46 protein-coding genes are annotated in these 53,825 nt (G+C 70.7%); 21 read left to right on the forward strand and 25 right to left on the reverse strand.

All coding sequences use genetic code 11. The features are described 5' to 3' along the window. Positions 1-138 precede the first annotated feature (138 nt). Together ACIRP7_RS32580 and ACIRP7_RS32585 are read right to left on the reverse strand one after the other, a co-directional pair. Entirely contained in the window at positions 139-1,062 is a 924-nt protein-coding gene (locus ACIRP7_RS32580; RefSeq protein WP_403666537.1) for a phosphatase PAP2 family protein, read from the reverse strand. Positions 1,063-1,193: 131 nt separating this feature from the next. Beyond that, the gene (locus tag ACIRP7_RS32585) at positions 1,194-2,228 is read right to left on the reverse strand and encodes a LacI family DNA-binding transcriptional regulator (RefSeq protein WP_403666540.1); all 1,035 of its coding nucleotides are present in this window, start codon (positions 2,226-2,228) and stop codon (positions 1,194-1,196) included. A 361-nt stretch (positions 2,229-2,589) separates the two neighbouring features. On the opposite strand from ACIRP7_RS32585, the gene ACIRP7_RS32590 reads away from it, so the two are divergent. From ACIRP7_RS32590 to ACIRP7_RS32635, 10 genes are all read left to right on the forward strand, one after another. Beyond that, positions 2,590-3,858, forward strand: coding sequence for an extracellular solute-binding protein (locus tag ACIRP7_RS32590; protein ID WP_403666542.1), 1,269 nt, complete (start codon positions 2,590-2,592; stop codon positions 3,856-3,858). Positions 3,859-3,991: 133 nt separating this feature from the next. Then, the gene (locus tag ACIRP7_RS32595) at positions 3,992-4,996 is read left to right on the forward strand and encodes a carbohydrate ABC transporter permease (RefSeq protein ID WP_403666545.1); all 1,005 of its coding nucleotides are present in this window, start codon (positions 3,992-3,994) and stop codon (positions 4,994-4,996) included. Positions 4,997-5,009: 13 nt separating this feature from the next. Then, a complete protein-coding gene (locus ACIRP7_RS32600) occupies positions 5,010-5,918 on the forward strand; it encodes a sugar ABC transporter permease (RefSeq protein WP_403666548.1) in 909 nt (302 codons plus the stop codon). A 207-nt stretch (positions 5,919-6,125) separates the two neighbouring features. Next, entirely contained in the window at positions 6,126-7,841 is a 1,716-nt protein-coding gene (locus tag ACIRP7_RS32605) for a glycoside hydrolase family 13 protein (RefSeq protein WP_403666551.1), read from the forward strand. Positions 7,842-7,971: 130 nt separating this feature from the next. Continuing rightward, positions 7,972-8,538, forward strand: a complete 567-nt coding sequence (locus ACIRP7_RS32610) for a dihydrofolate reductase family protein (RefSeq protein ID WP_403666554.1) — start codon at positions 7,972-7,974, stop codon at positions 8,536-8,538. A gap of 132 nt (positions 8,539-8,670) precedes the next feature. Next, positions 8,671-10,050 (forward strand): alpha-amylase family protein, encoded by a 1,380-nt coding sequence (locus tag ACIRP7_RS32615; RefSeq protein ID WP_403666556.1) that lies wholly within the window; start codon positions 8,671-8,673, stop codon positions 10,048-10,050. Positions 10,051-10,150: 100 nt separating this feature from the next. Continuing rightward, the gene (locus ACIRP7_RS32620) at positions 10,151-11,551 is read left to right on the forward strand and encodes a glycoside hydrolase family 30 beta sandwich domain-containing protein (protein WP_403666559.1); all 1,401 of its coding nucleotides are present in this window, start codon (positions 10,151-10,153) and stop codon (positions 11,549-11,551) included. A 106-nt stretch (positions 11,552-11,657) separates the two neighbouring features. Next, a complete protein-coding gene (gene pulA, locus ACIRP7_RS32625) occupies positions 11,658-17,063 on the forward strand; it encodes a pullulanase-type alpha-1,6-glucosidase (protein ID WP_403666561.1) in 5,406 nt (1,801 codons plus the stop codon). A 73-nt stretch (positions 17,064-17,136) separates the two neighbouring features. Next, positions 17,137-18,756, forward strand: a complete 1,620-nt coding sequence (locus ACIRP7_RS32630; protein WP_403666564.1) for a SpoIIE family protein phosphatase — start codon at positions 17,137-17,139, stop codon at positions 18,754-18,756. A gap of 28 nt (positions 18,757-18,784) precedes the next feature. After that, the gene (locus tag ACIRP7_RS32635; protein WP_403666567.1) at positions 18,785-19,138 is read left to right on the forward strand and encodes a 5-carboxymethyl-2-hydroxymuconate Delta-isomerase; all 354 of its coding nucleotides are present in this window, start codon (positions 18,785-18,787) and stop codon (positions 19,136-19,138) included. Between the two features lie 11 nt (positions 19,139-19,149). Here the strand turns inward: ACIRP7_RS32635 and ACIRP7_RS32640 are convergent, their stop codons facing one another. From ACIRP7_RS32640 to ACIRP7_RS32650, 3 genes are all read right to left on the reverse strand, one after another. Further along, positions 19,150-19,866, reverse strand: coding sequence for a TetR/AcrR family transcriptional regulator (locus ACIRP7_RS32640; RefSeq protein WP_403666570.1), 717 nt, complete (start codon positions 19,864-19,866; stop codon positions 19,150-19,152). 55 nt (positions 19,867-19,921) lie between these two features. Beyond that, positions 19,922-21,847, reverse strand: coding sequence for a hypothetical protein (locus ACIRP7_RS32645; RefSeq protein WP_403666572.1), 1,926 nt, complete (start codon positions 21,845-21,847; stop codon positions 19,922-19,924). Between the two features lie 129 nt (positions 21,848-21,976). Beyond that, positions 21,977-22,486, reverse strand: a complete 510-nt coding sequence (locus ACIRP7_RS32650) for a tetratricopeptide repeat protein (protein ID WP_403666575.1) — start codon at positions 22,484-22,486, stop codon at positions 21,977-21,979. A gap of 129 nt (positions 22,487-22,615) precedes the next feature. Between ACIRP7_RS32650 and ACIRP7_RS32655 the strand changes: the two genes are divergently transcribed. Next, on the forward strand, positions 22,616-23,050 hold the full coding sequence (locus ACIRP7_RS32655; protein WP_403666577.1) for a hypothetical protein: 435 nt from the start codon (positions 22,616-22,618) through the stop codon (positions 23,048-23,050). 101 nt (positions 23,051-23,151) lie between these two features. On the opposite strand, the gene ACIRP7_RS32660 is transcribed toward ACIRP7_RS32655, so the two are convergent. The 3 genes from ACIRP7_RS32660 to ACIRP7_RS32670 all read right to left on the reverse strand — a co-directional run bounded on the left by ACIRP7_RS32660 (position 23,152) and on the right by ACIRP7_RS32670 (position 26,822). After that, complete coding sequence (locus ACIRP7_RS32660; protein WP_403666580.1) at positions 23,152-24,720, reverse strand: DUF1996 domain-containing protein; 1,569 nt, start codon at positions 24,718-24,720, stop codon at positions 23,152-23,154. Between the two features lie 183 nt (positions 24,721-24,903). Further along, the gene (locus ACIRP7_RS32665; RefSeq protein WP_403666583.1) at positions 24,904-25,557 is read right to left on the reverse strand and encodes a response regulator; all 654 of its coding nucleotides are present in this window, start codon (positions 25,555-25,557) and stop codon (positions 24,904-24,906) included. After that, the gene (locus tag ACIRP7_RS32670) at positions 25,548-26,822 is read right to left on the reverse strand and encodes a sensor histidine kinase (protein ID WP_403666586.1); all 1,275 of its coding nucleotides are present in this window, start codon (positions 26,820-26,822) and stop codon (positions 25,548-25,550) included. Before ACIRP7_RS32670 ends, ACIRP7_RS32665 begins: the two co-directional genes overlap by 10 nt. Positions 26,823-27,079: 257 nt before the next feature. Between ACIRP7_RS32670 and glnII the strand changes: the two genes are divergently transcribed. The 3 genes from glnII to ACIRP7_RS32685 all read left to right on the forward strand — a co-directional run bounded on the left by glnII (position 27,080) and on the right by ACIRP7_RS32685 (position 30,100). Then, a complete protein-coding gene (glnII, locus tag ACIRP7_RS32675; protein WP_352383106.1) occupies positions 27,080-28,108 on the forward strand; it encodes a glutamine synthetase in 1,029 nt (342 codons plus the stop codon). A gap of 357 nt (positions 28,109-28,465) precedes the next feature. Next, positions 28,466-29,032: a winged helix-turn-helix domain-containing protein gene (locus ACIRP7_RS32680; protein ID WP_403666589.1), complete on the forward strand. Its 567-nt coding sequence runs from the start codon at positions 28,466-28,468 to the stop codon at positions 29,030-29,032. Positions 29,033-29,092: 60 nt separating this feature from the next. Continuing rightward, a complete protein-coding gene (locus ACIRP7_RS32685) occupies positions 29,093-30,100 on the forward strand; it encodes an NAD-dependent epimerase/dehydratase family protein (protein ID WP_403666592.1) in 1,008 nt (335 codons plus the stop codon). A 148-nt stretch (positions 30,101-30,248) separates the two neighbouring features. Here the strand turns inward: ACIRP7_RS32685 and ACIRP7_RS32690 are convergent, their stop codons facing one another. Continuing rightward, a complete protein-coding gene (locus tag ACIRP7_RS32690) occupies positions 30,249-30,698 on the reverse strand; it encodes a MarR family winged helix-turn-helix transcriptional regulator (protein ID WP_403666595.1) in 450 nt (149 codons plus the stop codon). 67 nt (positions 30,699-30,765) lie between these two features. Between ACIRP7_RS32690 and ACIRP7_RS32695 the strand changes: the two genes are divergently transcribed. Further along, positions 30,766-31,665, forward strand: coding sequence for an alpha/beta fold hydrolase (locus tag ACIRP7_RS32695; protein WP_403666596.1), 900 nt, complete (start codon positions 30,766-30,768; stop codon positions 31,663-31,665). Positions 31,666-31,667: 2 nt separating this feature from the next. Here the strand turns inward: ACIRP7_RS32695 and ACIRP7_RS32700 are convergent, their stop codons facing one another. Both ACIRP7_RS32700 and ACIRP7_RS32705 read right to left on the reverse strand, forming a co-directional pair. Continuing rightward, the gene (locus tag ACIRP7_RS32700) at positions 31,668-32,336 is read right to left on the reverse strand and encodes a hypothetical protein (RefSeq protein WP_403666599.1); all 669 of its coding nucleotides are present in this window, start codon (positions 32,334-32,336) and stop codon (positions 31,668-31,670) included. Between the two features lie 106 nt (positions 32,337-32,442). Continuing rightward, complete coding sequence (locus ACIRP7_RS32705) at positions 32,443-32,805, reverse strand: arsenate reductase family protein (protein WP_403666601.1); 363 nt, start codon at positions 32,803-32,805, stop codon at positions 32,443-32,445. A 164-nt stretch (positions 32,806-32,969) separates the two neighbouring features. On the opposite strand from ACIRP7_RS32705, the gene ACIRP7_RS32710 reads away from it, so the two are divergent. Further along, entirely contained in the window at positions 32,970-33,284 is a 315-nt protein-coding gene (locus tag ACIRP7_RS32710) for a hypothetical protein (RefSeq protein WP_403666604.1), read from the forward strand. 168 nt (positions 33,285-33,452) lie between these two features. Here the strand turns inward: ACIRP7_RS32710 and ACIRP7_RS32715 are convergent, their stop codons facing one another. Next, positions 33,453-34,652 carry a winged helix DNA-binding domain-containing protein gene (locus ACIRP7_RS32715; RefSeq protein WP_403666607.1) on the reverse strand — a complete coding sequence of 400 codons (1,200 nt, stop codon included), beginning with the start codon at positions 34,650-34,652 and terminating at the stop codon, positions 33,453-33,455. Positions 34,653-34,735: 83 nt separating this feature from the next. Beyond that, on the reverse strand, positions 34,736-36,370 hold the full coding sequence (locus ACIRP7_RS32720) for an alpha/beta fold hydrolase (protein WP_403666610.1): 1,635 nt from the start codon (positions 36,368-36,370) through the stop codon (positions 34,736-34,738). Positions 36,371-36,476: 106 nt separating this feature from the next. On the opposite strand from ACIRP7_RS32720, the gene ACIRP7_RS32725 reads away from it, so the two are divergent. Then, positions 36,477-36,767 carry a hypothetical protein gene (locus ACIRP7_RS32725; protein ID WP_403666612.1) on the forward strand — a complete coding sequence of 97 codons (291 nt, stop codon included), beginning with the start codon at positions 36,477-36,479 and terminating at the stop codon, positions 36,765-36,767. 16 nt (positions 36,768-36,783) lie between these two features. Here the strand turns inward: ACIRP7_RS32725 and ACIRP7_RS32730 are convergent, their stop codons facing one another. The 5 genes from ACIRP7_RS32730 to glnA all read right to left on the reverse strand — a co-directional run bounded on the left by ACIRP7_RS32730 (position 36,784) and on the right by glnA (position 41,572). Then, positions 36,784-37,368 carry a hypothetical protein gene (locus ACIRP7_RS32730; protein WP_403666614.1) on the reverse strand — a complete coding sequence of 195 codons (585 nt, stop codon included), beginning with the start codon at positions 37,366-37,368 and terminating at the stop codon, positions 36,784-36,786. A gap of 2 nt (positions 37,369-37,370) precedes the next feature. Then, on the reverse strand, positions 37,371-38,294 hold the full coding sequence (gene htpX, locus ACIRP7_RS32735; protein ID WP_403666617.1) for a zinc metalloprotease HtpX: 924 nt from the start codon (positions 38,292-38,294) through the stop codon (positions 37,371-37,373). Positions 38,295-38,391: 97 nt separating this feature from the next. After that, a complete protein-coding gene (locus ACIRP7_RS32740; RefSeq protein ID WP_403666825.1) occupies positions 38,392-39,765 on the reverse strand; it encodes a hypothetical protein in 1,374 nt (457 codons plus the stop codon). 19 nt (positions 39,766-39,784) lie between these two features. After that, a complete protein-coding gene (locus tag ACIRP7_RS32745) occupies positions 39,785-40,042 on the reverse strand; it encodes a hypothetical protein (protein WP_403666620.1) in 258 nt (85 codons plus the stop codon). A gap of 120 nt (positions 40,043-40,162) precedes the next feature. After that, positions 40,163-41,572 (reverse strand): type I glutamate--ammonia ligase, encoded by a 1,410-nt coding sequence (glnA, locus tag ACIRP7_RS32750; RefSeq protein ID WP_352383077.1) that lies wholly within the window; start codon positions 41,570-41,572, stop codon positions 40,163-40,165. A gap of 200 nt (positions 41,573-41,772) precedes the next feature. On the opposite strand from glnA, the gene ACIRP7_RS32755 reads away from it, so the two are divergent. Both ACIRP7_RS32755 and ACIRP7_RS32760 read left to right on the forward strand, forming a co-directional pair. Further along, positions 41,773-42,243, forward strand: coding sequence for an RDD family protein (locus ACIRP7_RS32755; protein ID WP_403666622.1), 471 nt, complete (start codon positions 41,773-41,775; stop codon positions 42,241-42,243). 193 nt (positions 42,244-42,436) lie between these two features. After that, entirely contained in the window at positions 42,437-43,702 is a 1,266-nt protein-coding gene (locus ACIRP7_RS32760; protein WP_403666625.1) for a lipase family protein, read from the forward strand. Between the two features lie 63 nt (positions 43,703-43,765). Here ACIRP7_RS32760 and ACIRP7_RS32765 read toward each other — a convergent pair whose 3' ends face one another. The 4 genes from ACIRP7_RS32765 to lipB all read right to left on the reverse strand — a co-directional run bounded on the left by ACIRP7_RS32765 (position 43,766) and on the right by lipB (position 46,839). After that, the gene (locus tag ACIRP7_RS32765) at positions 43,766-44,467 is read right to left on the reverse strand and encodes a DUF4191 domain-containing protein (protein ID WP_403666628.1); all 702 of its coding nucleotides are present in this window, start codon (positions 44,465-44,467) and stop codon (positions 43,766-43,768) included. A 66-nt stretch (positions 44,468-44,533) separates the two neighbouring features. Next, positions 44,534-44,734: a hypothetical protein gene (locus ACIRP7_RS32770; RefSeq protein WP_352383069.1), complete on the reverse strand. Its 201-nt coding sequence runs from the start codon at positions 44,732-44,734 to the stop codon at positions 44,534-44,536. Positions 44,735-44,998: 264 nt separating this feature from the next. After that, on the reverse strand, positions 44,999-45,964 hold the full coding sequence (lipA, locus tag ACIRP7_RS32775) for a lipoyl synthase (RefSeq protein WP_352383067.1): 966 nt from the start codon (positions 45,962-45,964) through the stop codon (positions 44,999-45,001). A gap of 74 nt (positions 45,965-46,038) precedes the next feature. Then, a complete protein-coding gene (lipB, locus tag ACIRP7_RS32780; RefSeq protein WP_403666632.1) occupies positions 46,039-46,839 on the reverse strand; it encodes a lipoyl(octanoyl) transferase LipB in 801 nt (266 codons plus the stop codon). A gap of 243 nt (positions 46,840-47,082) precedes the next feature. Between lipB and ACIRP7_RS32785 the strand changes: the two genes are divergently transcribed. Continuing rightward, positions 47,083-48,519, forward strand: coding sequence for a regulator (locus tag ACIRP7_RS32785; protein ID WP_403666635.1), 1,437 nt, complete (start codon positions 47,083-47,085; stop codon positions 48,517-48,519). Between the two features lie 122 nt (positions 48,520-48,641). Here ACIRP7_RS32785 and ACIRP7_RS32790 read toward each other — a convergent pair whose 3' ends face one another. Together ACIRP7_RS32790 and ACIRP7_RS32795 are read right to left on the reverse strand one after the other, a co-directional pair. Continuing rightward, complete coding sequence (locus ACIRP7_RS32790) at positions 48,642-50,066, reverse strand: NAD(P)/FAD-dependent oxidoreductase (protein WP_403666638.1); 1,425 nt, start codon at positions 50,064-50,066, stop codon at positions 48,642-48,644. Positions 50,067-50,266: 200 nt separating this feature from the next. Next, complete coding sequence (locus tag ACIRP7_RS32795) at positions 50,267-51,160, reverse strand: TIGR01777 family oxidoreductase (protein WP_403666641.1); 894 nt, start codon at positions 51,158-51,160, stop codon at positions 50,267-50,269. 71 nt (positions 51,161-51,231) lie between these two features. Here ACIRP7_RS32795 and ACIRP7_RS32800 point away from each other — a divergent pair, with 71 nt between their 5' ends. Further along, complete coding sequence (locus ACIRP7_RS32800) at positions 51,232-51,720, forward strand: GNAT family N-acetyltransferase (RefSeq protein WP_403666644.1); 489 nt, start codon at positions 51,232-51,234, stop codon at positions 51,718-51,720. A gap of 107 nt (positions 51,721-51,827) precedes the next feature. Here the strand turns inward: ACIRP7_RS32800 and ACIRP7_RS32805 are convergent, their stop codons facing one another. Next, a complete protein-coding gene (locus ACIRP7_RS32805) occupies positions 51,828-53,012 on the reverse strand; it encodes a MarP family serine protease (RefSeq protein ID WP_403666647.1) in 1,185 nt (394 codons plus the stop codon). Positions 53,013-53,825: the final 813 nt, after the last annotated feature.

The following is a 53,825-nucleotide window of genomic DNA, read 5'->3' on the forward strand; positions in this document are numbered from 1 at the left end:
CGCGGCCGAGTCGGCACGGCCTTCGGCAACGCGTACGGCAGCGCCCCGTACCACAGCCGCGCCACCGCGAAGCCGAACATCAGGCACAGGATGCCGATGTACGGCCCGGCGGGCCCGGGGCGTGGTGGAGGAGCTGTTCTACGGGGCGTGAGGGGGCGTCCCGGCCGGCGGCCGCCCAGGGCGCCCAGGCCGGCTCGCAGCGCCCCGCGGCCGAGTCGGCACGGCCTTCGGCAACGCGTACGGCAGCGCCCCGTACCACAGCCGCGCCACCGCGAAGCCGAACATCAGGCACAGGATGCCGCCGACCGCGTCGAGCCAGAAGTGGTTGGCGGTGGCGACGATGACCAGCAGAGTCGCCGTCGGGTAAACAAGGCCCAGGACACGCACCCAGGGCACCGACGCCAGCGCGAAGACCGTCAGGCCGCACCACAGGGACCAGCCGATGTGCATGGACGGCATCGCCGCGTACTGGTTGGACATGTGCTTCAGGTCGCCGGAGGCCATCGAGCCCCAGGTCTGGTGGACCATGACCGTGTCGACGAAGTCGCCGCCGTTCATGAGCCGCGGGGGCGCGAGCGGATACAGGTAGTAACCGACCAGTGCCACACCCGTGGTCGCGAAGAGCACCAGACGGGTCGCCGCGTAACGGCCGGGATGGCTACGGAAGAGCCAGACCAGGACGCCGAGCGTCACGATGAAGTGCAGTGTCGCGTAGTAGTAGTTCATCCCGACGACGAGCCAAGTCACCGAGTTCACCGCGTGGTTGACGGACTCCTCGACCGCGATGCCCAGGTGGTGCTCCATCCGCCAGATCCAGTCGGCGTTGCGCAGCGCCTCCGCCTTCTGCTCCGGGACCGCGTTGCGGATCAGTGAGTACGTCCAGTAACTCACCGCGATCAGCAGGATCTCGAACCACAGACGCGGTCGGCTCGGAGTGCGCGTCCGACGCAGAAAACCGGGCCGGGAACCGGGCCGGGAACCCGGCCGGTCCGCGGCCGTGAGGGAGTCCGGAGCGGCCGCATTCCCGCGGTCTTCCAGACTGCTCACGGTCGAGTCACCCATAGACACAAAGTCTGCCAGAGACGGCTTGTCCCACCGATCATCCCGCGGTCGAGTTCGGGCCGCATGTCCTACGACGGGGAGAGTGTCCCGTTCTCCTACCGGCGCAGGGGTGAAAGCCCGGCGTCTCCGCCCTACGGACGAGTGCGATCCCCGGGTGCCGAAGCCGTCGAACCCCGCACCACCAGCTCCGGCATGAACACGAACTCGCTGTGCGGCGCGGGCGTTCCGCCGATCTCCTCCAGCAAGGTCCGCACCGCCGCCTGTCCCATGGCCGGCACCGGCTTGCGGACCGTCGTCAGCGGCGGGTCGGTGAAGGCGATCAGCGGGGAGTCGTCGAAACCCACGACCGACACGTCCCGCGGCACTTCCAGACCGCGCTGCCGGGCCGCCCGTATCGCGCCCAGCGCCATCATGTCGCTCGCGCACACCACCGCCGTGCAGTCACGGTCGATGAGCGCCGACGCCGCCGCCTGGCCGCCCTCCAGGGTGTACAGCGAGTGCTGGACGAGGTCCGCCTCGACGGTCGCCGCGGGCAGGCCGAGCTGGTCCTGCATGGTGCGGACGAAGCCCTCGATCTTGCGCTGGACCGGCACGAAGCGCTTGGGGCCGAGCGCCAGCCCGATTCGCGTGTGCCCCAGCGACACCAGGTGCGTCACCGCCAGTGCCATCGCCGCGCGGTCGTCTGGGGAGATGAACGGCGCCTGCACCTTCGGCGAGAACCCGTCCACGAGCACGAACGGCACGCCCTGCGCCCGCAGCTGCTCGTAGCGCTGCATGTCCGCGGAGGTGTCCGCGTGCAGCCCGGAGACGAAGATGATGCCCGCCACGCCCCGGTCGACGAGCATCTCGGTGAGCTCGTCCTCCGTGGAGCCGCCCGGGGTCTGGGTGGCGAGGACGGGGGTGTAGCCCTGCCGGGTCAGTGCCTGGCCGATCACCTGGGCCAGGGCCGGGAATATCGGGTTCTCCAGCTCCGGGGTGATCAGGCCCACCAGGCCCTCGCTGCGCTGCCGCAGTCGCACCGGGCGTTCGTAGCCCAGCACGTCGAGTGCGGCCAGCACGGTCTGGCGGGTGGTCGCGGCGACGCCCGGCTTCCCGTTGAGGACGCGGCTGACGGTCGCCTCGCTCACCCCGGCCTGAGCAGCGATGTCGGCTAGCCGTGTGGTCACGGCACCGGACTGTACCGGCCGTATCGTCATCGCGGTCCCTCTGTTCTGATCGGCGCCCCTTGTCCCGCAAGAGGATGATTCCCGCAAGACAGGGGGATGGCAAGAGCTTGCAGAGTCTTGCACACCCCGTAATCGTCCCGCTCAGCCCCGTAAAACAAGGGTCTCGCGACGGTCGACAAGGGGTCACGACGGGGTAACTTCCGCAGCCTCTTGCACTTTTTTGCTGCAAGCTCTTTCGCAAGCCTTGCATCGCTGTTACGTTCCCACTCGCCCGGCGGCCGCAAAGGCGCAGTCGGTGGACGGGGAGGGCAGACGGGGCCTCTCCTCGCAGCACACGGGCTTTCACCCTCAAGGAGAACTCATGCGGCGTGGCATAGCGGCCACAGCGCTGGTGGCGTCCTTCGCCCTCGCGGCGACGGCGTGCGGCGGAAGCGACAGCGGCGACAAGGCCGACGGTCCGGTCACCATCACCTGGTGGGACACCTCCAACGCCACCAATGAGGCGCCGACGTACCAGGCCCTGATCAAGGACTTCGAGGCCGCCAACAAGGGCATCAAGGTCAAGTACGTCAACGTGCCCTTCGACCAGGCGCAGAACAAGTTCGACACGGCGGCCGGCGCGAGCGGCGCCCCCGACGTGCTGCGCTCCGACGTCGGGTGGACCCCCGCCTTCGCCAAGAAGGGCTACTTCCTGCCCCTCGACGGCACCGAGGCCCTCGCCGACCAGGCGAAGTTCAAGCCGAACCTGATCGAGCAGGCGAAGTACGACGGCAAGACCTATGGCGTCCCCTTCGTCACCGACACCCTCGCCCTGGTCTACAACAAGCAGCTCTTCGAGAAGGCCGGCGTCGAGGCCCCCAAGACCTGGGACGACCTGAAGGCCGGCGCCGCCACGATCAAGTCGAAGACCGGCGTCGACGGCTACTGGGGCTCCACCGCGGCCTACTACGCCCAGACCTTCCTCTACGGCGAGGGCACCGACACCGTCGACGCCGCCGCCAAGAAGATCACGGTGAACTCGGACGCCGCCAAGAAGGGCTACGGCACCTGGCTGGGCCTCTTCTCCGGCAAGGGCCTGCACAAGGCCGACACCACCGCCGACGCCTACGCCCACATCCAGGACGCGTTCGTCAACGGCAAGGTCGCCGCGATCATCCAGGGCCCGTGGGAGATCACCAACTTCTACAAGGGGTCGGCCTTCAAGGACAAGAACAACCTCGGCATCGCCACCGTCCCGGCCGGCTCCACCGGCAAGGCGGGCGCCCCGACCGGCGGCCACAACCTGTCGGTCTACGCCGGCTCGGACTCCGCCCACCAGAAGGCGGCCGAGAAGTTCGTGGGCTTCATGACCTCCGCGAAGTCGCAGACGCAGATCGCGCTGAAGAACTCCACGCTGCCCACCCGCGACGACGCCTACACCGCCGAGGTCAAGGCCGACCCGGGCATCGCCGGCTACCAGACGGTCCTCGCCTCCGCCCAGCCGCGCGTGGCACTGCCGGAGTACAGCTCCCTGCTGACCCCGCTGGACACCGAGCTGCTGAAGATCGCCGGTGGCAAGGAGTCCCTGGACAAGGGTCTGAGCAACGCCGAGGTCGCGATCGCCAAGCTGGTGCCGGACTTCAGCAAGTGAGCCCGGGTGGCCGCCGGATCTCCCGGTCATGGGGGAGAGATCCGGCGGCCACCGGCCTGCGCCCAGCCGTGCCCGGCGGGCCGCGTCGCCCAGCCACTTCTCAGAGCCGCAGAACTTTCAGAAGGTGTCGAACATGACAGTCGCCATCGACCGCGCGACCGGCAAGCGCCGCGGTGACCGCGCGCCGCGGCCCGGGCGGGGCCAACGCCTGAAGCACAGCTACCAGAAGCACTGGTACGCCTACGCGATGATCGCCCCGGTGGCGGTCGTCCTCGGTGTCCTCGTGCTCTACCCCCTGGTCTACGGCGTCTACCTGACGCTCACCGACGCCAACAGCCTCAACACGGCCCGCACGATCGGCGTCAACCACATCGACGCCACCTACAAGTTCATCGGCCTGGACAACTACGCCGACATCCTGTGGGGCGACACGGCCTACGACCGCTTCTGGTCGCACTTCATCTGGACCATCGTGTGGACGGCCCTGTGCGTGGCCCTGCACTACTGCATCGGGCTCGGCCTGGCCCTGCTGCTCAACCAGCAGCTGCGGGGACGCACCCTGTACCGGCTGATCCTGGTGCTGCCCTGGGCCGTGCCGACCTTCGTCACCGTCTTCGGCTGGCGGTTCATGCTCGCCGACGGCGGCATCATCAACTCCGTCCTGGACGCCCTCCACCTGCCGTCACCGGCCTGGCTGGAGGACACCTTCTGGCAGCGGTTCGCCGCGATCATGGTCAACACCTGGTGCGGAGTGCCGTTCATGATGGTCTCGCTGCTCGGCGGACTCCAGTCCATCGACGGCTCGCTGTACGAGGCCGCCGAGATGGACGGCGCGAGCGCCTGGCAGCGGTTCCGGTACGTCACCCTCCCGGGCCTGCGCTCGGTGAGCTCCACCGTCGTCCTGCTCGGCATCATCTGGACGTTCAACCAGTTCGCCGTGATCTTCCTGCTGTTCGGCAACACCGCGCCGGACGCGCAGATCCTGGTGACCTGGGCCTACTACCTGGGCTTCGGACAGCAGCCGCGTGACTTCGCGCAGTCGGCCGCGTACGGCATCCTGCTGCTGGCCATCCTGATCGTCTTCACCTCCTTCTACCGCCGCTGGCTGAACCGCAATGACCAGCAGCTCGCGATCTGAGGCAGGAGCTCCCATGAGTACGACCACAGTCGAGATCTCCGCCGCGGTGTCCGAGGCCGGCCCCGCACAGGCACCCGGCCGGATCCGCCGCCGCGGTGAGAAGAGCCTCGCCGGCTCCCTCGTCTCGCACGGCATCCTCGTCGTCGCGAGCCTCGTCGCACTGTTCCCGATCGCCTGGCTGGTGTTCCTGTCCCTCGGCCCGGACAAGGACGACTACCTCCACCCGGGCGGCATCTGGAAGAAGATGACGTTCGACAACTACTCGTTCGTCCTTCGGCACACCGAGTTCTTCAGCTGGCTCAAGAGCTCGCTGATCGTCTCGCTCGGCACCACGGTGATCGGCGTGCTGATCGCCGCGACCACCGGGTACGCGGTGTCCCGGATGCGCTTTCCGGGCTACCGGAAGTTCATGTGGGTGCTCCTGGTCACCCAGATGTTCCCGGTGGCCGTACTCATGGTGCCGATGTACCAGATGCTCTCGGACCTTCAGCTCATCGACAGCTACCTTGGACTCGTCCTCGTGTACTGCTCGACAGCGGTGCCGTACTGCGCCTGGCTGCTGAAGGGCTATTTCGACACCATCCCGTTCGAGATCGACGAGGCCGGACGCGTCGACGGGCTGACCCCCTTCGGCACGTTCGCGCGGCTGATCCTGCCGCTCGCCAAGCCGGGGCTGGCGGTCGCCGCGTTCTACAGCTTCCTCACGGCCTTCGGTGAGGTCGCGTTCGCCTCGACGTTCATGCTGTCCGACACGAAGTACACCTTCGCGGTGGGACTGCAGAGCTTCGTGAGCGAGCACGACGCCCAGCGGAACCTGATGGCCGCGACGGCGGTGCTGATCGCGATACCGGTCTCCGTGTTCTTCTACCTGGTGCAGAAGAACCTGGTGACCGGCCTCACCGCGGGCGGCACGAAGGGATAGCTCGACCGTCGTTCGGCTGCGGCGCCGCCGTGGCTGGTCGCGCCCACGCGGCGGTAGCCGCAAATCCAATACAGGCCCGCGCCCCTGTGGGGGCAAGCCCCCACACCCCCGTACCCGAGGCGGCCGCAGTGTCCATCCGACCCCGCTGTCACTGCGGCCGCCTCGCCACTTGACGACCCCATGACCCCCTTACGTTTCAAGGACGCCATGAGCCAGCAGCACTACGCCACCGCCCCGGCATCGACCCCCGCCAAAGCCCAGCGCAGCGACTGGTGGCGGGACGCGGTGATCTACCAGGTCTATCCGCGCAGCTTCGCCGACAGCAACGGTGACGGCATGGGCGACCTGGAAGGCATCCGCACCCGACTGCCGTATCTGCGCGACCTCGGTGTGGACGCCGTGTGGCTCAGCCCCTTCTACGCCTCCCCGCAGGCCGACGCCGGCTACGACGTCGCCGACTACCGGGCCGTGGACCCCATGTTCGGCAACCTCCTGGACGCCGACGCGCTGATCCGTGACGCCCGTGCGCTGGGGCTCAGGACCATCGTCGACCTGGTGCCCAACCACTCCTCCGACCAGCACGAGTGGTTCAAGCGGGCGGTTGCCGAGGGCCCGGGATCGCCGCTGCGGGACCGCTACCACTTCCGGCCCGGCAAGGGCGCGAACGGCGAACTGCCGCCCAACGACTGGGAGTCCATCTTCGGCGGCCCCGCCTGGACGCGCGTCGCGGACGGCGAGTGGTACCTCCACCTCTTCGCGCCCGAGCAGCCCGACTTCAACTGGGACCACCCGGCCGTCGGCGACGAGTTCCGCTCGATCCTGCGCTTCTGGCTGGACATGGGCGTGGACGGCTTCCGTATCGACGTGGCACACGGCCTGGTGAAGGCGGAGGGGCTTCCCGACCTGGGATCCCACGACCAGGTGAAGCTTCTGGGCACCGATGTCATGCCGTTCTTCGACCAGGACGGCGTCCACGAGATCTACCGCCAGTGGCGGCTGATCCTCGACGAGTATTCCGGAAACAAGAAGGGGCCCGAAGGGCCTTCCGCAGAAGGGCGGGGGTGGGAGACGGGCGGGCGCATTTTCGTCGCCGAGGCCTGGACCCCGACCATCGAGCGCACCGCCAACTACGTGCGGCCCGACGAGCTGCACCAGGCCTTCAACTTCCAGTACCTGAGCACAGCTTGGGACGCCGAGGAGCTGCGCGAGGTCATCGATCGCACGCTGGAGGCGATGCGCCCGGTCGGCGCCCCGGCCACCTGGGTGCTCTCCAACCACGACGTCACCCGGCACGCCACCCGCTTCGCCAACCCGCCCGGCCTCGGCACCCAGATCCGCACCGCGGGGGACAGGGAGCTGGGCCTGCGCCGCGCCCGCGCCGCCACGCTGCTCATGCTGGCGCTGCCGGGATCGGCGTACATCTACCAGGGCGAGGAGCTCGGCCTGCCGGATGTCGTCGACCTCGCCGACGAGGACCGTCAGGACCCGGCGTACTTCCGCGGCGCCGGCCAGGACGGCTTCCGCGACGGCTGCCGGGTGCCGATCCCGTGGACGCGCGAGGGATCGTCGTACGGCTTCGGCGCGGGCGGCAGCTGGCTGCCCCAGCCGCCGGAGTGGGCGGAGCTGAGCGTCGAGGCGCAGACCGGCGACCCCGACTCCACCCTGGAGCTGTACCGCACGGCCCTCGCCGTCCGCCGCGCCCAGCCCGGTCTCGGCGCCGGGGACGCGGTCGAGTGGCTCCGGGCACCCGAGGGCGTCCTCGCCTTCCGCCGCGGCGAGTTCGTCTGTGTCGCCAACACCGGTCGTGAGTCGGTGACGACTCCGGCGTACGGCCGTCTGCTGCTCGCCAGCGGGGAGGTCGCCGAGGTCGACGGGGACGCGAAGGTGCCGGCCGACACGACCGTGTGGTGGACGACGGCCTGAGCACAACGGCGGGAATCACCGGGCCCGCACGGGGGCCCGGTGATTTTTTTGCCCGGCGTGTCGATCGGCGGGAGGCGCGTTCGACGCTTGGGTGAGAGGGCGAACAGCGCCCCGCGTCCGAGGAGAGACCATGCAGATCCGCGCCCGCCTGGGTATGAGTGCCGACGGCTACGTGACCACCCCGAACGGCTGGCCCGCGCAGACCGCCGACCCCGCCTTCGTCTCCGGCGAGAGCCACGGCATCCGGGAGTTCCTGGTCGGCTGCGAGGCCGCGCTCATGGGCCGTACGACCTTCGAGCCGGCGCTCACCAACAGCCGCTGGCCCTGGCCGGACCTGGACGTGTTCGTCCTCGGCTCGCACCGCCCCGAGGGCACCCCGGACCACGTCACCACCGACAGCGACCCGGTCCGCCTCCTGGAGAAGGTCCGCGCGGCCAACCAGGGAGGCGACGTCCACCTCATCGGCGGCCCCCGCACGATCGGCACCTTCCACGCCCTCGGGGCGCTCGACCGCCTCGAACTGGTCGTTGTGCCGATGCTGTTCGGCGGCGGCATGCGGCTGACCCCCGCCCTCAGCCCCGAGGCCGGCCTGACCTTCCTCAGCCAGCGGGCGCTGCCCGGCGGGTCGGTGGAGATCGTGTACTCCTGCACCGGGAGCCGCGCGGACCTTCCGGACAGGCCGACCAGCCAGCGCTGAGCGGCTCTCACGGCAGCGTGTGAAAGTTCTTCCCGCTGCTTTCACGACCATTGCTGTAAACATTTCAACAGCGGTACGTTCTCGCCGGCGCCAGGCAAAGACGCCTGGCCGTCGGGCAAGGAGATCCCCCACGTGATATCGAGATGGTCCACCACCGCGAGCGCCGCCATTCTCGCCGCCACCGTCGCCGTCCTCACCCCCACCGCCGCCCAGGCCTCCCCGCCGGGCGGCAAGGACGTCACCGCGGTCCTCTTCGAATGGAACTTCGCCTCCGTCGCCAAGGAGTGCACCAACACCCTCGGCCCCGCCGGATACGGCTACGTCCAGGTCTCCCCGCCCGCCGAGCACATCCAGGGCTCGCAGTGGTGGACCTCCTACCAGCCGGTCAGCTACCGGATCGCGGGGCGCCTCGGTGACGCCACCGCCTTCAAGAACATGGTGAACACCTGCCACGCGGCCGGAGTGAAGGTCGTCGTCGACACCGTCGTCAACCACATGTCCGCGGGCAGCGGCACCGGTACCGGCGGCTCGTCGTACACGAAGTACACCTACCCGGGCCTGTACTCCTCCTACGACATGGACGACTGCACGTCGACCATCACCGACTACACGAGCCGCGCCAACGTCCAGAACTGCGAACTCGTCGGCCTCGCCGACCTGGACACCGGCGAGGAGTACGTCCGCGCCGCCATCGCCGGCTATATGAACTCCCTGCTCGGCTACGGCGTCGACGGCTTCCGCATCGACGCGGCCAAGCACATCCCGGCCACCGACCTCGCCAACATCAAGTCCCGGCTCAGCAACCCGTCGGTGTACTGGAAGCAGGAGGTCATCTACGGCAGCGGAGAGGCCGTCCAGCCCACCGAGTACACCGGCAACGGGGACGTCCAGGAGTTCCGCTACGCCTACGACCTCAAGCGGGTCTTCAACAACGAGAACCTCGCCTATCTGAGGAACTACGGCGAGGGCTGGGGCTACCTGAACAACTCGGTGGCCGGTGTCTTCGTCGACAACCACGACACCGAGCGCAACGGCTCCACGCTCAACTACAAGGACGGCGCGAACTACACCCTCGCCAACGTCTTCATGCTCGCCTACCCGTACGGCGCCCCGGACATCAACTCCGGCTACGAGTGGTCCGACACGGACGCCGGGCCGCCCAACAACGGCTCAGTGAGCGCCTGTTGGCAGGACGGCTGGAAGTGCCAGCACGCCTGGCCGGAGATCCTGCGCATGGTCGCCTTCCGCAACGCGACCCGCGGTGAGCCGGTCACCAACTGGTGGGACAACGGCGGCGACTGGATCGCCTTCGGGCGCGGTGCCAAGGGGTACGTCGCCGTCAACCACGAGTCGGGCAGTCTGAGCCGGACCTACCAGACCTCGCTGCCCGCCGGGACGTACTGCGACGTGCAGAACAACACGAGCGTGACGGTCGGCTCCAACGGCCAGTTCACCGCCACCCTCGGCGCCAACACGGCACTGGCGATCTACACGGGCAAGTCCACCTGCTGAGCCACTCATGGGGAACGTGGGATTGACGCTCAAGGAGTGTCGTCCTACGTTCCCTGCTGTCTATGGGAGCGCTCCCACCCCTTTCCCGAAGGAGTGCGTCATGCAGCGCGGACTCAGCACGTGGGCCCTGACCGCGGCGGCGGCCCTGCTCGCCGTCGCCGGCGTCACGGCCGCCGGCCTGCCCCACAAGGTCACCGCCACCACCGCCACCGTCAACGGCTCCACCACCTACCAGCCCATCGACGGCTTCGGCTTCTCCGAGCACTTCGGACGGGCCGCCGTCATGAACGGCTCCCAGGGCCTGTCGGCCCAGCACCAGCGGGAGTTACTGGATCTGCTGCTGAGCCGCACCACCGGCGCCGGCCTCAGCATCCTGCGCCTCGGCATCGACTCCGGCATCCAGCCCACCGACCCCGGCGGCCCGGACGCCACCCCCCGGTACACCTGGGACGGCTACGACAAGGGCCAGGTGTGGCTCGCCAAGGAGGCCAAGGCGTACGGCGTGAACCGCTTCTACGCCGACGCCTGGACCGCGCCCGGCTACATGAAGACCAACGGGACGGACGCCGACGGCGGCACGCTGTGCGGGCTGAGCGGAGCCACCTGCGCGAGCGGGGACTGGCGCAAGGCGTACGCCGACTTCCTTGTGCAATGGGCGAAGTTCTACGGCCGGGAGGGCATCGGCATCACCGACATCGGCTTCACCAACGAACCCGACTGGACGGCGACGTACGACTCGATGCGGCTCACTGCCGCCCAGGCGACCGAGTACGTGAAGTTCTTCGGTCCGATCGCGAAGGCGGCCGGATACAAGGTCGCTTGCTGCGACTCCTTCGGCTGGACCCAGCAGAAGGCCTACACGAGCGCGATCGAGGCCGACGCGACCGCCCGCGGCTATGTGACCACCCACACCGGCCACAACTACGCCAGCGCGGTCGACAGCCCGCTGCCCACCTCCAGGCGCGCCTGGATGTCGGAGTGGTCACCCAACGGCACCACCTGGAACGAGAACTGGGACGACGGCAGCGGCTACGACGGCTTCACGGTCGCCTCCACGATCCACGACGCCCTCACCAAGGGGAACGTCAGCGGGTACGTCTACTGGTACGGCGCCTCCCTGGGCGCGACCCGGGGTCTGGTCCAGCTGGACGGCGACAGCTACCACGTCTCCAAGCGGCTGTGGGCGATGGCCAACTACAGCCGTTTCATCCGCCCCGGCGCCACCCGCCTCGGTGCCACGACAGCCGACAGTGCCTTGAAGCTCTCGGCGTTCCGCAACACGGACGGCACGGTCACCGTCGTGGCGCTGAACACGGCCACCGAAGCCAACCAGGTCCGCTTCAGCCTCAGGAACACCGGAATCACCAGCGGGAGTGCGACGCCGTACCTCACCAACGGCTCGAACAGCACCTCCCGCCAGGCGTCGGTCCCCATCACCGGAGGCTCGCTCACGGCCATCGTCCCGGCCCGCTCGCTCGTCACCTACACCCTCCGGCGCTGAAAGTTCTTTCCATCTGTTTCAGGACTCTTGCTGTAATCCTTACGGCGGCGATACGGTCACGCGGGGTCGGACCCGCAGAGCCGTACATCGCAAGGAGTTCACGTCTGTGATACCGAGATGGCCGGTGCCGTCCAGGCGCCGCACCCCGCATGCCCGACGGGTCGCCGCGGTCACCGTGACCGCGCTGGCCGCAGCGCTCGTCCAGCCGCTGTCCGCCCGGGCGGACATCCCGCCGCCCCCGCCCTCCGACGCGAAGCTCGCCGCGCAGCCGGCCCGGCACGACGACACCCGCGAGCAGTTCTACTTCGTCCTGCCGGACCGTTTCGCCAACGGCGACACCTCCAACGACCGGGGCGGGCTCACCGGTTCACGCCTGAGCACCGGCTACGACCCCACCGACAAGGGCTTCTACCAAGGCGGCGACCTCAAGGGCCTGACCCGGAAGCTCGACTACATCAAGGGGCTGGGCACCACTTCCATCTGGATGGCCCCGATCTTCAAGAACCGGCCCGTCCAGGGCACGGAAGCCGATGCCTCCGCCGGTTACCACGGTTACTGGATCACCGACTTCACCCAGGTCGACCCGCACTTCGGCACCAACAAGGACCTTCAGACCCTCATCTCCAAGGCCCACGCCAAGGGCATGAAGGTCTTCTTCGACGTCATCACCAACCACACGGCCGACGTCGTCGACTACGAGCAGAAGTCCTACGACTACCTCTCCAAGGGCGCCTTCCCCTATCTGACGAAGGACGGGGAGCCCTTCGACGACGCGGACTACGCGTCCGGCGGCAAGAGGTTCCCCGCCGTCGACGCCGATTCCTTCCCGCGCACACCCACGGTCACCAGCAGGCGCGCCAAGGTGCCCTCCTGGCTCAACGACCCGACGATGTACCACAACCGCGGCGACTCGACCTACGCCGGTGAGTCCACGACCTACGGCGACTTTTCCGGCCTCGACGACCTGTGGACCGAGCGTCCCGAGGTCGTCTCCGGCATGGAGAGGATCTACCGGCGCTGGGTCAGGGACTTCGACATCGACGGCTTCCGGATCGACACCGTGAAGCACGTGAACATGGAGTTCTGGACCCAGTGGGCCACCGCCCTCGACGCCTACGCGGCCGAGCAGGGCCGCAAGGACTTCTTCATGTTCGGCGAGGTCTACTCCGCCGACACGTCGATCACCTCGCCGTACGTCACCCAGGGCCGCCTCGACGCCACCCTCGACTTCCCCTTCCAGGAGGCCGCCCGCCAGTACGCCTCCCAGGGCGGCAGCGCGCAAAAGCTCGGATCCGTCTTCGGCGACGACTACAAGTACACGACCGACAAGGCCAACGCCTACGAGCAGGTCACCTTCCTCGGCAACCACGACATGGGCCGCTTCGGGTACTTCCTGAACCAGGACAACCCGAAGGCCACCGACGCCGAACTCCTCGCCAAGGACCGGCTCGCCAACGAGCTGATGTTCCTCAGCCGCGGCAACCCGGTCGTCTACTACGGCGACGAGCAGGGCTTCACCGGCGCCGGCGGCGACAAGGACGCCCGCCAGACGATGTTCGCGTCCAGGACGGCCGACTACCTGGACGACGACGAGATCGGCACCGACCGCACCCACGCGAGCGACGCGTACGACACGAGCGCGCCGCTCTACCGGCAGATCGCCCGACTCGCCAAGCTCCGCAAGGCCGAACCGGCGCTCGCGGACGGTGTCCAGGAGGAGCGGTACGCGGCCGACGGAGCCGGGGTCTACGCCTTCTCCCGCACCGACGCCAAGACCGGCACCGAGTACGTCGTCGCCTTCAACAACGCGAGCGAGGCCAAGTCGGCGACCTTCGCGACCGGTTCGGCGAACATGGCGTTCAAGGGAATCTACGGCGGTGCCGCCGGCGTCACCTCCGACGCGGACAAGAAGGTCACCCTCACCGTCCCCGCCGGCTCCGCGATCGTCCTCAAGGCTTCCGCCGCGCCGGCCCCGCCCGCCACCAAGCCGACGATCACCCTCAAAGCCCCCGCCACCGGAGCCACCGGCACCGTGGAGCTCACCGCCGACGTGGCCGGCGGACGGCTCAACCGGGTCGTCTTCGCCGCACAGGTGGGCGGCGGCAAGTGGCGGACCCTCGGCTCCGCCGACCACGCGCCGTACAAGGTCACGCAGGTCGTCGGCAAGGACGTACCGGCCGGAACAGCCCTGCGGTACAAGGCCGTTGTCGTCGACGCGAGGGGACGCACCGCTTCGGCGACGGCGGAGTCCGTCACCGGCACTCCGCCCGCAGCCGAGACCCCCACCGCCTCCTCCCGCGACTACGCGGTCGTCCACTACAAGCGCGCCGACGGCGACTACGCCGACTGGGGTCTGTACGCCTGGGGCGACCTCGCCGACGGCGAGTCCACCACCTGGCCCGACAGCCACCACTTCGCCGGCCGGGACGCCTACGGCGCCTTCGCCTACGTCAAGCTGAAGCCCGGCGCCTCGAACGTGGGCTTTCTCGTCATCGACAAGGACGGGAACAAGGACGTCTCCACCGACCGCACGATCGACGTCACCAGGACCGGTGAGATCTGGATCGAGCAGGGCAAGGACGCCGTACAGACACAGCGGCCCGACTACCCGGCGCAGGACAGGACCAAGGCGGTCGTCCACTACCACCGCGCGGACGGGAACTACGACGGCTGGGGTCTGCACGTCTGGACCGGCGCCGCGCATCCCACCGACTGGTCGAAGCCGCTGGAGCCGGTGCGGACCGACGCCTTCGGCGCGGTCTACGAGGTGCCGCTCAACGACGGTGCCACGAGCCTGAGTTACATCATCCACAAGGGCGACGAGAAGGACCTGCCCACCGACCAGTCCCTCGACCTCACGGCGAACGGCCACGAGGTGTGGCTGCTGAACGGCCAGGAGAAGTACCTGCTCCCGCAGCCCGCCGGGTCGGCCGCCGCGCTCGACCTGACCACCTCCAAGGCGGTCTGGATCGACCGGAACACCCTCGCCTGGAACGGCTCCGAGGCCGCCGCCTCCACCCAGCTCCTGTACTCCCACGACGGCTCGATCACCGTCGACGGGGGAGCCCTGACCAGCGACGACGAGCGGTGGCTGCGACTGACCAGGACCACTCTCACCGATGCGCAGAAGGCGAGGTTCCCGCATCTGAAGGACTACACGGCCTGGTCGGTCGACCCGCGTGACCGGGACCGCGTGCAGGAAGCCCTCGGCGGACAGCTCGTCGCCTCCCAGCGAGCCGCCAACGGGGCCGTGTTGACGGCGACCGGCGTGCAGATCGCGGGCGTGCTCGATGACCTGTACCCGAAGGCGACGAAGGCCGACCTCGGGCCGACGTTCAGCAAGGGACGCCCGAGGCTAGCCGTCTGGGCGCCGACCGCACAGTCGGTGCAGCTCGAACTGGACGGCTCCACTGTCGCCATGCGACGCGACGCCACCACCGGCGTCTGGTCCGTCACCGGCCCCGCGTCCTGGAAGGGCAAGCCCTACCGGTACGTCGTGAAGGTCTGGGCGCCCGGTGTCCGCAAGGTCGTCACCAACAAGGTCACCGACCCCTACTCGGTCGCCCTCACCACCGACTCCGAGCGCAGCCTCGTCGTCGACCTGGACGACAGGTCCCTCGCCCCGCCCGGCTGGTCGACGTACACCAAGCCGAAGGCGGTGCCCCTCAGGGACGCCGAGATCCAGGAGCTGCACATCCGGGACTTCTCGGTGGCGGACAAGACCGTGCCGGCCGAGGACCGGGGCACCTACCTCGCCTTCGCCGACAGGAACAGCGACGGCTCCGAGCACCTGCGTCGGCTGGCGAAATCGGGCACCTCGTACGTCCACCTCCTGCCCGCCTTCGACATCGCGACCATCCCCGAGAAGACGTCCGACCGGGCGACCCCCGACTGCGACCTCGCCTCCTACCCGGCCGACTCCGACCGGCAGCAGGAGTGCGTGGCGAAGGCCGCCGCGAAGGACGCCTACAACTGGGGCTACGACCCGTACCACTACACGGTCCCCGAGGGCTCGTACGCGACCGACCCCGACGGCACCCGCCGCACGGCCGAGTTCCGGAAGATGGTCAAGTCCCTCAACGACGACGGCCTGAGGGTCGTCATGGACGTCGTCTACAACCACACCGCGGCGAGCGGACAGGCCGCCACGAGCGTCCTCGACCGGATCGTGCCCGGCTACTACCAGCGGCTCCTCGCCGACGGTTCGGTGGCCAACAGCACCTGCTGCGCCAACACGGCCACCGAGAACGCCATGATGGGCAAGCTGGTCGTCGACTCGATCGTCACCTGGGCCAGGGAGTACAAGGTCGACGGGTTCCGCTTCGACCTCATGGGCCACCACCCCAAGGCCAACATCCTGGCCGTGCGCAAGGCCCTCGACGCGCTGACCCTCAAGAAGGACGGCGTCGACGGCAAGAAGATCATCCTCTACGGCGAGGGCTGGAACTTCGGCGAGGTCGCCGACGACGCCCGCTTCGTGCAGGCCACGCAGAAGAACATGGCCGGCACCGGGATCGCGACCTTCTCCGACCGCGCCCGTGACGCCGTACGCGGCGGCGGACCCTTCGACGAGGACCCCGGCGTCCAGGGCTTCGCGTCCGGGCTGTACACCGACCCCAACGGGTCGACGGCGAACGGGACGCCGACGCAGCAGAAGGCCCGCCTGCTCCACTACCAGGACCTCATCAAGGTGGGCCTGTCCGGCAACCTCGCGACGTACCGCTTCACCGACAGCGACGGCAAGGAGGTCACCGGCGCCCAGGTCGACTACAACGGGCAGCCCGCCGGATACGCGGACGCGCCCGGTGACGCCCTCGCCTACGCCGACGCGCACGACAACGAGTCACTGTTCGACGCGCTGACGTACAAACTGCCCGTGGGCACCAGCGCCTCCGAGCGGGCCCGGATGCAGGTCCTCGCCCTGGCCACGGCCGCCCTCTCCCAGGGCCCGGCGCTCTCCCAGGCGGGCACCGACCTGCTGCGCTCCAAGTCCCTGGACCGCAACTCCTTCGACAGCGGCGACTGGTTCAACGCGATCCACTGGGACTGCCGGGACGGCAACGGCTTCGGCCGCGGACTGCCCATGGCGGCCGACAACGCCTCCAAGTGGCCTTACGCCAAGCCGTTGTTGGGCTCGGTGAAGGTCGGTTGCGCGCAGATCGAGGGGGCGTCGGCCGCGTACCGGGACCTGCTGCGGATCCGTACGACGGAGCAGGCGTTCTCGCTCGGCACGGCGGACCAGGTGCAGTCGCGGCTGTCCTTCCCGCTGTCCGGCACTCAGGAGACGCCCGGGGTGATCACGATGGAACTCGGTGACCTGGTCGTCGTCTTCAACGCGACGCCGAAGGCCCAGAGCCAGCGGGTCGGCACCCTTGCCGGAAGCACTTACCGGCTGCACCCCGTGCAGGTGGCGGGGGCGGACTCTACCGTCAAGGAGGCGTCCTACGAGAAGGAATCCGGTACGTTCGCCGTTCCGGCGAGAACCGTGACCGTTTTCCTCCGCCATCCCTAGCTGAACGCATTACCTTGGTGGAGCAGGCCCCGAACCCCGGTCTGCTCCACCGGTGTTGCCCGAGGGGTGACAGATGGACGCAAAAAGCAAGCTGACAGGCACGACCGTGCTGGTCGTGGACGACGTGGAGGCCAGCCGGTACGCCGTGGGCACCGTGCTGAGCCGCGCCGGGCACCGGGTCGTACCGGTCGCCACCGGCGGCGAGGCCCTCGCCGAACTCGACGCACGGCTGCTCAAGGGCACCCTGCCGGACGTGGCGCTCGTCGACGTCGGGCTGCCCGACATGAGCGGCTTCGACCTGTGCCGACTGTTCAAGGAGCGCCCGCACACGGCCGGGATGCCCGTCGTGCACTTCTCCGCCGCGGCCTCGCCCCCGGCCGACTTCTGCCAGGGCCTGGACGCGGGCGTCGAGGCCTATCTGCGGGTGCCCGCCGAGCCCCTGGAGATCGAGGCGGTGGTCCGGGCCGCCGTACGCAACGCGCAACTGCGGGCCGGTGACCAGGCGCTCGTACGACGGCTCACCCTGCTCTCCGAGACGATCGTCACCATCCAGTCGGCACGCACCCTGCAGGAACTGTCAGACGCGGCCGCCGAGGGTGTCGCGCGGCTCACCGGCACCCCGGCCGCGGTCTTCGTCCTCGACCAGGACGACCAGCTCTACCGCGGTCTGTCCCGCGACCGCATCCCCGTCGCGTTGCCCGACGAGGCCGCCGACCAGGCCGTCGCCCGACTGCTGCGCCGGCTCACCCGCGGGCAGGCCGGAGTACAGCTGACCACCGTGCCCGCGCCGCTGTGGCCCAGCGGGTTCTTCCGGCCCGGTGTCGAGCAGGACGCCCGCCTCGCGCTCGTCGTCACCCAGGACGGCCGGGCCCCGGTGTGCCTGGCCGCGCCCGCGCGCGGGATGCGCAGGGTGGGACTGGAGGGCGAGGCCCTGCTGGCCCAGCTGGCCCAGGCCACCGCGCTGGCCGCCGAGCCGCTGCTCATGTACAAGGTCGAGCGGCATGTCGCCCTCACCCTCCAGCACAGCTTCCTGCCCCAGCCGCACCGGCTGCCCGAGCTGCCGGGCATCGACGTCGTGGTCCGCTACGTCCCCGCCTCCCGGCAGACCGAGATCGGCGGCGACTTCTACGCCGCGCTCCGCGTGGACGAGGGCGTGCTGACCGCGGTCGGCGATGTCGTCGGGCACTCGCTGGACGCGGCGACCGTCATGGTCGAACTCCGGCACGCGCTGCGCGCCTACGCCGTCGACGAGAGCGATCCGGCCGTACTCGCCGAGCGCCTCGACCGGACGCTGCGGCGCTACCACCCCGACACCACGGCCACCGTCTGCCTGGCCCTGATCGACCCGCACACCGGGCGCACCCGGATCGCCAACGCCGGTCACATCCCGCCGCTGATCGTCCGCGACAACGGCACCGCCGACTACGCCGAGGCGGCCGGCCCGCTGCTCGGGGTCGGACTGCCCCATCCGCCGGCCACCGAGCTGTTCCTCGAACCCACCGACCGGCTCCTCATGGTCACCGACGGCCTCATCGAGACCCGGGGCACCGACCTCTCGACCTCCCTGGAACAGCTCCGCGCGGCCTCCTCGGGCGCGCTGCCAGGACTGGACGCCCTGTGCGACACCCTCCTGGACACCTTCGGCCACGACCGGGAGGACGACATCGCCATGCTGGCGCTGCGGCTAGGGTGACCTGTGCCGTCGTAGAACAGGAGTCCTCATGCCGCAGATCACCGTCGAACACTCCCCGTATCTCGACCATGTCGACTGGGAGGAGTTCGCCCTGGCGCTGCACCCGGTCGTCGTCGAGACGGCGGCCGCGAAGCTCGAGGCGTGCAAGACCCGGGTGCTGCGTACCGAGGACGAGGCGGTCGGCGGCGAGATCAGGAACCACGCGATCGTGAACGTCACGCTCGCCCTGCTCGCAGGACGGTCCGAGGAGACCAAGGCGAAGCTCACCGAGGCCGTCGTGGAACTGCTGCGCAAGCACGTCGGCCCCGCCGAGGGCCTCACCGTGCACCTCTCCGCCGAGGTGCGCGACCTGGACGCCTCCTACACCAAGGCCGTGATCTAGGCCGACAGGGCCTAGGAGGCCAGCGTGATCAGCCGGGCGGCGAGGTCGGTGAAGGGGCCGTCGTTCGGCTCGTCCTTGAGCATGTGGCGCAGCAGCGCGGTCATCTCCTCGTCGTAGGCCGCGCTCACCGCGGCCAGCGCGGCGAAGTCGTGGACGAGCTGCCGCTCCAGTTCGGCGCGCGGGATGCGGCGGCCGTCCAGCCAGATCAGGGCCGTCGACTCGACGAGCGAGATCCAGGAGCGGATGAGCAGTTCCAGGCGTGCCGGCGGGTCCGTCACCCGCAGATGCGACAGGATCTGCTCGTAGGCGACCTGCCGTACGGAGTCGATGAGCGCGTTCGTCGCCGAGACGTGGCTCATTGAGTGGGCTCCGCCCACGGACACAGCGGGCCCGCCCCGCATCAACGCCGAGAAACCTGGCCCGTGTTCGTCCACGAAGTCGAAGAAGCGGCGCATCACCCGCAGCAGCCGGCCGCCCAGCGACCCTGTGTGCGGTTCCTCGAACCGGCTCGCCAGATCCTGTGCCGCCCGCTTCAACGCGGCCTCGTACAGGCTGAGTTTGCCGGGAAAGTAGTGGTAGACCAGTGGCCGGGAGATACCCGCCGCCGACGCTATCTCGTCGATGGAGACCTCATCGGGCGAGCGGCGGGCGAACAGTTCGAGGGCGACGCCGATCAACTGCTGACGCCGTTCCTCGACTCCCATTCTTCGACGGACCCCGGTTGTCATACGAACACCTTACCGATCGAATCCGGCCTGGAACGGGCCGATCCGGTCGGTGGTGTCAGCGGAGCCCGCTGACCGCCCGCCCGTCGTCCAGGGTCCCCTTCAGCTCGGCCCGAGCTCCCTGATTCGCCTTGACGGCCAGCAGATTGCCCGGGGCGGACCCCTGCACCCCGCCCGTCGCGCTGATCGACAACGTCCCCGGGCTTCCCGCCGCCAGCAGGTACCAGGAGCCGGTCCCCGACTTCCACAGCACCCCGGCCAGCACCTGCGGGTCCTTCGCGCCGCACGCCGGAACGTTCTCGGCTTTCGCCGCGACCGCCCCGTACGTCGAGCCCGGCGTGTGGAACTGGGCCAGCACCCGCTCCCCGCCGCCCTGCCAGGTCTCGGCCCGGGTGCACACCCAGTCGGCCGAACCGCCCGCCTCGGGCAGCGGCTGCGACGCGTACGCCCAGGCGTTCACCGCGCGCACGCCCGAGGAGCGCATCGCACCCAGCGAGCAGGCGTACGGCGCCCAGGCGCGCAGCGCCCCCGCTCCCGACGCGTCCTTCACGGCCCCGGGGCGGCCGGTGGTGAGACGGGCCGGGACCAGCTCGCCGAGGTCGGTCAGCAACCGGGTGCCGGAGGCGTCCGTCAGCTGGAGTACGTTCCAGGAGGTGCAGGCGCCGCTCTGCGCGGGTCCCGCCATCGGCGCGGTGGTGCCGCCGGTCAGCGTGAGGTCCATGGCACCGGCGCTCGGCTTCAGCAGGTCCCGCTCGGCGGCCCTCGTCACCCAAGGGGCCGTCAGATAGCGGATGTTGCCGTCGGCCCGGCCCAGCACGACCGCGCTCGCCCCGGCCCGCTCCGCGCCGTCGACCCGGGCGAAGTCGAGGGCGGCGCCCTGGGTGCCGTCGCGCGGCTCGGCGTAGCGGACGATGCGCAGACCGTCGTAGAGGAGGACCACGCGCGCGTTGTCGACGGTCCCGGCGTACAGGAGCTGCGGCGGGCCGGCGGGGCCGCCCGACGGGGTGCCGGGGGTCGCGGAGACCTGGACGCTCTCGCCGGGGCGGGCCCAGACGGCGAGGGCGCGGCGCAGCAGGGCCTTGTCGCCGGTGAGGTCGCCGCGCGCGGGCCACACGGAGAAGTCGGTGCGCGCCGAGGACTCCCACGCGGCGGCCCGGACCTTGAGCAGCAGCGCCGGGTCCAGGGCGGCCTGGGCGGCGGGGTTTCGCGCGTAGGGGGGCGCGGCGGCGCCGTCGGGACCCCAGCCGTCGCCGGGCATGCCGAGCAGCGCCCCGCACACGGCGGCGGCCGCGGCGGCGGCGAGCGCGGCCTTCATGTGCTGCCTGCGCCGCATCAGGTCGGTGGGGCGGGCCTGGAGCGAACAGGGGTCGAACTCGGGGGAGTCGAGGAGGGCGTACGCGCCCTCGGTACCGGCGGCCTCGTCGAGCGCCGCGTCCACGTCGGCCACGCCCGCCGCCGTCAGCAGCTCGCGTACGTCGCCGTCGGGGAGCTTCTCCAGGCCGCGCAGCACACAGGCGGCACGGGCCGGCCCTGACATGGCCGACAGGCGCTGGTCCAGGGCGAGTTCGTCGGCCCCGCCGGAGCGCGGGAAGAGCCTGAGCCCCCACACCTGGGGGAGCAGCTTCGGGAGCTGGGAGCGCTTGGGCCACGCCCTGCGCCTGAGCGGCAGGCCCGCCTCCAGTGCACTGCGCACCACCTGGAGGCGGACGAAGGCGTAGCCGCAGTCGCCCTCGCGGCCGGCCGACTGGGCCGGGATCACCGGCATCGCCTTCCGGCCCCGCGGCAGGGCACGCTGGGTGAGGGCGTGCGCGGTCAGGACCCGGCGGCCCCGGCCCAGGCCCGGCGGCAGCACCAGATAGGCGAGCCGGACCAGCCGGGGGTAGTGCTCGACGAGCGCGGCCTCGGCCTGCGCCACATCGACGACGGGGTCGGCGGTGGAGCCGGAAGCGGGTGCGGGGCGCGGGGCGACATCCTGTGACTGCACGTTCAGCAGAACGAGCGAATCGGCGGTTGGTCACCGCCGCCGTCGCGTCCCGCGGGGTGGTGCGGGAGCGGGGGCGTCCGGTCCCGGTGACCGGCGGGACACGGAGCGATCATCGCCGCTCGGGCGAATTCAGTCGGCCGGGTCGACCAGGGCGCGCGCGTAGTTGGCCATCGACCGCTGGTAGCGCGGCAGATGGGGGGCGAGCGCGCCCAGGGCCAGTGAGAGCCCCTCGCGGTCGCGGCCGAGGCTGGACAGGCACAGGGCGAGCGTGGCGCGGACGGCGTCGTCCAACTCGTCTGAGGGGGCGTCCAGTTCGGGGGTGAGCAGCTTGACGCCCTCCGCCGCCTGCCCGATGTTCCTGAGCGAACTGGACAGCTGGATCTTGGCGCGGCGGCCCTTGTAGCCGCTCTCCTCGCTGAGCCCCTTCGCGAGTGCCTCCCGGTACAGCGGGGCCGCCTTGTCGGAGTGCCCCGTGGAGTCCCAGGCGCAGGCCCGCTCGAAGAGACCGAGCGCACTGCCGTCCGGCAGCTCGGCCACGAGCGCGCCGATCAGGGCCCGGAACTCGGCTGCCCGCTCCTGCGGATACTCGTCGAAGGTCGCCCAGGCGGCGTCGACCCGCTTCTCCCAGTCGTCGTTCACCGGCACACTTTCGCACAGCCGTACCCCTGATGGCACCAGGATTTGAGCGTCCCGCGCCCCACAGCCGTATGGGAGGAGACGGACCCCCGCCGGGGCCCGTCCGACGTGACCCCGTGACCGGAGGAACAGATGAGGTTGACCCGACCGATGCTCGCGCTGACCGGCGCGGCCGCGGTGCTGGCGCTGGCGGGCTGCGGATCCGGCGGTGACGCGACGGCCGCCGCGGTACCGCCGGCGGCCACCGGCAGCCTGGAGCACCTGGCCGCCGAGGTGAAGTGCACGCCCAACATCCAGATCGACGCCGACGAACTGCGCCAGGCGGTGTGCAAGAAGTCCAAGGACGCGGAGGGCAAGTTCATCCTCGCCACCTTCGCCACCGACCGCGGCCAGCGCGAGTGGATCAACGGGGCCAAGGACTACGGCGGTCACTTCCTGGTCGGCCGCAAGTGGGTTGCCGTCGGGGACACCACCAAGACGGTGACGGGGCTGCGCAAGACGCTCGGCGGGGACATCGAGGAGGGCACGGACCACTCGAAGATGGGCGCCACGCACTCGGCGCACTGAGTACGGCGCACTGAACACGGCGCACTGAACACGGCGCACTGAGGACCCGGACACGCGAAAGCCGGCGGTGAGAGATTCTCACCGCCGGCTTTCTCAGTGCGTCACTGGCACTTCTTGCCGGTGTTGATGCAGTTGACCATCTGGTTCATCGTGTTCTGCGAGAAGAAGTTGATGAAGTCGTTGTGGTCGGTGATCGGCTTGTGCAGGTTCTCCGGGAAGGTGTCCACCGCGTAGGGGTTGACGACCGTGCCGTTCTGCAGCTTCGGGGCCGGGACGTTGTAGACGAGCCGGACCTGGAGCTGCGGGATCGCCTTGAAGCCGTTGGCGCAGGAGCCGTCCGCCGCGGCGAAGGCCACGTGGGTGCGGTGGTTGGCGCTGTCGATGTTCTGACCGTCCCAGCAGCTCTGGAAGTTGGTCGTGCGCACCACCTGGCTGCCCTGCGGGCAGATCGGGTACTTGTCGTGCAGCTGCACCTTGTTCTCGAAGCCGGTGCAGGACCAGTTCACGTTGGCGTTGGCGTTGCCGTTGACGAAGGCCTTCGCGTCACCGGTGATGATGCGCAGGGCGGTCGGCATCGCGACGACGTTGCCCTTCTTGTTGCCGACGAACTTGATCTGCGCCTGGGAGGCCTGCAGGATCTGGCCGACGTTGCCTTCCTTGCCACCGCCGTCGGCGTTCTGGTCGAAGTCCTGCGTGCCGTTCTGCAGACGCAGCACCGGCCAGAAGTACGAGGACTTGTCGCCCTGGTTCTGGCAGGTGGACTGGGCAGCCGCCAGCTCCTGGTCGCTCGCGAAGGCGTCGTTGCTCTGGTTGCCGACGTAGTCGTGCAGGTGGTGGGCGCCGTTGGCGACACCGGGGGCGACGATCACGTTGTCGGTGTTGTGGTTCTTGTTCGCGTTGGTGCCGCACTTGCTGGTGAACGTGCCGCGCGAACCCGAGTTGCCGTTGGCCGCGAGGCCGTTCTGGCCCACCCCGAGCTGGGCATTGCCCTGGACCTTGGTGATGTCCACGAAGTCGGCTGCGACCGGGCCGTTGCCGCCCTGTCCGCCGTTGCCCTGCTGCTGGCCGCCGTTCTGCTGGCCACCGTTGTTTTGCTGGCCGCCGTTCTGCTGGCCGCCATTCTGCTGCTGACCGCCGTTGTTCTGCTGGCCGCCGTTCTGCTGCTGGCCACCGCCGGCGTTGGTCTGCGGGGCCGCGTTCTGCGTCGTGCAGGCGGCCAACTGGCTGAGCGTAGTGTTGAACTGACCCCCGACCCGCTGGATGTCGATGCGGATCCGGTCGATCGTGGCCGCCCGCTTCTCCTTCAGGGGACCGACGATGGCGTTCTGGACGAAGCCCGAGTCACCTGCCTGGGCCTGTCGCGTCGAGGCGAGCCTGGCGTAGGCCTCGGTGATCTGCTTGTCCAGGTTGGCCAGCTCCGTGGCCACCCCCTGACGCGCGTTCTGAGGCACATTCGTCAGCTTCTGACCGACATCGGGGCACGAGATGGTCGCCACCTGAGCGGCGGCGGCCTTGGTCTGGTTCTGCGACCAGCCGTTGTTGTTCGACTCGTGCGCCGAAGCGTAGAAGTTCGCCCAGATCAGCCCGCCCCCACCGAGCGTTAGGGCCGCCGACGCGGCTATGACCTTCGTGGTCATCGACGAGCGGCGTTTACGTGCATTGCGTCCCATGGAACTCCTCTGACTTCCTTTTTCGGGGCTATCGAGGCGCCCGACAGGAGTGAAGCGGCGCCCTCCCATACGCATGGGGTCCCAAGGGTGTTCACCAGTCCCACAAACAAATCAGAGGTTTTCCGGGCCTTGGGGGGACAACAGCCCCCTGAGCAGCAGAAGTTACAGAGAATGAAGGTCTGCTCACCGGCCCCGGTCCAGATACGCGAGCACCGCCAGAACGCGGCGATTGTCGTCGTCCGACACCTCAAGGCCCAGTTTGGCGAAGATGTTGGCGGTGTGCTTGGCGATCGCCCGTTCCGTGACGACGAGCTTGCCGGCGATCGCCGCGTTCGACCGCCCCTGTGCCATCAGCTCCAGCACCTCCCGCTCGCGGGGCGTGATCCGGGCGAGCGGCTGGTCGTCGGCGGCCCGCCGGGTCAGCAGCTGCTGGATCACCTGCGGGTCCATCGCCGTCCCGCCCGCCGCGACCCGCCGTACGGCGTCCACGAACTGCTCCGCGTCGAACACCCGGTCCTTGAGCAGATAGCCCACCCCGCCGGTGCCGTCGGCGAGCAGCTCGCGCGCGTACAGCTGCTCCACGTGCTGGGAGAGCACGAGCACCGGCAGCCCGGGTCGGTCCCGCCGGGCGTTCAGCGCGCACTGCAGGCCCTCGTCGGTGTGCGTCGGCGGCAGCCGTACGTCGACCACGGCGACGTCCGGTTCCAGCTCAGCCAGCGCGCGGGCCAGCTCGGGCCCGCTCTCGACGGCCGCGGCGATCTCGAAGCCATGAGCCTCCAGGAGCCGTACGAGGCCGTCGCGCAGCAGGAACAGGTCTTCGGCCAGGACTACGCGCAAGGGATCTCCATGGTCACCATGGTGGGACCGCCCGCGGGTGAGCTGACGGCCAGGACGCCGTCGAATGTACCGAGCCGCCGCTCGACCCCGGCCAGTCCCGAACCGGCCGTGATGAGCGCGCCGCCCTGGCCGTTGTCGGTGACGCTGATCCGCAGCATCCCCGCCCCTTCTTTCAGGTGATGCAGGTCGATCCAGATCCGGTCGGCACCCGAGTGCTTGACCGCGTTCGTGAGGACCTCACTGACCGCGAAGTAGGCGGCCGACTCCACGGGCGCGTCCGGCCGGCCTTCGAGCTCCACGGTCACCTCCGTCGGGACCGGCAGCCGCAGCGCCAACGCCCTTACGGCGTCACCCAGTCCGCGCTCCGCCAGCACCGGCGGATGGATGCCGCGCACCAGGTCGCGCAGTTCGGTGAGCGCGTCCGCCGAGGACTGGCGGGCCTGTGCGAGGAGCCGTTTCGCCTGTGCGGGGTCCTTGTCGAGGAGCATCTCGATGGTGCCGAGATCCATGCCCATGGCGACCAGGCGGGCCTGCGCCCCGTCGTGCAGGTCCCGCTCGATGCGCCGCAGTTCGGCCGCGGAGGTGTCCACGGCGTCCCGCCGGGTCTCGGTCAGGACCCGGACGCGTTCGGCCAACTCGCGCTGTCCGGCGCCGAGTACGGCCCGGGTGAGCCGGAAGTGGGCGGTCAGCAGACGCGGGGCGAGCGGGGCGAGGGACAGCAGGGCGACGCCCAGGGCGCCGGCGGCGAACGCGGAGGCCTGGTCGGTGACCCGCACGAAGCCGTACCAGTAGCCGCCGCCCAGCTCCGCGAGCGGCCGCCACAGCCCGGCCGCGACCGCGAGCCCCTCCAGCGGGTAGAAGACGAGCACCGCGGGCAGCAGCGCGGTCACGAACCCCGCCGTCATGTCCACCAGCAGCCACCGCAGGTCCCGCCAGACCGCCGGGTCGAGCAGCATCCCGTAGGTGCGGGTCCAGGGCTTGGCGTCCTTCGGTGCCGGCCGGTACGCCGACGGGATCCGCACCCCGCTCCACTCGGCGGCCAGGACCCGCCGCCAGTCCGCGAAGGCCCGTACTCCCGTGAGCACCCAGGGGGTCGTGAACAGGCCGATCCCGACCGGCACCAGCGCGATCGACACCAGGGCCAGTGTGAAACCGAGCAGCGCTCCCGGCAGCGTCACCAGCGCCAGCGCGAACCCCCGTGCGGCCGCGAGCCCGATGGCCCGCACCCTCGTACCCCAGCTGCCGTTCCCCGTCTGCATGGTCATACGGTCAGTCTCGCCGAGCGGGCGACGCGGGTCACTGGGCCTGGCCGCCCGGCCGGGGAGTGGTGCCAGATACACCCTCTGCCGCGCTCACACCGTGAATCTCGCCACAGCACCACCAGGTAACACGGGGTTCACATTCGAGCAATGACCGGGAAATCGCCTGTTGACAGGCTCGCGGGCACCAAGTGGCGGCGTTTCAGTGCCGCAGCGCCGCAGCACCCGCAGTGCGTAGACACATCCCCCGAAGGAAGTGGCCCGTGACCTTCAAGGCTGAGTACATCTGGATCGACGGCACCCAGCCGACGGCGAAGCTCCGCTCCAAGACCAAGATCCTCTCGGACGACGCCAAGGGCGCCGAGCTGGGGATCTGGGGCTTCGACGGGTCCTCCACGAACCAGGCCGAGGGCCACTCCTCGGACCGTGTCCTCAAGCCGGTCTTCTCCTGCCCCGACCCGATCCGCGGCGGCGACGACATCCTCGTCCTGTGCGAGGTCCTCAACATCGACATGACGCCGCACGAGTCCAACACCCGTGCCGCGCTCACCGAGGTCGCCGAGAAGTTCGCCGCCCAGGAGCCGATCTTCGGCATCGAGCAGGAGTACACGTTCTTCAAGGACGGCTACCCCCTCGGCTTCCCCAAGGGCGGCTTCCCGGCCCCGCAGGGCGGCTACTACTGCGGTGTCGGCGCCGACGAGATCTTCGGCCGTGACATCGTCGAGGCCCACCTGGAGAACTGCCTCAAGGCCGGTCTCGCCATCTCCGGCATCAACGCCGAGGTCATGCCCGGCCAATGGGAGTTCCAGGTCGGCCCGGTCTCCCCGCTGGAGGTCTCCGACCACCTGTGGGTGGCCCGCTGGCTGCTCTACCGCACCGCCGAGGACTTCGGCGTCGCCGCGACCCTGGACCCGAAGCCGGTGAAGGGCGACTGGAACGGCGCCGGCGCGCACACCAACTTCTCCACCAAGGCGATGCGCGAGACCTACGAGGCGATCATCACCGCGGCCGAGTCGCTCGGTGAGGGCTCCAAGCCGCTCGACCACGTCAAGAACTACGGCGCCGGTATCGACGACCGCCTGACCGGCCTGCACGAGACCGCCCCGTGGAACGAGTACTCCTACGGCGTCTCCAACCGCGGCGCCTCGGTCCGTATCCCGTGGCAGGTCGAGAAGGACGGCAAGGGCTACATCGAGGACCGCCGCCCGAACGCCAACGTCGACCCGTACGTCGTGACACGGCTGATCGTCGACACCTGCTGCTCCGCGCTGGAGAAGGCCGGCCAGGTCTGACGACATCCCCCGCTGTTCCCCGAGGGGCGTCCACCGGCCACGGTGGGCGCCCCTCGGCGTGTCGCGCCGCACAGGTGCCACGCCAATTTCACGCCAAGGAATTGTCCGAGCAGTGAGAGGAGGCTCCTGTTGTCGGCCGACGTCTGCTTCAATGAGCTCATGGCCAGCCACCGGAAGTGCAGCGCGACGGGTCGCCATGACCTCGAGCCCTTCTGGCCTTCCCGTCAGCACCATGACTTCGACCGGGTGTGTTGCCGCGCGATGAACGCGCCGGCCCTCTAAAGCCGTACCCCGGCCTTCGGCCAGCGCGCAAGCGTACGTCCCTCGACGACCCTCTCGCGCGAAAGAGCTGACCTCATGGCGACCACTCGTTCTCTCTCCACCGCCACCCTCCCCGCCCCGTCCGAGAACGGCGCACGGCATCGGCTGCGAGCCGTCGGCCCGGACGAGGTCCTGAACGTGGCGGAGTTCCTCCCACCGGGCGCCACCTGGCTGCCCGCTCCCCAGCACACCCTGCCCACCCTGCCGGGCCAGCCCCCGATGATCGGCTACCTGGTGCTCGTCCCGGCCGACCAGCACCCGCCCTTCCCGCAGGAACCGGCGATCACGGACACTGCCGCCGGCGCCGAGGCCCCCCTCGTGCGGATCGACACCGTGCAGCGCACCGCCGAGGTGAACGGCAGGGAACTCGACCTCACCTACCTGGAGTTCGAGCTTCTCGCCCACCTCGTCCAGCACCCCCACCGGGTGCACACCCGTGACCAGTTGGTCACCACGGTCTGGGGCTACGGCCACGTGGGCGACGGCCGTACCGTCGACGTCCACATCGCCCGGCTGCGCCGCAAGCTGGGCGCGGACTTCCGGGGAGCGATCCAGACCGTGCGGCGGGTCGGCTACAAGTACACCCCGCCGACCGGCGGCTGACCCTCTGCCCACGGCAGATCGGGGTTCCCCCGCGCCGCCCCGGCGGGCACAGTCACCGGCATGAGACTTCTTCTGCTGGGTGGTACGCAGTTCGTCGGCCGGGCCGTCACCGAGGCGGCCCTGGCGCACGGCTGGGACGTGACCGTCTTCCACCGGGGACGGCACGCGCCCGTGGCCGGGGTGCGGTCGCTGCACGGCGACCGCACCGCGCCCGGCGGTCTCGCGGCCCTCGCCGAAGGGGGCCCCTGGGACCTGGTCGTGGACACCTGGTCGGCGGCCCCCCGCGCGGTCCGGGACACGGCACGGCTGCTGCGGGACCGCGCCGACCGTTACGCGTACGTGTCGAGCTGCTCGGTCTACGCCTGGCCGCAGCCGGCCGGATACACCGAGGACGCGCCTGTGGTCGAGGGCGCCGCGGCCGACGCGGAGCAGACCGACTACGCCCGGGACAAGCGGGGCGGTGAACTGGCCGCCGTCGAGGCCTTCGGCGCGGACCGTTCCCTTCTCGTCCGGGCCGGCCTGATCCTCGGCCCGTACGAGAACATCGGCCGGCTCCCGTGGTGGCTGGGCCGGATCGCCCGCGGTGGCCCGGTCCTCGCACCCGGGCCACGGGACCTCCCCCTCCAGTACGTCGACGTCCGCGACCTGGCGCAGTGGGTGCTGGAGGCTTCCGCGGCGGGGCGGCACGGACCGTACAACCTGGTGAGTCCACCGGGCCACACCACGACGGTTGAACTCCTCGACGCCTGCGTGGCGGTGACCGGCGGCCACGCCGAACTGCGCTGGACCGACCCGGACATCGTCCTCGGCGCGGGCATCGCCCCCTGGACCGACCTTCCGGTGTGGGTCCCGCCGGACACCGACCTGCACACCACCCTCCACGGCGGGGACACCTCCCGGGCCGCCGCCGCGGGCCTGCGCTGCCGTCCGGTCACCGAGACGGTGGCCGACACCTGGAAGTGGCTGCTGGGGATCGGCGGGGTGGCGCCCCAACGCCCGGACCGGCCGGTGGTGGGTATCGACGAGGAGACAGAGGCGAAGGCACTCGCGGCCGGGGAACGCGGCTGAGAAGAGCGCTCGGCCTCGCCTGCCGGGGCGCGCAGGCGCGCGGCGTCGTGCGCGTCGGGCGAGGTCAGGTCTCCTCGGCCGTCGCGTCCCGCACCGTCGGGTGAGGTCAGGTCCCCTTGACCGTCGCGTCCCGCATCCTCGGGTGAGGTCAGGTCTCCTCGGCCGCCGCATCGCGCACCCCCGCCAAGAACCCCCGGATCGCCGCCCGTTCCCCCTCGTCGTACCGCCGGAGCAGCTCCACCGCCCGCCCGATCAGCGGCCCGAAGAAGGCCTGCCCCAGCTCCACGGCCCGTTCGTCCACCTCCACGACCACCTTGCGCCGGTCCTCGCGGCCCCGCACCCGCCGCACATGGCCTGCCCGCTCCAGCCGGTCGAGCAGCGAGGTCGTCCCGGCCGAGTTGAGCCCGAGCTCCGCGCCGAGCCGTCCCGCCGTCATCTCCTCGCCCGCGCGGGAGGCGTCCATGAGGGCGATCAGGGCGCGTACGTCCGTCGGGTGCATGGCGTTGCGCTGCGCGAACCGGGCGCTGTGCAGGCCGAGTTCGACGGTCACCGCACGCAGCAGATGGACGATCTCCATCTCGGGTCCCTCGGACGGCATGGGCACTCTCCCGCTACTATCTCGCTCATCGAGTATCTCGCTGAACGAGATAATAAGGGAGGGAACGATGGGCCGATACGACGGTGACGCGTTCGAGGCCGCATACGAAAAGGTGTGGGACAAGTGGCCCGCAGACCGGGAGGCGCTCCGGGTGCCCACCCCGTTCGGCACGACGTACGTCAACGCCTGCGGCCCAGCCGACGCACCCCCGCTCGTCCTGCTGCCGGGCGGCGGGGGAGCGACCTCCACGTCCTGGTACGCCCAGGCCGCCCACCTCGCCCGCACCCGCCGGGTCCTCGCCGTCGACCTGATCGGCGCCCCGGGCCGCAGCGAACCGGCCGCCGACCGTCACCCCCGCACGGTCGCCGACCTCGCCGCCTGGCTGGACGCCCTCCTCGACGGACTCGGCGTCGGGCGGGCCGACTTCGGCGGGCACTCCTACGGCGCCTGGACCGCCCTGCACTACGCCCTGCGCGCCCCCTACCGGATGCGCCGCCTGTTCCTCCTGGACCCGACCCAGTGCTTCGCCGGGTTCAAGGCGGCGTATCTGCTGCACGCCCTGCCGATGCTGCTGCGTCCGACGCCGGCCCGTGTCCGCGCCTTCCTGGAGTGGGAGACCGGGGGAGCCGTCCTGGACCCCGACTGGCTCCGCCTCCAGGAGGCCGCCGCCGGTTTCCCCGCCGCCCGGCCTGTCACCGGTCCCCGCCCCGCCCCGGACGCACTGCGCGCCCTGAACACGCCGGTCCTGCTGCTCGTGGCCGCGAACAGCAGGACCCTCCCCCACTCTCGGCTTCGCTCGAGCGGGGGGACCCCCATCGCGTACAAGGTGACGGCCCAGGCCGGCGAACTGCTGCCGCGGGCGGAGATCGACGTCGTCCCCGGCGTCTCTCACCACGCGCTGCCGCAGTCCGCACCTCCCGAACTGGCCCGCCGCCTCAGCGAGTTCCTAGGTGAACGACCCGAATAGCCTCACCCCACCTTCTCGATCAGGGCCCGGCGGATGAGGAACTTGCCGGGCTCCCGTACCTGTTCGAAAGCCGCGTTGTTGAGCAGCGCACAGCTGCCGGAGACCGAAGTGACCTCCACCGTCGTGGACTTGTTGTTGTCCAGGTTGGTGACCTTCAACTTCGTACCGGTCGGGAACTGGTTGCTGGATGCGGCGGGCGCGCCGGCCTCACCGGACAGGGTGACGGTCGAGCCGTTGCACACCTGCTGCCCGGAGGCGGCGTTCCCGGTGGCGGGGGCCTGGGAAGCGGCGGGCGCCGACGGGGACGCGGCCTGCGAGGGCTGCGAGGACTGCGAGGGCTGCCCCGCGGTGGCCTGGGAGCCCTGAGCCGACTCCCCGACCACGCAACCGGACGCCTCCTGCTGCACCTTGATCTGCGCGATCACCGCTTCCCGGTTGGCGATCCGGGCCGCCGACTGTGCGTCGGGAGCGGCCTGTTGCCCCGCGATGAACCGCTGGTTGTTGCCGAGCGCGGTGGCGAGCCCCTGACAGACGGTCGACTCCGCGGCCGTCTGCGGGCTCGCGGCGTTCGAGGTGCCGGCCATCACGAAGGCCCCACCACCCGCCGCCACCGCCGCGCTCACCAGCAGCGCGACCTTCTTCTTCGTACCGAGCGTTCTCCTGCGCGACATCCGCGACTCCTGAGAGCTAGGGGAGCGTACGCCGCTATGTACGAGATACCGAACGAGGTTGCTCAGTGGTCGCGGGAGCATCTGACGTAACGTGCGTCACACCCGGTTACTTCCTGGCCATGGCATCCCGTACGGCGTCCTCGGTGCGGCCGACCACCGCCGAGCCGTCGTCCGCCGTGATGAGGGGCCGCTGGATGAGCTTGGGGTGCTCGGCGAGCGCGGTGATCCAGCGGTCGCGCGAACTGTCGTCCCGGGTCCACTCCTTGAGGCCGAGCTCCTTGGCGGCGGCCTCCTGGGTACGGGTGATGTCCCACGGTTCGAGGCCGAGCCGGTCGAGCACCTCGCGGATCTCGTCCTCGCTCGGGACGTCCTCCAGATAGCGCCGGACGGTGTACTCGGCCCCCTCCGCGTCGAGCAGGCTGATCGCGCTGCGGCACTTCGAACAGGCCGGATTGATCCAGATCTCCATGGCCCCACGGTACTGCGAAAACCCGTTGTCCACCTGCGTCACAGCACCCCCGAAAGCCCTTGTGGCCAGGGGCTTTTGTCAGTGGCGGGCGGTAGAATAAAACCAGTGTTCGAGGGCGTCGCCGGGCTCCCGGTGGCCGTCCTTACCGCGACAGGAGGATGCCTGTGCCCGCTGCCGCACTGAAGCAGAAGCCGTTCCCGACCCAGTCCACCGCGAAGCATCCCGTGCTGCTCGATCTGCCGTACACCCCCGTGGAGAAGCGCCCGTTGCCGCCGGGCCGTCCCCGCGAGTGGTATGTCACCCACAACCGCCGCCTCAAGGCGATGCGGCTCGCGATCGCCCTGCTCGACTCCGGCGTCTACGTGCCGAACCAGGCCCGCAACGAGACGATCCGGGACACGGCGGAGATGATCGGCGTCCACCCGCCGTCGGACACGACGTGTCACATGGTGCGGGCGCTGATGCGGTACGCCCGGTAGGCCGCGACGCCGGGTGCCCCTGATCCCTCGGGGCGCCCGGCGTTCGTCCGGGTCGGCGACGGCTACCAGAACCCTCGGCGACAGACTCACCTCCGTGCCGGGATCTGGACGCCTCCCTTCCTGGTCGACCCGGCCAGTGACCTGGCCGCCGAGCACCCCGCGTTCCGGTCAGCCCGCGGGTTCGGCCAGTTCCTTCTCCAACGGCGTCCGGAACCGGGGCCGCACCCGAGCCACCCCCACCCAGTCCCGCAAGCGGGCGGCCTCCACCGCGACGGCCGCCTCCGCCTCGCGCCCCACCCCGTCCGTGTCCAGCAACCGCCAGACGATCTCGCCGTCCGGTCGCTGGCCCCACCCGCCGATCACCCGCCCGTTCCACCACACCGTCGGCCCCACGTTGCCGCTCCGGTCGAACAGCGCGGGCCGCAGGGACGGCGCCAGATACCAGTCCCGCTGCTGCCAGCCCATCGCCGTCGGATCGAGGCCGGGCAGCAGCGCGGCCCAGGGCTCCACGGGCTCCACGACCGGGCCGGCGTCGCCTTCGACGACGTACGCCGGCCCCTCGTCCACGGTCACCCGCAGCGCGCGGATCGCCGTGAGGGCGCGGCGCACGTCGGTCACCTTCCAGCCCGTCCACCACTTCAGGTCGGCCTCGGTGGCGGGACCGCACACGGCGAGCCAGCGCCGCAGCAACTCCGCCTGGGCCCGGGCCACTTCGAGTTCGGGGTGCGGTGGCGCCACCGCCCAGCGGAACTGCGAGGACATCCAGGTGCCGAGCGGCCGCCCGCGGACCACCTTGCCCTCCACGCCGAGCACCCTCAGCAGGCGGCTCACGACGGTGTGGACGCCCTCGTAGCTCTTCCCGGCCGCGTACACGAACTGCTCCCGCAGCCGCGGCTCGTCCTCGCAGAGCTCCGTCGCCGTCGCCTCTCCGCGCCGGGCGAGCGCGGCCAGCGCCGACTCCTCGACCTCCTTCAGCCAGGCCGCGTCCGGGGCACCCGCCTTCGCCATGTCCTTGAGGAGCGCGGCCCGTTCCCGCGCGGCGACCGTGAGACCGGTCGAGGCGTGCACGACCGCGGTGAGCTCGGCCGGGAACGCGAACACGGTGTGCCGCATCCCGTGCATCCGCACCAGGGACCGGTCCTCGTACAACGCCCGCTCGGTCTCGGCGACGGTCCCGGCGGGATCCGTGAGCCGCGCGCCGACGGCCAGATACACGGTCGCGGGATCGGACCCGTGCAGCGCGACCAGAGCACCGGCCACCTCCTCGGGACTCCCCACCCGAGCCCGCACGGCCAACTGCTGCCGCAACCCGAGCCGAGCCCGCCGCTCACCCACCCCGATGTACCGCACTTCCTCGTCCAAGCCCATAGAGCCCATCCTGACCCAGGGCACTGACAACGCACCCCTTGAGGGCACGGAGCTCCCGCAAACCCGTCCCCCGCCCCGTCCGCTCACCCGTACAGCTCCACCAATCCCCGTACATACGCCTCCAGCCGCCCGCCCAGCACCTGAGGCGTCAGGTCGGTCCGCCCGAGTTCACACCACGGACCGGCGAGCTTCGCCGCGTCGGGGCAGTAGGCGAGCGCGTCGAGGAGCCGCCAGTACAAGTGGTCCGGCCCGTCCGCGAGCCGGTGTCCGCCGTGTGCCTCGTACCGCTGTCGGAAGGCGAGGCCGTGTTCCGGGCCGTGGAGCAGCGCCAGGGCCGTCGAACAGTGGGCGACGTCCAGGTCGGCGGGTCCCCAGGACGTCTCCACCCAGTCGACCACCCCACTGACCCGGAGGCCGGCGCCCGCCCCGGTGAACAGCACGTTCCCGGGGTGGAAGTCCCGGTGCAGGAAGCACCCCTGGTACGGCGGCGGGTCCTGGCGGATCACGTCCACGGCCCGCTCCCCCAGCGGGCCCCGCACTCCCTGCACCTTCTCCGGCCAGGTCCAGGCCTGGTAGGTGCGCGGCCGCTCCTCGGGTACGACACGGTGGATGCGTACGAGTTGGGCCGCCAGCAGGTCCAGGCGTCGTTCGAGATCCTCTTCGTCGACGCGCACCCGTCCCGGCAGCCGGGACATCAACAGCGAGGGATGGTCGCACTGTTCGGCCGCCGCGTCGACGGCGACCGGCTCGGGGGCCGGAACGCCGTCGGCGTCGGCGAGCAGCGCCAGGACCGAGGCCTCGCGGCCCAGCAGACCGGGGGCGTGGTGCCGGAAGAACGGCTTCACGAACGACCGCAGGACCAGCTCGGTGTCGTCGTCGAGGGTGAGCCGCCGCATCTGCGAGCTCCAGCCTCCGGACAGAAAGCCCGAGTCGACGACCGAACGGCCCTCGGGGAGCTGCTTGGCCACCCAGCCCCGGGTCGCCGTCCAACCCCGGTCGCCGAGCCCGGTCAGCAGCGCGGTCACCAACTCCCGCCGGTCGGCGGCGTGATCGCGCAGCCAGTGGCTCAAGTGATGATCTGCTTCCGGCAGTTCGAAGCGGGTGAACTGGGCCCGGCAGGCCAGCGCCTCCTGCACGGCCTCGGTCACCTCCGGCGGGATCACCGCGTCCGTGGCCGGCACGGCGAGCACCGCCCGCCCCTCGTACGCCCGCAGCACCTCCAGCGCCGGTGACCGCCGCCAGCTGTCCGGCCGCCGGATGATCTCGCTGAACCGCCCGTCACCGTGCCCGAACGACACGTCCCAGGCCTCGGCCGCGTACACGGCGGGCGCGCACAGCCCCAGCGCCGCCACTCGCTCGCCGTAGTGCCGGGCGAGGTCCGCCACGGTCTGGCCGCTCATGCTGAACCCGACCAGTACCAGTGGCCCGCCCGCCGGGGCGTGCGCGTCGATCACGGCGACCGCCTGCTCGAACCGGCGGCGCAGACTCAACTCGCCCAGTTCGCCCGAGCTTTCGCCGTGCCCCGAGAAGTCGAAGGCGAGCCCGTGGCAGCCGTGCGCCACGAACTCGTCGAGCAGCGGCAGCAGTCGCTCCTTGCTGCCGCGGCCGGCCCCGTGCAGCAGTACGGCGGTGACAGCGGTGGCGTCGCTGTCAATGCGGCCGCCGTAGACGCCACAAAGGCGCTCACCTGCGTGTTCCTGTATGAAGGACTCAGGCATGGCGTCAACTCCAGAGTGCCGGGAAACAGCTTCGCGCAGGGCAGGCATCACCCCGCCGCTCCGGGGCTACTCTTCTACACCACACCCACGCACACGGAGGCCCGTCATGGGCACCATCATCCTTTCCGGGACCGTCGTCCTGGTCATCCTGGGCTTCGGGAACCACACCTGGTGGCTCGTCGCCGTCGCCCTGCTCTTCGTGTACATGCAGTACGGCCGGGGCGGGGCCTCGGCGTCCTCGTCGGGCGGTTCGTCCGGTGGCGGCTCGGGGGCCGTGCCCGGCGACTACCGGGCGTACCGCGACCGCCGGGACAAGCAGGCCAAGTGGGACCGCCGTTACCGCCGCGAGCGTCCCCTGGAGTCCCGTCGGCAGGCGCGTGAGAGAAAGAGCCCGTGAGAGAAGGGCCAGGGGCTCAGAGGCCGGGGGCGCCCCACAGGGGGAACCAGCGGTTCAGGTCCTGCTCGATCCGCAGATCGTCCGTGAGCGCGGCCTTCACCCGCAGTTCCAGCGGGTTGTCGCGCCGCCGGCCCTCGCCGGGCAGCGGCGCGAAGGGATAGAAGGTGCCGCGCTTGTAGAGGTAGACCAGCGCGAGGGAACGGCCCTCGGTGTCCTGGAACCCGGCGAGCGAGCACAGCAGTTGCGGCCCGAAGCCGTTGACCTCCATCGAACTGTTCACCGCGTGCAGGTCGTTCACCAGCTGCGGCAACTGGTCCGGGGTGCGCTCGGAGACCAGCCAGGAGTAGCCGAACTCGTCCCGTCGCAGTTCCACCGGCGGGCCGTCCCGGTCGGCGTCCGCGTCCAGCAGGGCCTGGACCTCCCGGTGCGTCTGCTCGAAGGCCGCCCCTTCGACCGTGGCGAAGCACACCGCCCCGCGTCCGGTCGGCGTGAAGGAGGCGGCCGCCTCCAGCGTGACGGCCGCCGACGGCAGCGCGAAGAGCCGGTCGAGATCGGGCGCGACGGGCTTCGTACGCCCGAGCAGGATGTCCAGCAGCCCCATACTCAGTCCGCCCTGCCGTTCCCGGGCGTCGCCGCCTCACCCAACTCCGCCGAGATCCGCCCCAGTTGCTCCAGCCGCTGCTCCAGGGACGGGTGGGTCGAGAAGATCCGCTCGATGCCGGGCTCCTTGCCGGTGGCGGGAGTGAAGTAGAAGGCGTTGAAGGCCTGGGCGGTACGCAGATCCTTGGTGGGGATACGGGCGAGCTCCCCGGAGACCTTGGTGAGCGCGGACGCGAGGGCCGAGGGCCGGCCGGTGAGGTGGGCCGCGGCCCGGTCCGCCGCCAGCTCCCGGTACCGGGACAGCGCCCTGATCAGCAGGAAGCTCAGTGCGTACACGGCCGCCGAGACACCCATCACGGCGGCGAAGATCACGGCGGTGTTCTGGTCCTTCCGCCCGCCGAACAGCTGGCTGTAGAAGGCGAACCGCACGATCAGCCCGGCGATCACGCCCAGGAACGAGGCGATGGTGATCACGGCGACGTCCTTGTGCGCCACGTGCGACAGCTCGTGCGCGAGCACACCCTCCAGTTCGGCGGGATCCAGCCGCCGCAGCAGCCCGGTGGTCACACACACCACGGCGTTGTCCGGGTTCCGCCCGGTGGCGAACGCGTTCGGCATGTCCATCGTGGACACCGCGATCACGGGCTTCGGCATGTCCGCGATCGCACAGAGCCGGTCGACCACGGCATGCAGTTCGGGATACTCCTCCCGCCCCACGACCCGCCCGCGCATCGCGAACATCGCGATCTTGTCGGAGAACCAGAACTGCGCCACGAACATCACGGCGATCAGGGCCACGACCAGCAGCCACGACTTCAGCAACACGATCAGCGCGGCGAAGAACGCCACGTACAGCAGTCCGAGCAGGAACATGGTGACCGTCATCCGCACGGTCAGCCGCCGGTCGCTCCGGAAACGACTCCGCATCTGCACCACCCCGCAGTCAGGCACTCGTCCCACCCTTCAGTGTGCACCTGGTCCGGCCCATGAGGCGGTCGCGATCAGCCCTGGGGCCGGCAAAGGCTCAGCCCCTGAGCCCGGCCTCCCACCTGAGCCGGTGCAACGTGTGCGCGTCGAACAGCCGCGCCCGGTCCAGCAGCTCACCCACCTCCGCCGACCCGGGCGGCACATCCGCCGTCGGACGCCAGCGCCGCACGCACTGCCGGGCCCAGAGCCGCAGCTTGTCGTCCGGATCGTCGAGCAGCGCGACGGCGGCCCGCAGCCGTACGAGCCCGCCGTGCGCGTTGATCAGCCGGAACGCGGAGACCCGCGTCTGCCGGCCCCGCTCCACCGCCAGCCGCTCCGACAGCCACCCGTCGTCCAGCAGCCGCGCGGACGGCACCAGCGCCAGGGTCGCCTCCCGCACCACACCGGGCGCGGGATCGTCGAGCAGCGCTTGCAGCCGCCGTACGTCCAGCACGTCCAGCAGCCGCAGCCCGCCCACCGCGCGCGCCCTGACCACCGGATCCGAATGCCCGGTCAACGCCCACAGCGTCTCGGCGTCACTCCGGTTCCCGCACTCCGCGAGCCCGCTCACCACGCCCGCCGACAGCGCGGGGGCACCGGCGTCGGCACACCGCCGCCGGTACCACCCCACCGGATCGCTCCCCGCCTGCCGTACGACATACCGGGCGCAGGCCCGCACCACCCCGGCCCGGTCGCCGAGAAACCCGACGGCGCGCTCTCCTCGCCCGGCCCGCCGCAACGCGGTCACCCCGGCCGACCGCGCCCGCGGATTGCGGGCGGCGAGCAGCGGTTCGAGCACGTCGTCGTCCGCGTCGCCCTCCGCCACGGCGGCCAGGGCGGCCTCCGCGCAGAGGCTCTGGACGACCGTGTCGTCGTCCCGGGCGGCGGCGCGGGCCAGCTCGACGGGGGAGAGGAAACCCTGCGCGACGGCCAGGCGGTAGGCGTATCGACGGGTGATCCGGTCGTCGTCGGTGTACAGCGGTGCGAGCGTGCCCCGGGGTGCGGCGCGCAGCAACTCGGTGGCGAGGTCGATGACGAAGTCTCCCCGGCTCCGGCGCCCGATGCGCAGGATCAGCGGCATCAGCCGTACCGCGGCCCCCGGGTCGAGCGCCTCTGCCAGCAGCCGCCGGGCGTCCTCACGCACCGGCGCCGCCCAGTCGGAGCACCGTACGACCACCAGCGGCCACAGCCCGGGGTATGCGGGGGCCTGCCGCAGAGCAGCCGCGCGGATCCGGCCGTCCGGGTGGCACAGGGCGAGGGCGAGCTGTGCCTCGGTGAGCGGATCGGCGCCCGGACGCCAGGCGGTCTGCCGTACCCCGGTGTCCAGTGCGATCCAAGCGGCCGGATCGGCGAGGTCGAGGACCTCCCGCAGTGAAGCCCCCTCCGCGAGGCGTACCGCCACCGCCGCGCTGTCCGCCGTGGCCCCGTCCATCATTGCTTCCCGTCTCGGGCTAGTACGACGCCCGGAAGTTCACATACCCCAGCAGCAGGACGATCGCCGCCACACTGCCGAACACGATCGCCGTCGACCTCCACGACGACCGGCGAGGCGCCCTCGGCTCCGGGTCGGCGCGGAACGGCTGGGGCTGCGGCGGGTTCTCCTTCCAGCGGGCGGCGAGCATCCGGGCCCGCGCGGAGGGCTCCTTGAGCTCGGCCCCGTCGGCCCACTTGATGTCGAACTCCCGCTCCGTGTCGTCCTGTTCGGACATTCCCCACCCCGGTCGGTCTTCTCGAACAGCCGTGCCAGAAACCATACGACGGCGCCCCCGTCCCGAGAAACCGGGGACGGGGGCGCCGTGAAGCCGCCGTAGGACTGGCCTACGGGTCGATCACACGTCGAAGTACAGCTCGAACTCGTGCGGGTGCGGACGCAGCTGCAGCGGGGCGATCTCGTTCGTGCGCTTGAAGTCGATCCACGTCTCGATCAGGTCCGGCGTGAAGACGTCGCCCTGGAGGAGGAACTCGTGGTCGGCCTCGAGGGAGTTGAGGACCGCCGGGAGGGAGGTCGGGACCTGGGCGACGTTCGCGTGCTCCTCGGGAGCCAGCTCGTACAGGTCCTTGTCGATCGGCTCGGCCGGCTCGATCTTGTTCTTGATGCCGTCCAGGCCCGCGAGCAGCAGCGCCGAGAAGGCCAGGTACGGGTTGCCGGAGGAGTCGGGCGCGCGGAACTCGACGCGCTTGGCCTTCGGGTTGGAGCCCGTGATCGGGATACGCATGGCCGCGGAGCGGTTGCGCTGCGAGTACACCAGGTTGATCGGCGCCTCGAAGCCCGGCACCAGACGGTGGTACGAGTTCACCGTCGGGTTGGTGAAGGCGAGCAGCGACGGGGCGTGCTTGAGGATGCCGCCGATGTAGTAGCGAGCGGTGTCCGACAGGCCCGCGTATCCGGCCTCGTCGTAGAAGAGCGGGGAGCCGCCGGCCCACAGGGACTGGTGGACGTGCATGCCCGAGCCGTTGTCACCGAAGATCGGCTTCGGCATGAAGGTCGCCGTCTTGCCGTTGCGCCAGGCGACGTTCTTCACGATGTACTTGAAGAGCTGGAGGTCGTCGGCCGCGGCGAGCAGCGTGTTGAACTTGTAGTTGATCTCCGCCTGGCCGGCGGTGCCCACCTCGTGGTGCTGGCGCTCGACCTGGAGGCCCGACTTGGCCAGCTCCAGGGAGATCTCCGCACGCAGGTCGGCGAAGTGGTCGACCGGCGGGGTCGGGAAGTAGCCGCCCTTGTAACGGACCTTGTAGCCGCGGTTGTTGTCGACCGCGCCGGTGTTCCAGGCGCCCGCCTCGGAGTCGATGTGGTAGAAGGACTCGTTCGACGAGGTGGCGAAGCGCACGCTGTCGAACACGTAGAACTCGGCCTCGGGGCCGAAGTACGCGGTGTCGGCGATACCGGTGGAGGCGAGGTAGGCCTCGGCCTTCTTCGCCACGTTGCGCGGGTCACGGCTGTACTGCTCGCCGGTGATCGGGTCGTGGATGAAGAAGTTGATGTTCAGCGTCTTGTCGCGGCGGAAGGAGTCGACCCGGGCGGTCGACAGGTCCGCGCGCAGCGCCATGTCGGACTCGTGGATGGCCTGGAAGCCACGGATCGACGAACCGTCGAACGCGAGCTCCTCGTCCGGGTCGAACGCCTCGACGGGCAGCGTGAAGTGCTGCATCACACCCGGCAGGTCGCAGAACCGGACGTCGACGAACTTGACGTCCTCGTCCGCGATGAACTTCTTGGCCTCGTCGGCGTTCTGGAACATCCAGCTCCTCCTACTCCCGACCGTTCCTGGACCGGGGTGGTAGTTCGTTCGTGCGGCCAGTGCGGTGGCACACGCTGTCCTCGACCCTAGGGACGGGTGGTTTCTCGGGCGTGACCCATTTGTTTCGCACAAGTTAACCGGACATCGTCGGCCCCGCCCCACCTGTCCGTATCCCGAAACGGTCGCAGTACCGTGGACCCGTGGACAAGAGGGAAGCAATCGGATCATGGCTCTCCGGGCCCCGCGCGGCCGCCGAGGACGCCGGTGTCGACTTCGGATACCGCGGACAGCAGCTGGGCCTGCCGGAGGAGGGACCCGGGTCCGTCGCCCGCCCCGGGCGACGGCTCGGCGCACTCGCCGTGGACTGGGCGATGAGCGTCCTGATTGCATCCCGGTTGATCACTCAGAGCTACGGCGACCCCTCGACCTCGAACTGGTCGCTGCTGGTCTTCTTCGTGATGGGCGTCCTCACGGTCGGCACCATCGGTTTCACCCCGGGAAAGCGCCTCTTCGGCCTGCGTGTGGTCGCCCTCGACACCGGACGCGTGCACCCGGCGCGTGCCCTCCTGCGCACGGTCCTGCTCTGCCTCGCCGTCCCCGCCCTGATCTGGGACCGCGACGGCAGGGGCCTGCACGACCGGCTCGCGAAGACCGTGGAAGTGCGGATCTGAGGAAGTCCCTCGTCCTCGTCGTGTCGCGGATCTGAAGAGGTCACTCGTCCTCGTCGTGTCCCGACGACTTTGTCGTGTCATGACAACCGCGGCCGCGAACTCGCGCGGCGGCTGACTATGGGTCAACCGGTCCGGCTCCTAGCGTCGAGCACCCGAGCAACCTCCCCCCGTTGCGAAGGGACACGCCGGACCGATGAAGAGATCCGCCCTGGTCACCGCCCTCACCACCGCCGCCCTGCTGGGCGGCGCCCTCGTATCCCAGGCCGCCGAGGCTCCCGCCGCTGACGGCAGCGAGGCCGCCGCCTGTACGGCCGCGGACGCCGAGGTCTACACACCCCCCGCGTCCGTCCCCGCCACCCCGGGCACCGTGCTGGCCTGCCGTTCGGTCACGCTGAGTCAGGTGCCGGGCACCATCGCCATGTCCGCGTGGAAGGTCCTCTACAGCTCCACCGACAACCAGGGCCTGCCCGTCGCCGTCTCCGGAACCCTCGCCGTCCCCACGGCGCCCTGGACCGGCCCCGGCACCCGTCCCGTCGTCGCCTTCCACCCCGGCACCCTCGGTCTCGGCCCCCAGTGCGCGTTCTCCAAGCAGCTCGCCGGCGCCTACCAGGACGAGTACGAGGGCGACAACATCGCGGCCCTGCTCAAGGCCGGGTACGCCGTCGCCGCGACCGACGGTCCCGGCTACCTCGACGGGCAGACGCACCGCTATGTCGCGGGCACCGGCTCCGGGCACGCCCTGCTCGACATCGCCCGCGCCGCCCCCGCCGTACCGGGCAGCGGTCTGTCCCGGCAGACCCGTATCGGCCTGTGGGGCTACTCCGAGGGCGGCGCGGCCGGCCTGTGGGCGGCCCAGCTGGCGGCGGGCTACGCACCCGAGCTCAACGTGGTCGGGGATGCCTCCGGAGGCATCCCCGGTGATCTGAAGGAGGTGGCGGCCGGGCTCGACGGCAGTGCCTTCTCCGGCTTCCTCGCCGACGCGGCCATCGGCATCCAGGCCGCCTATCCCACGCTGCCCCTCGACGCGCTCCTCAACCACCAGGGCCGGGAGGCGGTGAAGACCGCCAAGTCCGTCTGCGTGGCCGGCACGGTCACCGCGCTCGCGGGCAAGAGCATCAAGGACTACACCACGGCCGGGCTCACCCTCGACCAGCTCTACCGGCAGCGCGGCAGCGACGGCCGCACCTGGGGCCAGGTACTGGACGCCCAGAAACTCGGCGTGAACCTGGGGACGTACAAGATCGCCTTCCCCGTCCTCCAGTACCGCGGTGCCCTCGACGAGGTCATCCCCACCGCCACGGAGGACGCGGTCCGTGCCGCCTACTGCGCCGCGGGCGTGAAGACCGGCTGGAAGATCTACCCCGGCGACCATCTCCTCACCGACAACCAGGCCGTCGGCGACGTCGTCTCCTGGCTCGGCGACCGCTTCGCGGGCAGATCCGCCCACAACGACTGCTGATCCGCTACGACGATGGGGGCGCCCGGTGTCACACCGGGCGCCCCCATCGTCGTAGGAGAGGATTCAGCGGGCCTTGCCGCCGCCCTTCGGCAGCTTCATGCCCTTCGGCATCGGGCCCTTGGGGAGCGGCATGTTGCTCATCAGGTCGCCCAGCGCCCGCAGTCGGTCGTTGGTGGCGGTCACCTGGGGGCCGGTCAGCACGCGCGGCAGCTTGAGCATCGTGGTCCGCACCTTCTTGAGCGGGACCTGGCCCTCGCCCGTGCCGACGAGGATGTCGTGGACCGGCACGTCCGCGACGATACGGTTCATCTTCCGCTTCTCGGCGGCCAGCAGGCCCTTGACCCGGTTCGGGTTGCCCTCGGCGACCAGGACGATGCCGGCCTTGCCGACGGCCCGGTGCACCACGTCCTGGCTGCGGTTCATCGCCACGGCGGGGGTGGTCGTCCAGCCCCGGCCGATGTTGTCCAGTACGGCCGCGGCGGCACCCGGCTGGCCTTCCATCTGCCCGAACGCGGCCCGCTCGGCCCGGCGCCCGAACACGATCGCCGTCCCGAGGAAGGCGAGCAGGGCGCCCAGAATGCCGAGGTAGACCGGGTGACCGATCAGGAAGCCGATGGCGAGAAAGACGCCGAGGATGAGGAGGAAGACACCCGCGAGTACCAGGCCGATCTTCTTGTCGGCCTTGCGGGTCATCTTGTACGTCAGGGCGATCTGCTTCAGTCGCCCGCTGTTCGCGGCATCCGCCGCACTGTCACTTCTCGCCATGCCCCGAAGTCTACGTGGCCCCGCAGACGCCGACGACGGCAGTGTCCGCCCCTCGAAAGGGGAGGCTCAGGAGCTGACGGTGAAGGTCTGGTCCAGCACGCGCTGCACCTCGACCCGGTCCTTGGCGCGGCGGCGGTCCTCGAGGACGGAGGTCCAGGCGTTGCGGCGGGCGGTGCGCTGACCGCTGCTCAGGAGCAGCGACTCGACGGCACGCAGTGCAGTGGTGAACGACGGGATGGCGGTGGCGCGAACCGGCGCGGCCTGCATTGAGGTCCCCCCTCGGGATGGCGGCTCGGGTGAGTGATGCACGGGGTGTACAACGAGCGTCACTGATTGGTGTTACCAGGGCATGACCGGCCGGTCAAACGCCCATGAAGCCTTGATGCGCCGCCCGAAAACGCGGACGCGGCCCCGATGACCCCCCTATCTGCGGGGATGTCCGGGACCGCGTCAATCGGCCACTACCGGGTGGTAGTTGCTTGTGCTTGGATTCACACGCTTGGAGTGGCACTCCGTGCCATGCGGAATCTCTCAGACCGCTTGCGAAGCGACGTAGGAACCGCGCTTCTCGACCGCCATCTGGTAGAGCCGGCCCGCCCGGTAGGAGGACCGGACGAGAGGTCCGGACATCACACCGGAGAAGCCGATCTGCTCGGCCTCCTCCTTCAGCTCCACGAACTCCTGCGGCTTGACCCAGCGCTCCACGGGGTGGTGACGCACCGACGGGCGCAGGTACTGCGTGATGGTGATCAGCTCGCAGCCCGCCTCGTGCAGCTGCCGGAGCGCCTCGCTGACCTCCTCGCGGGTCTCGCCCATGCCGAGGATCAGGTTGGACTTGGTCACCAGGCCGAAGTCGCGGGCGTCGGTGATGACCTTCAGGGAGCGCTCGTAGCGGAAGCCGGGGCGGATGCGCTTGAAGATCCGGGGGACCGTCTCGACGTTGTGCGCGAAGACCTCGGGCCGGGACTCGAAGACCTGCTGGAGCAGCTCCGGCACGGCGTTGAAGTCGGGGGCGAGCAGCTCGACCTTGGTGCGGCCGGCCTCACGGCCCGCGGTCTGCTCGTGGATCTGCCGGACCGTCTCGGCGTACAGCCAGGCGCCGCCGTCCTCCAGGTCGTCGCGGGCGACGCCGGTGATGGTGGCGTAGTTCAGGTCCATGGTGACCACGGACTCGCCGACGCGGCGCGGCTCGTCACGGTCCAGGGCCTCGGGCTTGCCGGTGTCGATCTGGCAGAAGTCGCAACGCCGGGTGCACTGGTCGCCGCCGATGAGGAAGGTCGCCTCGCGGTCCTCCCAGCACTCGTAGATGTTGGGACAGCCGGCTTCCTGGCAGACCGTGTGCAGTCCCTCGCTCTTCACGAGCTTCTGCATCGCGGTGTACTCGGGACCCATTTTCGCCCGGGTCTTGATCCACTCGGGCTTGCGCTCGATGGGGGTCTGGGCGTTACGGACCTCCAGGCGCAGCATCTTGCGTCCGTCGGGTGCGACTGCGGACACGACCGGCTCCCTAGCGATTGATTCTTCGGCGTGCTCAAGGGTACGCCCGTGGATTTGAAAGCCCATTGCCTGTCTCAGGCCGCAGGTGTCTTCTCGATCACCCTCGGCTTCAGCTCCGCGTGCTCCAGTACGTTCCTCAGGTGCCGCTCGACGACCGGCAGGACCTCGTCGATGGTCACGTCCCGGCCGAGTTCGCTCGCGAGGGAGGCGACGCCCGCGTCCCGGATCCCGCACGGGATGATCCGGTCGAACCACTTGTTGTCCGGGTTCACGTTCAGCGAGAAGCCGTGCATGGTGACGCCCTTGGCGACGCGGATGCCGATCGCCGCGATCTTGCGGTCCTCCCGGCGCTGGCCGGCGTTGGAGGGGGCGTACTCCGGGCCGTTCAGGCGCGGGTCGAACTCCTCGTCCGTGAGCCGGGGGTCGAAGTCCAGGGAGAGCCCGCCGATCGCCGGACGCCGCTCGACCGGGTCGCCGAGCACCCATACGCCGCTGCGGCCCTCGACCCGGGTGGTCTCGAGGCCGAACTCCGCGCAGGTGCGGATCAGGGCCTCCTCCAGGCGCCGTACGTGCGCCACCACGTCCACCGGACGCGGGAGCTTCTGGATCGGGTAGCCCACCAGCTGGCCCGGACCGTGCCAGGTGATCTTGCCGCCGCGGTCGACGTCGATGACCGGGGTGCCGTCCAGGGGGCGCTCGTTGTCCGCGGTGCGCCGGCCCGCCGTATACACAGGGGGGTGTTCGAGCAGCAGGACCGTGTCGGGGATCTCGTCCTCGAAGCGCGCCGCGTGCACCCGGCGCTGTTCGTCCCACGCCGCCTGGTACTCGACCGCTTCCGCGCCGAAGCCCATACGGACGAACCGCAACCCACTCACGGCAAGCGCCTCCCTAGAAGGTCGTAAGGCACGAAGGGTGCCCACGCCACTGTACGTCCGGCCCGCGGGCGTCAGCCCCGGGGGCAATTCTCACACGATCGGATGAACGAACGTCGAAGTGTGCGACCGTCTGCTCACTCTCCGCTACATTCGCCGTTCGCGCAGGCCATAAGGGCTGCTCACAGGCAATCCGGGCACCACGTGACCACGTCACGGCCCGAAAGGCAGGAGACCGCACCGCAGATGACGGAACGACCCGCGCAGCGCACTCCCAACCGACAGCTCGCCGCGCTCATCGCAGAAGCGGGGTTCTCCAACGCGGGTCTCGCCCGACGCGTGGACCAGCTCGGTCTCGAACACGGGCTGGATCTCAGATACGACAAGACCTCCGTGACCCGGTGGCTGCGCGGGCAGCAGCCCCGGGGCACCACGCCCGCCCTCATCGCCGAGGTCTTCACCCGCCGGCTCGGACGCCGGCTCTCCGCGCAGGACCTCGGCCTCGACGCCTGCGCACCCGTCTACGCCGGGCTGGAGTTCGCCGCCGGACCCGAGGAGGCCGTCGACATCGTCAGCGGCCTGTGGCGCAAGGACTCCGGCAGTCACGCCGAACTCCGCAAGATCGCCTTCACGCCGGCCGGGCTGGTCGTCCCCAGCCGCGACTGGCTGATCGGCCGACCCGACGACCGGGTCGCCCGCGGCGAGCCTCCCATCCGGGTCCCTCCCCAGGGGCGCCCGGTGGTGCCCCGGCAGCGAGGCCAGGCCGAACGCGGACCCGGCCAGAAGGTCACCGGGGGCGACATCGCGGCGCTCGCCTCGGTCGGCGAGCTCTTCCGCACCCTCGACGACCAGTACGGCGGCGGCCACGCCCGGCAGGCCCTGGTCCGTTACCTGGAGCACGAGTGCGAGCCGATGCTGCGCGGCACCTACGGCGAGACCACCGGACGCAGGCTGTTCGCCGCGGCGGCGGACCTGACCCGGCTCGCGGGCTGGACCTCGTACGACATCGCCGCGCACGGACTCGCGCAGCGGTACTTCGTGCAGGCGCTGCGGCTCGCGCAGGCCGCGGCGGACCGGGCGTACGGGGCGTATGTGCTGGTCACGATGAGCCGTCAGGCCGTCTATCTGGGGCACGGCCGGGAGGCGATCCAGCTCGCGCGCGTGGCCCAGCAGGGCGTCGGTACGGCGGCTCCGCCGGTCGTGCAGGCGCTGCTGCACTCGGCCGAGGCGCGCGGGCACGGGGTGCTGGGGGAGGTGCGGGCGTGCACGGCGTCGCTGGTCCGCGCGGAACGGGCCCTGGAGGCGGCGCGGCCCGGTGACGAGGTCCCGCACTGGGCGCGGTTCTTCGACGAGGCACAGCTGGCCGACGAGTTCGGGCACTGCCACCGGGACCTGCAGCAGTTCCGGGCGGCGGCGCAACACGCCGAGCGCTCCCTGCAGTTGCGCGCGCCGGCGTATGCGCGGAGCCGGCTGTTCTGCCGGGTGGTGCTGGCCTCTGCGAGGCTGGGGCTGGGGGAGTTGGACCAGGCCTGTTCGCTGGCCGCGGAGGCCGCCGGGCAGGCGGCGGAGATGCGGTCGGTGCGGGCGGTGGAGTATGTGCGGGACTTCGAGCGGCGGTTGGAGCCGTACAAGGATGCGGCGCCGGTTCGGAGTTATCGGGACAAGGTGGCTGCGCTGGGGTAGCGCCTCGCCGTGACTCCGCGCGGTCGTATCCGAGTTGCGGTGCGTTGTGGCTTGTCGCGCCCACGCGGCGGAGCCGCATATGGATACAGCCCCGCGCCCCTGAAAGGGGCGCGGGTGGGCCGTCACGCCGCCCGAGCGGTCGGAGTCGGGTCCGCTCGGTGCATTGAGCCCGCCGCGCCCAGGTCCTTCAGGATTGCCGTCGTTGCGCGGTGGGCCGAATGCAATGCCCCCTGGACCGTGCTGGTGTCGCGGTGGTCGCCGCAGACGTACAGGCCGGCCAGGAGGCGGACCGGGCGGCGCAGGTCGTGGGGGGCGGGCATGGCCGGGACCGCGTCCCGGGTGTGGTGGACCGCGAGGGTCTCCCAGCGGTGGGTGGGGGTGCCGTACAGGCGGGCCAGGTGGGTGCGGACGGCCGTTTCCAGGTCCGCCGGAGGGGTGCCCAGGACCGTCGAGGAGATCAGGGCCCGGCCCGAAGGGGCCCGGCTCGGGTCGACCTCGCTGATCACCGCAGTGTGGGCCACCGGACCGCCCCGGTCGGCGTCGAGGAGCAGTGCGGAACCCGTGCGGGGCGGCTCGTCCGTCGTGTGGTGGACGACCGTCACCGGGTGGAAGTCCGGCACCCGCAACCCCGGCAACAGCTCCGCCGCGGTGCGCGCGTCCGTCGCCAGCAGCACCGCCCGGCACCGGATCTCGCCGTGCTCGGCCGTGGTCACCGAGGTCGTCGCGACGGACGTGACCCGCACTCCCGTGTGCACGGTCCCCGCCGGCAGGGTCTGCGCGAGCAGCTCCGGAAGCGTCTCCGCGCCCCCCTCCGGCACACACAGCCGCCCGCCCGTGAAGGCCCGCAGTGCCAGGTCGGCGCACCGGCTGGACGTCGTCAGCGCGGGGTCGCACAGCAGCGCGGCGAGCAGCGGACGCAGGAACCCGTCGACGGTGCGCGCGGGCAGCCCCCGGGCCGCGAGTGCCTGCCCGGCGGGCAGTTCGGGACGGGCGAGGAGACGCTCGACCGGCACGTTGGCGAACCGGGCGAGGGCGGCACCGAGCCGGGCCTGATCGACGGCACCGCCGAGCGGCGCGACTCCTCGGGCGCCCCGGGACACCGCCCCCTGACCGGCACCCGGAAGCACCCGGAACGCGGCCCTCCGGGACGCGGCCACCAGCCCCGGTCCCGGCACCCCCCGAGGGGCGCTCGCCAGGGCGCGCACCGCACGCAGTGCGCCCCTCGCGCTCCGGGCGCCCGCCGGAGCGTCCACCCGGTGGTGGCGCCCGTCGCCGTGCAGCAGGACCCCCGGCGCGAACGGGCGCAGGACCAGCCCGTCGAGCCCGGGGGTCAGACGTAGTTCGGGATACGCCGTGGACAGCAACTGGCCGATCCGGTCGAGCCGGAAGCCGTCGACCTTCTCGGTCGACATGCGGCCGCCCACGCAGGGGGCGGCCTCCACCACCGCGACGGTCACTCCTTGGCTGGTCAGCCGATGTGCCGCGGAGAGTCCGGCGACCCCGGCTCCCACGATCACGACATCCGCCTGGTACGCGGGCTCAAGCACGTGCCCCTCCTCGAGGTTGCGCGGCCGGTGGGGACGTCATGCCCCCAACAGGCTCCGGGGATACCCGAGTTCGGGTCGAGGGTAGGGCCGTGACCGGTCAGGAGCAGTCGCGCATCAGCAGGGCACGGTCGCACACCGGTCGCATGTCGTCACGGACGGTCGCCGAGGGTGGCGTACGCCCGCACGCGGGCCCGGCGTTCTCAGGCCGCCCGAATCGCGCCCTCGATGTCCGGGAACGCGAACGTGAACCCCGACTCCAGCAGTCGCCTCGGCCGCACCCGTGCGCTGCCCAGCACGTCCCCGGCCATCTCGCCGAGCGCGGCCCGCAGGACCGGCGCGGGGACGGTGAAAAGCGCCGGCCGGTGCAGCACGCGGCCCATGGCCTCGGTGATCTCACGGTTCGTCAGGGGCTCCGGGGCGGTGAGGTTGAAGGGGCCGGACAGCCCGTCGGTCTCCAGGAGGTGGCGGATCGCGGCGACCTCGTCGTGCAGCGCGATGAACGACCAGTACTGACTGCCGTCGCCCATCCGCCCGCCGAGCCCCGCCTTGAAGAGCGGAAACAGCCTGCCCCAGGCCCCGCCGCCGCGGCCCACCACCAGGCCGGTGCGGGTGAACGCGGTCCGTACGCCCGCCTGTTGCGCGGGTGCGGCGGCCGCCTCCCACTCCACGCACAGCTCGGGCAGGAAACCCCGGCCGGCCGGTGAGTCCTCGTCGACGATCCGGTCGCCGGTCTCGCCGTAGTACCCCATCGCGCTGCCGTTCACGAAGACCCGCGGCGGCGCGTCCAGGGCGGCGACGGCCCGGGCGAGGGCGGTCGTGCCGTTCACCCGGCTGTCGCGGATCCGCTTCTTGTACTCCTCGGTCCAGCGCCGCGAACCGACCCCCGCCCCGGCGAGGTTGACCACGGCGTCGCACCCGGCGAGCCCGGCCGTGTCGACCCGCCCGGCCTCGGGGTCCCAGCGGACCTCGCTGCCGTCCCGGGGCTCCCGGCGCACCAGCCGCACCACCTCGTGCCCGTCCGCGGTGAGGGAACCCACCAGGGCCGAGCCGATCAGTCCGGACGCCCCGGCCACCGCGATTCTTGAATGTTCCATGATCTCATCCTGCCTGGTGGATGCGTAAGAGCGATGTCTGGTTCCGGTTGCCCCGCCGTAGGGTGGCGGTCATGTCCGAGCTGTCCATACGCCGTGCCCTCCCCGACGACGAAGAGGAGCTGGCGCGTCTCGACCGTGCGACCTGGTCGTCCCTGCACGCGGTCACGCCGCAGCAGCAGCCTCCCTACCGGCCGTTCTTCGGCGAGCACCACGGTCCCGACGACTGCCTGGTCGCCGAGGCCGACCGCCGCATCCTGGGATACGTCCTTCTCGGTTTCCCGACCCCGGTCGAAGCGAACGCCCATGTACGCCAGATCCAGGGCCTGGCCGTCAGCGAGGAGGCCCGGGGCCGGGGCGTCGGCCGCGCCCTGATCCGCGCGGTCACGGACGAGGCCTGCCGCCGGGGCGCCCGCCGCCTCACCTTGCGCGTCCTCGGCCACAACACCCCGGCCCGCAGGCTCTACGAGTCCGAGGGCTTCACGGTCGAGGGCGTGCTGCCCGAGGAGTTCCTGCTGGCGGGGGAGTACGTCGACGACGTACTCATGGGGCGCCGTCTCTGAGGACCTGGTCGGCCGGCGCGGTCGTAGGAGATCAGGAAGAGGACGGGCACGGGTGCCTCCGGAGTGCCATGCGGGACCGTGGCCCCATCATCCGGGAGACCGCCGCGCTACGACGTGACCAGATCGCCCGTGTCCACCGGTGACGTGGCGTCCGCCGCCTTCTGGGCGTCGCCCGCGACTTCGTCGGCCGTCAGGACGTAGCCCGTCTCGTTGTCGGAGGTGGAGCGGGCGAACACCACGCCGTAGACCTTGCCGGTGGTGGTCAGCAGGGGGCCGCCGGAGTTGCCGGGGCGGACGGTCGAGCGGATCGAGTAGATCTCGCGGGTCACGGTGGCGTCGCTGTAGATGTTCTGCCCGGTCGCCTTCACCCGGTTGGCGACCGTGGCCGCCTGCAGGTTCAGGTCGCCGTCCTGCGGATAGCCCGCGACCACCGCGGAGTCGCCGCGCGCGGCGCCCTGGTCGAAGCGCAGCACCGGTGCCCGCAGATCCGGGACGTACAGCACCGCCACGTCCCGGTCCGGGTCGAACAGCACCACCCGAGCCTCGTACACCTGTCCGACACCGCCGATCCGGACGCTGGGGTTGTCGATGCCGGCCACCACGTGGGCGTTGGTCATCACGTGCTGCGGCGCGTACACGAAGCCGCTGCCCTCACGGCCCTGGGTGCCGGAGGCGCCCTCGATCTTGACGGTGCTGATCTTGGCGGCGTTGGTGGCGGCGGCCGTGACGCTGTCGCCGGTGGGCCTCGCGACCTCGGCCGTCGACTCGTTCTCGAACGGGTTGAAGACCTGCGGGAAGCCCGCCTCGGTGAGCGCGGAGGTGGCCCGGGAGAACCAGTTCGGCGTGGTCTCCGGCATGGAGTCCTGGACAGCGCCGAGCAGGGCGGAATCCCGGATGGCGGTGGTGACCAGCGGGGACGAGGACGCGCCCAGGACGCTCGCGGCGACCCAGGCGACGATGAGCACGGCCACGGAGTTGGCGGCGGCCCCGCCGACGCCGTCGGCGACTCTCAGCGGGCCCTGGTCCAGCTCCCGGCGCAGCCTGAGCGCGAGGCGTCCGGCCAGCTCGTGCCCCACGCCGGCCGGGACCAGCACGGTCAGCACCGCGGTCACCGTCGCGGCCGTGCTGCCCGGTGTCACCAGGTCCATCATCCACGGCAGCACCCACACGCCCACGACCGCGCCGCCCACGAAACCGGCGAACGAGACACAGCCGGCCACCAGGCCGCGCCGGTAGCCGGAGGCCGCATAGGCGGCGATCACCAGCAACAGCAGGATGTCCAGCACGTCCACGGAGCCGCCCTTCTCTCTCGGAACCTTCAGTACGCAGGCGAGGCGTCCAGTGATCAGCTACGCGCACGCGTGGCCGGTTCCCGGCGGTACGCGTGCGTGCACCTGGAAAAACGTCGCGGACCCGGACGATGGTTCCACCGGGTGGCACAGCACACATCGCGGGCGGGGCGAATCCGTCCGACAGTGGGAGCATGCGTGTCCGAAGATCGCGGGGACCGCGAAGACGGCGGGCGCCCCGAATACGCCACGCGAGCCGAATAGGTCTCGCGATCCGCAAAGCCCTGCCCACCGGCCGCGCCCCGGCCGCACCGTCAGACGCGCCCCCCTCCGTGACTCCCACGCCTGTGGCCCGCTCTGCGGCGCCGTCTGTCGGCCCCGCCGAGCAGGCGGCCCCGTCCTCGGACGCACCCCACTCGGCGAGCCCATGGTCCGGCCCCCAGCCAATGGCCTCCGGCCGACGTACGGCCCCGCCGGCCCGGCCCCCGTGGCCTGTCAGCCCTGCGGAGCAGGCGGCCCGGCAGGGGCCTGCGTCCTCGGACGCCCCGCCCTCCGGGGGCCCAGGGTCTCGCACCCAGAAGCCGGGCTCCGGCCGATATACGGCCCCGCCGGCCCGGCCGCTCCCGGGTGAGCCCCTCCCCGGGACTCCCGCCCCCGTCACCCCCTCTGCGGCGCCGGTCCGGTCCCCGTCGCCTGCCAGCCCCGCCGAGCGGACGGCCCCGCAGGGGCCTGCGTCCTCGGACGCCCCGCCCTCCGGGGGCCCAGGGTCTCGCACCCAGAAGCCGGGCTCCGGCCGATATACGGCCCCGCCGGCCC

Source organism: Streptomyces sp. NPDC102270 (assembly GCF_044766405.1).
Taxonomy (GTDB): Bacteria; Actinomycetota; Actinomycetes; order Streptomycetales; family Streptomycetaceae; genus Streptomyces.

Excerpts from the sequence above, each read along its gene's own strand:
- ACIRP7_RS32580 (WP_403666537.1), bottom strand. The coding sequence starts at position 1,062 with ATGGGTGACTCGACCGTGAGCAGTCTGGAAGACCGCGGGAATGCGGCC.
- ACIRP7_RS32590 (WP_403666542.1), top strand. The coding sequence starts at position 2,590 with ATGCGGCGTGGCATAGCGGCCACAGCGCTGGTGGCGTCCTTCGCCCTC.
- ACIRP7_RS32595 (WP_403666545.1), top strand. The coding sequence starts at position 3,992 with ATGACAGTCGCCATCGACCGCGCGACCGGCAAGCGCCGCGGTGACCGC.
- ACIRP7_RS32600 (WP_403666548.1), top strand. The coding sequence starts at position 5,010 with ATGAGTACGACCACAGTCGAGATCTCCGCCGCGGTGTCCGAGGCCGGC.
- ACIRP7_RS32605 (WP_403666551.1), top strand. The coding sequence starts at position 6,126 with ATGAGCCAGCAGCACTACGCCACCGCCCCGGCATCGACCCCCGCCAAA.
- ACIRP7_RS32610 (WP_403666554.1), top strand. The coding sequence starts at position 7,972 with ATGCAGATCCGCGCCCGCCTGGGTATGAGTGCCGACGGCTACGTGACC.
- ACIRP7_RS32620 (WP_403666559.1), top strand. The coding sequence starts at position 10,151 with ATGCAGCGCGGACTCAGCACGTGGGCCCTGACCGCGGCGGCGGCCCTG.
- ACIRP7_RS32630 (WP_403666564.1), top strand. The coding sequence starts at position 17,137 with ATGGACGCAAAAAGCAAGCTGACAGGCACGACCGTGCTGGTCGTGGAC.
- ACIRP7_RS32635 (WP_403666567.1), top strand. The coding sequence starts at position 18,785 with ATGCCGCAGATCACCGTCGAACACTCCCCGTATCTCGACCATGTCGAC.
- ACIRP7_RS32640 (WP_403666570.1), bottom strand. The coding sequence starts at position 19,866 with ATGACAACCGGGGTCCGTCGAAGAATGGGAGTCGAGGAACGGCGTCAG.
- ACIRP7_RS32655 (WP_403666577.1), top strand. The coding sequence starts at position 22,616 with ATGAGGTTGACCCGACCGATGCTCGCGCTGACCGGCGCGGCCGCGGTG.
- ACIRP7_RS32660 (WP_403666580.1), bottom strand. The coding sequence starts at position 24,720 with ATGGGACGCAATGCACGTAAACGCCGCTCGTCGATGACCACGAAGGTC.
- ACIRP7_RS32670 (WP_403666586.1), bottom strand. The coding sequence starts at position 26,822 with ATGACCATGCAGACGGGGAACGGCAGCTGGGGTACGAGGGTGCGGGCC.
- ACIRP7_RS32680 (WP_403666589.1), top strand. The coding sequence starts at position 28,466 with ATGGCGACCACTCGTTCTCTCTCCACCGCCACCCTCCCCGCCCCGTCC.
- ACIRP7_RS32685 (WP_403666592.1), top strand. The coding sequence starts at position 29,093 with ATGAGACTTCTTCTGCTGGGTGGTACGCAGTTCGTCGGCCGGGCCGTC.
- ACIRP7_RS32690 (WP_403666595.1), bottom strand. The coding sequence starts at position 30,698 with ATGCCGTCCGAGGGACCCGAGATGGAGATCGTCCATCTGCTGCGTGCG.
- ACIRP7_RS32695 (WP_403666596.1), top strand. The coding sequence starts at position 30,766 with ATGGGCCGATACGACGGTGACGCGTTCGAGGCCGCATACGAAAAGGTG.
- ACIRP7_RS32700 (WP_403666599.1), bottom strand. The coding sequence starts at position 32,336 with ATGTCGCGCAGGAGAACGCTCGGTACGAAGAAGAAGGTCGCGCTGCTG.
- ACIRP7_RS32705 (WP_403666601.1), bottom strand. The coding sequence starts at position 32,805 with ATGGAGATCTGGATCAATCCGGCCTGTTCGAAGTGCCGCAGCGCGATC.
- ACIRP7_RS32715 (WP_403666607.1), bottom strand. The coding sequence starts at position 34,652 with ATGGGCTTGGACGAGGAAGTGCGGTACATCGGGGTGGGTGAGCGGCGG.
- ACIRP7_RS32720 (WP_403666610.1), bottom strand. The coding sequence starts at position 36,370 with ATGCCTGAGTCCTTCATACAGGAACACGCAGGTGAGCGCCTTTGTGGC.
- ACIRP7_RS32725 (WP_403666612.1), top strand. The coding sequence starts at position 36,477 with ATGGGCACCATCATCCTTTCCGGGACCGTCGTCCTGGTCATCCTGGGC.
- ACIRP7_RS32730 (WP_403666614.1), bottom strand. The coding sequence starts at position 37,368 with ATGGGGCTGCTGGACATCCTGCTCGGGCGTACGAAGCCCGTCGCGCCC.
- htpX (WP_403666617.1), bottom strand. The coding sequence starts at position 38,294 with ATGCGGAGTCGTTTCCGGAGCGACCGGCGGCTGACCGTGCGGATGACG.
- ACIRP7_RS32740 (WP_403666825.1), bottom strand. The coding sequence starts at position 39,765 with ATGGACGGGGCCACGGCGGACAGCGCGGCGGTGGCGGTACGCCTCGCG.
- ACIRP7_RS32745 (WP_403666620.1), bottom strand. The coding sequence starts at position 40,042 with ATGTCCGAACAGGACGACACGGAGCGGGAGTTCGACATCAAGTGGGCC.
- glnA (WP_352383077.1), bottom strand. The coding sequence starts at position 41,572 with ATGTTCCAGAACGCCGACGAGGCCAAGAAGTTCATCGCGGACGAGGAC.
- ACIRP7_RS32760 (WP_403666625.1), top strand. The coding sequence starts at position 42,437 with ATGAAGAGATCCGCCCTGGTCACCGCCCTCACCACCGCCGCCCTGCTG.
- ACIRP7_RS32765 (WP_403666628.1), bottom strand. The coding sequence starts at position 44,467 with ATGGCGAGAAGTGACAGTGCGGCGGATGCCGCGAACAGCGGGCGACTG.
- ACIRP7_RS32770 (WP_352383069.1), bottom strand. The coding sequence starts at position 44,734 with ATGCAGGCCGCGCCGGTTCGCGCCACCGCCATCCCGTCGTTCACCACT.
- ACIRP7_RS32785 (WP_403666635.1), top strand. The coding sequence starts at position 47,083 with ATGACGGAACGACCCGCGCAGCGCACTCCCAACCGACAGCTCGCCGCG.
- ACIRP7_RS32795 (WP_403666641.1), bottom strand. The coding sequence starts at position 51,160 with ATGGAACATTCAAGAATCGCGGTGGCCGGGGCGTCCGGACTGATCGGC.
- ACIRP7_RS32800 (WP_403666644.1), top strand. The coding sequence starts at position 51,232 with ATGTCCGAGCTGTCCATACGCCGTGCCCTCCCCGACGACGAAGAGGAG.